Origin of the sequence: Streptomyces sp. NPDC057682, from assembly GCF_042799575.1 — a bacterium.
Taxonomy (GTDB): domain Bacteria; phylum Actinomycetota; class Actinomycetes; order Streptomycetales; family Streptomycetaceae; genus Streptomyces.
Window position 1 is genome coordinate 1 of sequence record NZ_JBHVIN010000024.1, and the last position, 56,908, is coordinate 56,908.

General features: G+C 73.5%; 51 protein-coding genes, 1 rRNA gene and 1 pseudogene (1 of these 53 cut by a window edge). 43 read left to right on the forward strand and 10 right to left on the reverse strand.

The window, feature by feature from the left end; genetic code table 11:
• From rrf to ACFVDM_RS34000, 3 genes and pseudogenes are all read left to right on the forward strand, one after another.
• Positions 1-88: ribosomal RNA gene (gene rrf, locus ACFVDM_RS33990) — 5S ribosomal RNA — on the forward strand; the annotation flags it as partial.
• Positions 89-197: 109 nt separating this feature from the next.
• Positions 198-1,013: pseudogene (locus ACFVDM_RS33995) on the forward strand (tetratricopeptide repeat protein); the annotation flags it as partial.
• Between the two features lie 615 nt (positions 1,014-1,628).
• The gene (locus ACFVDM_RS34000; protein ID WP_383650132.1) at positions 1,629-2,360 is read left to right on the forward strand and encodes a hypothetical protein; all 732 of its coding nucleotides are present in this window, start codon (positions 1,629-1,631) and stop codon (positions 2,358-2,360) included.
• 61 nt (positions 2,361-2,421) lie between these two features.
• Here ACFVDM_RS34000 and ACFVDM_RS34005 read toward each other — a convergent pair whose 3' ends face one another.
• On the reverse strand, positions 2,422-3,702 hold the full coding sequence (locus ACFVDM_RS34005) for a DUF1015 family protein (RefSeq protein ID WP_383649715.1): 1,281 nt from the start codon (positions 3,700-3,702) through the stop codon (positions 2,422-2,424).
• Positions 3,703-3,772: 70 nt separating this feature from the next.
• Here ACFVDM_RS34005 and ACFVDM_RS34010 point away from each other — a divergent pair, with 70 nt between their 5' ends.
• From ACFVDM_RS34010 to ACFVDM_RS34025, 4 genes are all read left to right on the forward strand, one after another.
• Positions 3,773-4,801, forward strand: coding sequence for an HAD hydrolase-like protein (locus tag ACFVDM_RS34010; protein WP_383649719.1), 1,029 nt, complete (start codon positions 3,773-3,775; stop codon positions 4,799-4,801).
• 280 nt (positions 4,802-5,081) lie between these two features.
• Positions 5,082-6,140: a FecCD family ABC transporter permease gene (locus ACFVDM_RS34015; protein WP_383649724.1), complete on the forward strand. Its 1,059-nt coding sequence runs from the start codon at positions 5,082-5,084 to the stop codon at positions 6,138-6,140.
• Positions 6,137-7,192 carry a FecCD family ABC transporter permease gene (locus tag ACFVDM_RS34020; protein WP_383649726.1) on the forward strand — a complete coding sequence of 352 codons (1,056 nt, stop codon included), beginning with the start codon at positions 6,137-6,139 and terminating at the stop codon, positions 7,190-7,192. Before ACFVDM_RS34015 ends, ACFVDM_RS34020 begins: the two co-directional genes overlap by 4 nt.
• Positions 7,193-7,269: 77 nt before the next feature.
• The gene (locus ACFVDM_RS34025; protein WP_383649730.1) at positions 7,270-8,076 is read left to right on the forward strand and encodes an ABC transporter ATP-binding protein; all 807 of its coding nucleotides are present in this window, start codon (positions 7,270-7,272) and stop codon (positions 8,074-8,076) included.
• A gap of 4 nt (positions 8,077-8,080) precedes the next feature.
• On the opposite strand, the gene ACFVDM_RS34030 is transcribed toward ACFVDM_RS34025, so the two are convergent.
• Positions 8,081-8,428: an SCP2 sterol-binding domain-containing protein gene (locus ACFVDM_RS34030; protein WP_383649734.1), complete on the reverse strand. Its 348-nt coding sequence runs from the start codon at positions 8,426-8,428 to the stop codon at positions 8,081-8,083.
• A gap of 43 nt (positions 8,429-8,471) precedes the next feature.
• Between ACFVDM_RS34030 and ACFVDM_RS34035 the strand changes: the two genes are divergently transcribed.
• The 5 genes from ACFVDM_RS34035 (at position 8,472) to ACFVDM_RS34055 (ending at position 13,653) form a co-directional block, all read left to right on the forward strand.
• A complete protein-coding gene (locus ACFVDM_RS34035; protein ID WP_383649737.1) occupies positions 8,472-8,771 on the forward strand; it encodes a hypothetical protein in 300 nt (99 codons plus the stop codon).
• 7 nt (positions 8,772-8,778) lie between these two features.
• Complete coding sequence (locus ACFVDM_RS34040) at positions 8,779-9,594, forward strand: TlyA family RNA methyltransferase (protein ID WP_383649741.1); 816 nt, start codon at positions 8,779-8,781, stop codon at positions 9,592-9,594.
• On the forward strand, positions 9,591-10,496 hold the full coding sequence (locus ACFVDM_RS34045; protein WP_383649745.1) for an NAD kinase: 906 nt from the start codon (positions 9,591-9,593) through the stop codon (positions 10,494-10,496). Before ACFVDM_RS34040 ends, ACFVDM_RS34045 begins: the two co-directional genes overlap by 4 nt.
• Positions 10,497-10,575: 79 nt before the next feature.
• On the forward strand, positions 10,576-12,321 hold the full coding sequence (gene recN / locus ACFVDM_RS34050; protein ID WP_383649747.1) for a DNA repair protein RecN: 1,746 nt from the start codon (positions 10,576-10,578) through the stop codon (positions 12,319-12,321).
• Between the two features lie 234 nt (positions 12,322-12,555).
• Entirely contained in the window at positions 12,556-13,653 is a 1,098-nt protein-coding gene (locus ACFVDM_RS34055; RefSeq protein WP_383649750.1) for a glycosyltransferase family 4 protein, read from the forward strand.
• A gap of 10 nt (positions 13,654-13,663) precedes the next feature.
• Here ACFVDM_RS34055 and ACFVDM_RS34060 read toward each other — a convergent pair whose 3' ends face one another.
• Positions 13,664-15,289, reverse strand: coding sequence for a PucR family transcriptional regulator (locus tag ACFVDM_RS34060; RefSeq protein ID WP_383649755.1), 1,626 nt, complete (start codon positions 15,287-15,289; stop codon positions 13,664-13,666).
• A gap of 173 nt (positions 15,290-15,462) precedes the next feature.
• Between ACFVDM_RS34060 and ACFVDM_RS34065 the strand changes: the two genes are divergently transcribed.
• The gene (locus ACFVDM_RS34065) at positions 15,463-16,320 is read left to right on the forward strand and encodes a sulfurtransferase (protein WP_383649760.1); all 858 of its coding nucleotides are present in this window, start codon (positions 15,463-15,465) and stop codon (positions 16,318-16,320) included.
• A gap of 68 nt (positions 16,321-16,388) precedes the next feature.
• Here the strand turns inward: ACFVDM_RS34065 and ACFVDM_RS34070 are convergent, their stop codons facing one another.
• Positions 16,389-18,191: a glycoside hydrolase family 15 protein gene (locus ACFVDM_RS34070; protein WP_383650134.1), complete on the reverse strand. Its 1,803-nt coding sequence runs from the start codon at positions 18,189-18,191 to the stop codon at positions 16,389-16,391.
• Between the two features lie 414 nt (positions 18,192-18,605).
• Between ACFVDM_RS34070 and ACFVDM_RS34075 the strand changes: the two genes are divergently transcribed.
• The 14 genes from ACFVDM_RS34075 to ACFVDM_RS34140 all read left to right on the forward strand — a co-directional run bounded on the left by ACFVDM_RS34075 (position 18,606) and on the right by ACFVDM_RS34140 (position 33,971).
• Positions 18,606-20,267: a CTP synthase gene (locus tag ACFVDM_RS34075; RefSeq protein ID WP_383649764.1), complete on the forward strand. Its 1,662-nt coding sequence runs from the start codon at positions 18,606-18,608 to the stop codon at positions 20,265-20,267.
• An 88-nt stretch (positions 20,268-20,355) separates the two neighbouring features.
• Positions 20,356-20,982 carry an NUDIX domain-containing protein gene (locus tag ACFVDM_RS34080; RefSeq protein ID WP_383649769.1) on the forward strand — a complete coding sequence of 209 codons (627 nt, stop codon included), beginning with the start codon at positions 20,356-20,358 and terminating at the stop codon, positions 20,980-20,982.
• Positions 20,983-21,158: 176 nt separating this feature from the next.
• Positions 21,159-23,222 (forward strand): tetratricopeptide repeat protein, encoded by a 2,064-nt coding sequence (locus ACFVDM_RS34085; RefSeq protein ID WP_383649774.1) that lies wholly within the window; start codon positions 21,159-21,161, stop codon positions 23,220-23,222.
• Positions 23,223-23,366: 144 nt separating this feature from the next.
• A complete protein-coding gene (gene ald / locus ACFVDM_RS34090) occupies positions 23,367-24,482 on the forward strand; it encodes an alanine dehydrogenase (RefSeq protein ID WP_383650136.1) in 1,116 nt (371 codons plus the stop codon).
• 357 nt (positions 24,483-24,839) lie between these two features.
• On the forward strand, positions 24,840-25,958 hold the full coding sequence (locus ACFVDM_RS34095; protein WP_383649777.1) for a ParA family protein: 1,119 nt from the start codon (positions 24,840-24,842) through the stop codon (positions 25,956-25,958).
• On the forward strand, positions 25,955-26,533 hold the full coding sequence (locus ACFVDM_RS34100; protein WP_383650138.1) for a hypothetical protein: 579 nt from the start codon (positions 25,955-25,957) through the stop codon (positions 26,531-26,533). The genes ACFVDM_RS34095 and ACFVDM_RS34100 overlap by 4 nt, the downstream gene beginning before the upstream one ends.
• 93 nt (positions 26,534-26,626) lie before the next feature.
• Entirely contained in the window at positions 26,627-27,730 is a 1,104-nt protein-coding gene (locus ACFVDM_RS34105) for a segregation and condensation protein A (protein WP_383649782.1), read from the forward strand.
• Complete coding sequence (gene scpB / locus ACFVDM_RS34110) at positions 27,727-28,371, forward strand: SMC-Scp complex subunit ScpB (protein WP_383649787.1); 645 nt, start codon at positions 27,727-27,729, stop codon at positions 28,369-28,371. Before ACFVDM_RS34105 ends, scpB begins: the two co-directional genes overlap by 4 nt.
• Positions 28,371-29,570, forward strand: coding sequence for a pseudouridine synthase (locus ACFVDM_RS34115; protein WP_383649791.1), 1,200 nt, complete (start codon positions 28,371-28,373; stop codon positions 29,568-29,570). Before scpB ends, ACFVDM_RS34115 begins: the two co-directional genes overlap by 1 nt.
• A gap of 132 nt (positions 29,571-29,702) precedes the next feature.
• The gene (pnuC, locus tag ACFVDM_RS34120; RefSeq protein ID WP_383649794.1) at positions 29,703-30,362 is read left to right on the forward strand and encodes a nicotinamide riboside transporter PnuC; all 660 of its coding nucleotides are present in this window, start codon (positions 29,703-29,705) and stop codon (positions 30,360-30,362) included.
• A complete protein-coding gene (locus ACFVDM_RS34125) occupies positions 30,359-31,438 on the forward strand; it encodes an AAA family ATPase (RefSeq protein ID WP_383649798.1) in 1,080 nt (359 codons plus the stop codon). The genes pnuC and ACFVDM_RS34125 overlap by 4 nt, the downstream gene beginning before the upstream one ends.
• On the forward strand, positions 31,435-32,169 hold the full coding sequence (locus ACFVDM_RS34130; RefSeq protein ID WP_383649803.1) for an NUDIX domain-containing protein: 735 nt from the start codon (positions 31,435-31,437) through the stop codon (positions 32,167-32,169). The genes ACFVDM_RS34125 and ACFVDM_RS34130 overlap by 4 nt, the downstream gene beginning before the upstream one ends.
• The gene (locus ACFVDM_RS34135) at positions 32,166-33,188 is read left to right on the forward strand and encodes an ADP-ribosylglycohydrolase family protein (RefSeq protein ID WP_383649805.1); all 1,023 of its coding nucleotides are present in this window, start codon (positions 32,166-32,168) and stop codon (positions 33,186-33,188) included. The genes ACFVDM_RS34130 and ACFVDM_RS34135 overlap by 4 nt, the downstream gene beginning before the upstream one ends.
• 3 nt (positions 33,189-33,191) lie before the next feature.
• Positions 33,192-33,971, forward strand: coding sequence for a DNA polymerase beta superfamily protein (locus tag ACFVDM_RS34140; RefSeq protein WP_383649808.1), 780 nt, complete (start codon positions 33,192-33,194; stop codon positions 33,969-33,971).
• Here the strand turns inward: ACFVDM_RS34140 and ACFVDM_RS34145 are convergent.
• Positions 33,968-34,684 (reverse strand): DNA polymerase beta superfamily protein, encoded by a 717-nt coding sequence (locus ACFVDM_RS34145; RefSeq protein WP_383649810.1) that lies wholly within the window; start codon positions 34,682-34,684, stop codon positions 33,968-33,970. The two genes, ACFVDM_RS34140 and ACFVDM_RS34145, sit on opposite strands and share 4 nt — an antisense overlap.
• Positions 34,685-34,813: 129 nt before the next feature.
• Between ACFVDM_RS34145 and aroH the strand changes: the two genes are divergently transcribed.
• From aroH to der, 5 genes are all read left to right on the forward strand, one after another.
• On the forward strand, positions 34,814-35,176 hold the full coding sequence (aroH, locus tag ACFVDM_RS34150; RefSeq protein WP_383649812.1) for a chorismate mutase: 363 nt from the start codon (positions 34,814-34,816) through the stop codon (positions 35,174-35,176).
• On the forward strand, positions 35,173-36,258 hold the full coding sequence (locus ACFVDM_RS34155) for a prephenate dehydrogenase (protein ID WP_383649814.1): 1,086 nt from the start codon (positions 35,173-35,175) through the stop codon (positions 36,256-36,258). The genes aroH and ACFVDM_RS34155 overlap by 4 nt, the downstream gene beginning before the upstream one ends.
• A 137-nt stretch (positions 36,259-36,395) precedes the next feature.
• Positions 36,396-37,112, forward strand: coding sequence for a (d)CMP kinase (cmk, locus tag ACFVDM_RS34160; RefSeq protein WP_383649816.1), 717 nt, complete (start codon positions 36,396-36,398; stop codon positions 37,110-37,112).
• Positions 37,109-37,771 (forward strand): lysophospholipid acyltransferase family protein, encoded by a 663-nt coding sequence (locus ACFVDM_RS34165; RefSeq protein WP_383649819.1) that lies wholly within the window; start codon positions 37,109-37,111, stop codon positions 37,769-37,771. The genes cmk and ACFVDM_RS34165 overlap by 4 nt, the downstream gene beginning before the upstream one ends.
• Before the next feature lie 64 nt (positions 37,772-37,835).
• Positions 37,836-39,305: a ribosome biogenesis GTPase Der gene (der, locus tag ACFVDM_RS34170; protein WP_383649823.1), complete on the forward strand. Its 1,470-nt coding sequence runs from the start codon at positions 37,836-37,838 to the stop codon at positions 39,303-39,305.
• 83 nt (positions 39,306-39,388) lie between these two features.
• On the opposite strand, the gene ACFVDM_RS34175 is transcribed toward der, so the two are convergent.
• The gene (locus ACFVDM_RS34175; protein ID WP_383649825.1) at positions 39,389-39,721 is read right to left on the reverse strand and encodes a hypothetical protein; all 333 of its coding nucleotides are present in this window, start codon (positions 39,719-39,721) and stop codon (positions 39,389-39,391) included.
• Between the two features lie 128 nt (positions 39,722-39,849).
• A complete protein-coding gene (locus ACFVDM_RS34180; RefSeq protein WP_383649828.1) occupies positions 39,850-40,629 on the reverse strand; it encodes a hypothetical protein in 780 nt (259 codons plus the stop codon).
• Positions 40,630-41,247: 618 nt separating this feature from the next.
• Between ACFVDM_RS34180 and ACFVDM_RS34185 the strand changes: the two genes are divergently transcribed.
• Entirely contained in the window at positions 41,248-41,463 is a 216-nt protein-coding gene (locus ACFVDM_RS34185) for an I78 family peptidase inhibitor (protein ID WP_383649831.1), read from the forward strand.
• Between the two features lie 63 nt (positions 41,464-41,526).
• Here ACFVDM_RS34185 and ACFVDM_RS34190 read toward each other — a convergent pair whose 3' ends face one another.
• Positions 41,527-42,564, reverse strand: coding sequence for a phosphatase PAP2 family protein (locus ACFVDM_RS34190; protein ID WP_383649834.1), 1,038 nt, complete (start codon positions 42,562-42,564; stop codon positions 41,527-41,529).
• 542 nt (positions 42,565-43,106) lie between these two features.
• Here ACFVDM_RS34190 and ACFVDM_RS34195 point away from each other — a divergent pair.
• Positions 43,107-44,846 carry an MFS transporter gene (locus ACFVDM_RS34195; protein ID WP_383649840.1) on the forward strand — a complete coding sequence of 580 codons (1,740 nt, stop codon included), beginning with the start codon at positions 43,107-43,109 and terminating at the stop codon, positions 44,844-44,846.
• 121 nt (positions 44,847-44,967) lie between these two features.
• Complete coding sequence (locus ACFVDM_RS34200) at positions 44,968-46,179, forward strand: acyl-CoA dehydrogenase family protein (RefSeq protein WP_383649844.1); 1,212 nt, start codon at positions 44,968-44,970, stop codon at positions 46,177-46,179.
• 9 nt (positions 46,180-46,188) lie between these two features.
• Here ACFVDM_RS34200 and ACFVDM_RS34205 read toward each other — a convergent pair whose 3' ends face one another.
• Positions 46,189-46,641: a cell division protein SepF gene (locus ACFVDM_RS34205; protein ID WP_383649848.1), complete on the reverse strand. Its 453-nt coding sequence runs from the start codon at positions 46,639-46,641 to the stop codon at positions 46,189-46,191.
• 248 nt (positions 46,642-46,889) lie between these two features.
• On the opposite strand from ACFVDM_RS34205, the gene ACFVDM_RS34210 reads away from it, so the two are divergent.
• From ACFVDM_RS34210 to ACFVDM_RS34240, 7 genes are all read left to right on the forward strand, one after another.
• Positions 46,890-48,185: a DUF5685 family protein gene (locus ACFVDM_RS34210; RefSeq protein WP_383649852.1), complete on the forward strand. Its 1,296-nt coding sequence runs from the start codon at positions 46,890-46,892 to the stop codon at positions 48,183-48,185.
• Between the two features lie 583 nt (positions 48,186-48,768).
• Complete coding sequence (locus ACFVDM_RS34215; protein ID WP_383649856.1) at positions 48,769-50,808, forward strand: FAD/NAD(P)-binding protein; 2,040 nt, start codon at positions 48,769-48,771, stop codon at positions 50,806-50,808.
• Positions 50,809-50,906: 98 nt separating this feature from the next.
• Entirely contained in the window at positions 50,907-51,911 is a 1,005-nt protein-coding gene (locus ACFVDM_RS34220) for an LLM class flavin-dependent oxidoreductase (protein ID WP_383649862.1), read from the forward strand.
• Positions 51,908-52,954 carry an LLM class flavin-dependent oxidoreductase gene (locus tag ACFVDM_RS34225; RefSeq protein ID WP_383649866.1) on the forward strand — a complete coding sequence of 349 codons (1,047 nt, stop codon included), beginning with the start codon at positions 51,908-51,910 and terminating at the stop codon, positions 52,952-52,954. The genes ACFVDM_RS34220 and ACFVDM_RS34225 overlap by 4 nt, the downstream gene beginning before the upstream one ends.
• Before the next feature lie 4 nt (positions 52,955-52,958).
• Entirely contained in the window at positions 52,959-53,759 is an 801-nt protein-coding gene (locus ACFVDM_RS34230; RefSeq protein ID WP_383649870.1) for a DUF1684 domain-containing protein, read from the forward strand.
• Between the two features lie 242 nt (positions 53,760-54,001).
• A complete protein-coding gene (locus ACFVDM_RS34235; protein WP_383649875.1) occupies positions 54,002-54,901 on the forward strand; it encodes a S1 family peptidase in 900 nt (299 codons plus the stop codon).
• A 229-nt stretch (positions 54,902-55,130) separates the two neighbouring features.
• The gene (locus tag ACFVDM_RS34240; protein WP_383649880.1) at positions 55,131-55,610 is read left to right on the forward strand and encodes a hypothetical protein; all 480 of its coding nucleotides are present in this window, start codon (positions 55,131-55,133) and stop codon (positions 55,608-55,610) included.
• A 13-nt stretch (positions 55,611-55,623) separates the two neighbouring features.
• Here the strand turns inward: ACFVDM_RS34240 and ACFVDM_RS34245 are convergent, their stop codons facing one another.
• Complete coding sequence (locus tag ACFVDM_RS34245; RefSeq protein ID WP_383649886.1) at positions 55,624-56,550, reverse strand: DUF4231 domain-containing protein; 927 nt, start codon at positions 56,548-56,550, stop codon at positions 55,624-55,626.
• Between the two features lie 226 nt (positions 56,551-56,776).
• Here ACFVDM_RS34245 and fxsA point away from each other — a divergent pair, with 226 nt between their 5' ends.
• On the forward strand, positions 56,777-56,908 hold the 5' portion of the coding sequence (gene fxsA / locus ACFVDM_RS34250) for an FxSxx-COOH cyclophane-containing RiPP peptide (RefSeq protein WP_383649889.1). 36 nt of this gene lie beyond the right edge of the window; only the first 132 of its 168 coding nucleotides appear in the window; its start codon is at positions 56,777-56,779; its stop codon lies beyond the right edge, outside the window.

The following is a 56,908-nucleotide window of genomic DNA, read 5'->3' on the forward strand; positions in this document are numbered from 1 at the left end:
CGGTTACATTCCGAACCCGGAAGCTAAGCCTTTCAGCGCCGATGGTACTGCAGGGGGGACCCTGTGGGAGAGTAGGACGCCGCCGAACAATCTTTCAGGACCCTTGGTCCCAGCGTTCAGCGCTGGGACCAAGGGTCCTTTTTGTTTTGCCGAAGCGCGTCCGGTGTCCGGCTGCGCAAGAATGTCTGTAGTACTCGATGACAGGAGCCCCACCGATGCCCACCAACTCTCCCGACGATCGTTCGGATCGCGAGCCGCGTCGCCGGGACGGCGGTGACCGGGGCGGCTACAGCGGCGGCCGGTCGGGCGGCGGGCAGCGCAGGGACGACAACCGTGGTGGCGGGTACCGTCGCGACGACAGTCGGTCCGGTGGCGACCGTGGCGGCTTCCGCCGTGACGACGACAGCCGTGGTGGTTTCCGCCGCGACGACCGCGACCGCGGTCCGCGCCGTGACGACAACCGGGGCGGTTCCTCCAGCGGTGGCTTCCGCCGCGATGACCGTCGTGACGACCGGCCGCGTGGGCCGCGTCGCGACGACGACAACCGCGGTGGCGGCTTCCGCCGCGACGACAGCCGGCCCGGCGGCGACCGTGGAGGCTTCCGCCGTGACGACCGTGACCGTGATCGTGGTCCGCGCCGTGACGACAACCGGGGCGGCTCGTACGGTGGTGGGTTCCGGCGTGATGACCGTGGTGGCTCCGCCGGTGGTGGGTTCCGGCGTGATGACCGTGGTGGCTCCGCCGGTGGTGGGTTCCGGCGTGATGACCGTGGTGGCTCCGCCGGTGGTGGCTTCCGGCGTGATGACCGTGGTGGCTCCGCCGGTGGTGGCTTCCGGCGTGATGACCGTGGTGGCTCCGCCGGTGGTGGCTTCCGGCGTGACGACCGCGGGGGTTCCGCCGGTGGTGGGTTCCGTCGTGATGAGCGGGCTCCTCGGCGTGAGGACGACCGGGGCGGCCGTCCGGGCGGCGGGTTCGACCGTCGTGACGACCGGCCGCGTGGGCCGCGTCGCGACGACGACAACCGTGGCGGCGGCTTCCGCCGCGACGACAGCCGGCCCGGCGGCGACCGCGGTGGCTTCCGCCGTGACGACGACAACCGCGGTGGCGGGTACCGCCGTGACGACCGCGACCGTGATCGTGGTCCGCGCCGTGACGACAACCGGGGCGGCTCGTACGGCGGTGGCTTCCGGCGTGAAGACCGTGGTGGCTCCGCCGGTGGTGGGTTCCGTCGTGATGAGCGGGCTCCTCGGCGTGAGGACGACCGGGGCGGCCGTCCGGGCGGCGGGTCCGACCGTCGTGACGACCGGCCGCGTGGGCCGCGTCGCGACGACGACAACCGTGGTGGCGGCTTCCGCCGTGACGACGACAACCGCGGTGGCGGGTACCGCCGCGACGACCGTGGTCCGCGCCGTGACGACAACCGGGGCGGTGGCTACCGGGGCCGGGACGATCAGCGGGGCGGTGGCTACCGGGGTCGCGACGACCGGGACCGGGGCGGTTACCGGGGCCGGGACGACCGGGGCGGTTACGACCGGCGCGACGACCGCGACCGTGAGCCCATCAAGCGGCTGCCCATTCCCGACGACGTCACCGGGCACGAGATCGACCCGGACGTCCGTCAGGAGCTGATGAGCCTGCCGAAGACGCTCGCCGAGGACGTGGCGCGGAACCTCGTCATGGTGGCGCGGTACATCGACGAGGACCCCGACCAGGCGTACGCGTACTCGCGCATCGCCCTGCGGCTGGCCTCGCGGGTCGCCGCCGTCCGGGAGGCCGCCGGCTTCGCCGCGTACGCGACCCAGAAGTACGCGGAGGCGCTGGCCGAGTTCCGTGCCGCCCGGCGGATGACCGGGTCCGTGGAGCTGTGGCCCGTCATGGCCGACTGCGAACGCGGACTGGGGCGGCCCGAGCGCGCGCTGGCCATGGCCGGCGAGCCCGAGGTGCAGAAGCTGGACAAGGCGGGCCAGGTCGAGATGCGGCTGGTCGCCGCCGGTGCCCGCCGGGACATGGGGCAGCTCGACGCCGCCATCGTGACCCTGCAGAGCTCCGAGCTGGCCTCCAGCGCGGTGCACGCCTGGACGCCGCGGCTGCGCTACGCGTACGCGGACGCCCTGCTCGCCGCCGGGCGTGAGGACGAGGCCCGCGAATGGTTCGGCAAGGCGCTGGAGGCCGACAAGGACGGCGCCACGGACGCCTCCGACCGGCTGGCCGAGCTGGACGGGGTGGAGTTCGTGGACGCCCTCGACGACGAGGACGACGAGGGCGACGACACCGGCACGGCCGGGGCGTCGGCCGTGAGCGCCGCGGACGACGACGCCTCCGAGGACGGCGACGAGCACGACGGTCCGGCCACGGCCTGACGACAGGGAAGAGGGCGGCACCCCGCACGGGGTGCCGCCCTCTTCCGCGTTCCGGGACGGATCAGCCGAGGTCCAGACCGCGCAGGACCAGTCCCGTGGCGGGCTTGGGGCCGAACGACGTCGACTTGCGGGGCATGGTGACCCCCTGCCGGGCCAGGTCCCGGACGAGGCCCTCGCGTACCGGATGCATCAGCACCGCGGTGGAACCGTGCCGCTCCGCCTGCTCGACGGCGGCAGCCGTGTCGTGGATGTAGGCGATCCGGGACGGATCGTCGTCGGGGACCCGCCAGACCCCGCCGAGCAGCGTCGCGTGCAGGACCGTCGCGTCCAGGGAGCGGTAGGCGGCCGGGCGGTCCGCCGGGACGGTACGGGCGAGCAGGGCCTCGTCCGGCCGGTCGACGAGGTGGAAGGCGCCGTCGCCCGCCAGCAGGAACGCGTTGCCCTCCGCCGCCGCACCGGCCAGCGCGTCCAGGGCGCGGGGGAGCGGCCCCTCCACGGTGCGGACCCGGAACAGGCCCGTCAGCGCGGCGAGCGCGTCGGCCACGGGGAGCCCGTGCAGCAGCCGGTGGATCGAACGGACCCGCAGCGGATAGTGGGCCGTGTCCACGAGCAGGACCAGGCCGAAGTCCCAGGGGCCGGGGGCGGAGTGCTCGCGGCGCAGCCGCAGATAGGTGGCCCAGCGGTGGTGGCCGTCGGCGATCAGGGCCTGGTGGCCGGCCAGGTCCCGTTCGATCTCCGCCCGGTCACCGGGGTCCGTGACCGCCCAGAGCCGGTGGTGGAACCCGTCCTCCGTCGTCGTGTCCAGCAGCGGCGGCAGCTCCACCGTCCGCCCGATGACCGCGTGCGTGCCCGTCGCTCCGCCGTCGCCCGGATAGGTCAGCAGCAGCGGTTCGAGGTGGGCCCGCGTCGTCCGCATCAGATCGGCGCGGTCCTCCACGACGTGGTCCATCACGTCCTCGTGCGGGAGCACGATCCCGTTGCCCGGCTCCGACAGTTCCAGGGCGCCGATCACCCCGCGCTGGAGGATCCCGTCGCCCCGCTGCTCGTACACGTACAGGACGGGTTCGGGATCCGGGGCCAGGACGCCCTCGGCCCGCCAGCGGCGCAGGGTCGCGGCGGCCTGCTCGTGCCGGGCGGTGGCCGACTCCCCCTGGGGGAGGATCAGCCGCACGATGTTGTGCGGATCCGCCGATTCGAGGTGGTGCAGCCCGTCGGGGCGTACGACCACGTCGTACGGGGGTGAGGTCACCGCCGAAAGACTGCCGACCCGGTCGGGGACGTAACGCAGTCCGCGGAACGGAACCAGACGCAGTCCCGGGATCGCCGGGCCTCGTGTGTTCATCCCAGCATCGTAGGTGCGCCCGCCCGATGCGCGATGATCGGGGGAGACGCAGCGATGAGGAGTGGCGGACATGAGTGGCGCGAGCAGGACCAGGCCCGGCGGGAGCAGCACCCCGCTGAACGAGGCGTACGACACGGCGCTGCTCGATCTCGACGGAGTGGTGTACGCCGGAGGACAGGCGATCGGCCATGCCGTCGCGTCCCTCGGCACCGCGCGGGACGCCGGCATGCATCTCGCGTACGTCACCAACAACGCGCTGCGCACCCCCGCCGCGGTGGCGGAGCATCTGACGGAGCTGGGGGTGCCCGCGGAACCCGGCGACGTCATCACCTCCGCCCAGGCCGTCGCCCGGCTGATCGCCGATCAGTTGCCCGCCGGGGCACGGGTGCTCGTGGTCGGCGGCGAGGGGCTGCGGGTGGCGCTGCGTGAACGCGGGCTCGTGCCGGTGGAGTCGGCCGACGACGACCCGGCGGCGGTGGCGCAGGGGTACGGGGGGCCGGACATGGCGTGGGGGCGGTTTGCCGAGGCCTGTTACGCGATCAACCGCGGGCTGCCGTGGTTCGCGTCCAACACCGATCTGACGATCCCCGGTGCCCGGGGCATCGCGCCCGGCAACGGCGCCGCCGTGGAGGTCGTGCGCATCGCCACCGGCGCCGAGCCCCGGGTCGCCGGGAAGCCGTTGCCGCCGATGCACCGCGAGACGGTGCTGCGGACCGGGGCGGAGCGTCCGCTCGTCGTCGGGGACCGGCTCGACACGGACATCGAGGGGGCGTTCAACGGGGACGTGGACTCGCTGCTCGTGCTCACCGGGGTGACCGACGCGGCGCGTCTGCTCGCCGCGGTGCCGGCCCACCGGCCCACGTACGTCGACCGCGATCTGCGCGGGCTGCTGACCGGCCAGCCCGAGGTGGTCCCGGCGGGCGACGGGCATCTCTGCGGTGGATGGACGGCGTCGGTGCGCGGTGAGGCCCTGGTGCTGGACGGTGACGGCGACCCGCTCGACGGGCTGCGCGCCCTGTGCGGTGCGGCCTGGACGTACGCCGGGGACGGGGCCTGCGGGCTCGACGCGGGCAAGGCGGTCGCGCGCCTCGGGCTGTAGGGCGCGGGGAGGGCCGTTCCGGACCCGGGGGTTCGCGGTCCCGATGCCTTCTGCCCGGACCCGGGCCTCGTGGACCGGGCCTGACCAGACCGGAGCCGGGACTCTCGGGCCGGGCACGTCCTGGCCGGAACCGGGGCTCCCGGACCGGGCACGTCCTGGCCGGACCAGGGGCTCCCGGACCGGGCGTGTCCCGGCCGATCCGAGGGCTCCCGGACCGGCCCCGGGCCGGTCTCCCCGGCCACCCATCGGCGGCGCGGAGAGGCTAGGCTAACCTAACCGCGTGTTGGTTGAGAGTCCTCCGAACCCCCGTCCGGGCGCGTCCGCCGTGCCCGCCCAGGCCCCGCCGCCCCGGCGCCACGCGATGCGTGCCACGGGACTGCTGTTGGCCCTGGGGCTCCTGGTGCTGGTCTGTCTGGTGAGCGTCGCGGTCGGCGCCAAGGCGCTGCCGCTCGCCGATGTGTGGCACGGCCTGTTCCACTCCAGCGGCAGCGACGATGTCCTCGTCCGCGAGGTGCGCGTCCCCCGGACCGTGCTCGGACTGCTGGTCGGAGCGGCTCTCGGACTCGCCGGCGCGGTGATGCAGGCGCTGACCCGCAATCCGCTGGCCGAACCGGGGCTGCTCGGCGTCAACGCCGGAGCGTCCGCCGCCGTCGTCTCCGCGATCAGCTTCTTCGGCGTCACCTCCCTGACCGGGTACGTCTGGTTCGCGTTCGCCGGGGCCGCGCTCGTCTCGGCCGCCGTCTATCTGCTCGGCGGCAGCCGCTCCGCCAACCCCGTGCGCCTCGCGCTCGCCGGGACGGCCGTCACCGCCGCGCTGTACGGCTACGTCAACGCCGTACAACTGCTGGACTCCGCCGCCCTCGACCGGCTGCGGTTCTGGACCGTCGGTTCGCTGGCCTCCGCGAGCCCGGGGACGATCGGCAAGGTCTGGCCGTTCATCGCGCTCGGCGTGCTGCTCACCGCGCTCATCGCCCGCCCGCTCAACGCGCTGGAGATGGGCGACGACACCGCACGCGCGCTCGGCGCGCGGCTGACCCGGACCCGGATCCTCGCCATGCTCGCCGTCACCCTGCTGTGCGGGGCCGCGACCGCCGCGTGCGGGCCGATCGTCTTCATCGGGCTGATGATCCCGCATCTGGTGCGCACGATCACCGGGCCGGACCTGCGCTGGATCCTGCCGTACTCCGCCGTCCTCGCCCCGGTGCTGCTGCTCGGGGCCGACGTCGTCGGCCGGGTCGTCGCCCGTCCGTCCGAACTCCAGGTCGGCATCGTCACCGCGCTGCTCGGCGGACCCGTCTTCCTCCACCTCGTACGACGCAAGAGGATGGTCCAGCTGTGAGCACCACCACCGGGAAGCGGTCCGTGCGGGCCGTCCGGACCGCAGGCGGGTACTCGTTCCGTACGGACGTGCGTGCCGCCCTCGTCACCGTGCTGCTCGCCGTCGTGGCGGCCGGCGCGGCCGTCGTCCTCATCGGCACCGGCGACTTCTCCCTGACCCCCGCCGAGGTGGTCCGCACGCTCCTGGGACACGGCACGTTCCAGCAGGAGTTCATCGTCACGGACCTGCGGCTGCCGCGGGTCCTGGTCGGGCTCCTGGTCGGCGCGGCGCTGGGCGTCGGCGGCGCCGTCTTCCAGACGCTCTCGCGCAACCCGCTCGGCAGCCCCGACGTGCTCGGCTTCGGCCAGGGCGCCACCGTGGGCGCGCTGAGCGTGATCGTCCTCTTCCAGGGCGGGGCGACCGCGGTCGCGGGCGGCGCGATCGCCGGCGGACTGCTCACCGGGGTCGCCGTGTACCTGCTGGCGTGGAAGCGCGGGGTCCACGGCTTCCGGCTCGTCCTCGTGGGCATCGGCGCCGCCGCCATGCTCACCGCCGGCACCCAGTACCTCATCACCAAGGCCAATCTGGTGGACGCCACCCGGGCCGTCGTCTGGATGACCGGATCGCTCGACGGCCGCGACTGGGCCCAGGTCCGGCCGCTCCTCGCGGTCTGCGCGGTGCTGCTGCCGCTGGTCTTCCTGCACGGACCCGCCCTGCGGGTGATGGAGATGGGCGACGACGCCGCGTACGCCCTCGGGGTACGGGTCGAACGGACCCGGCTCGTCCTCATGGGCGCGGCGGTGCTGCTCGTCGCGGTGGCCACGGCCGCCGCCGGACCGATCGCCTTCGTCTCGCTGAGCGCCCCGCAGCTGGCCCGCCGGCTCACCCGCTCCACCGGGCCCAACCTGGTCGCCGCGACCTTCATGGGCGCGGCCCTGCTCCTCGTCGCCGACTGGGTGTCGATGCGGGCCTTCGGCGACCGGCAGCTGCCCGTCGGCGTCGTCACCGGTGTGCTCGGCGGCTGCTATCTGCTCTGGCTGCTGGTCACCGAACGCCGGGCGGGCCGCATATGAGGGCCCGCACCCGGGACACCGGCCGCGCCGGCGCCCCGTCCACCGCAACCGAACCGAACGACCCCCGGAGTACGACCATGCAGCGCCTGACCGCGGACTCGGTGACCCTCGGCTACGACCAGCGGGTCATCGCGGAGAACCTCTCGGTCGAGATCCCGGACCGGTCGTTCACCGTGATCGTCGGCCCCAACGCCTGCGGCAAGTCGACCCTGCTGCGGGCACTCTCGCGGATGCTGCGGCCGAGCCGGGGCCGGGTGCTGCTGGACGGGGAGTCCATCCACGGTCTGCCCGCGAAGAAGGTCGCCCGGACCCTCGGGCTGCTGCCCCAGTCCTCGATCGCGCCCGAGGGCATCACCGTCGCGGATCTGGTCGCCCGCGGCCGCTACCCGCACCAGGGACTGCTCCGCCAGTGGTCGCCCGAGGACGAGCGCATTGTCGAGGAGTCGATGGCGGCCACCGGCGTCGGAGCGCTGGGGGATCGCTATGTCGACGAATTGTCCGGCGGTCAGCGCCAGCGCGTCTGGATCGCCATGGCGCTCGCCCAGCAGACCCCGCTGCTGCTGCTCGACGAGCCCACCACGTACCTCGACATCCAGCACCAGATCGACGTGCTCGACCTCTGTGCCGAACTCCACGAGACCCAGGGCCGCACGCTGGTGGCCGTCCTGCACGACCTGAACCACGCCGCGCGGTACGCCACGCATCTCATCGCCATGCGGGACGGCAGGGTCGTCGCGGAGGGCCCGCCCGGCGACGTCGTCACCGCGGAGCTGGTGGAGCGGGTCTTCGGGCTGCGCTGCCAGGTGATCGACGACCCGGAGACGGGGACACCGCTGGTGGTGCCCGCCGCCCGGCAGCGTGCCGCGAAGACCGCCGGGGCCTGACCGGCTACAGCAGGGACCGCAGTCTCAGCAGATCGCGGAAGCCCGCCTCCAGCCGGACCCGGCCCGATCCCCACGCGCGCGCGAAGTTCAGCCGGCCGTCCACCATCGCCACCAGATCGTCCCCGGTCATCGCCAGCCGGATCTCGGCCTTCTCCCGGGGCGGTCCCTCGACCGTGTCCAGGACCCGGATCCGGCCGTCCCCGAGGCGGCCGGTGAACGTCACGTCCAGATCCGTGATGTGGCAGCTGAGGGAACGGTCCAGGGCGGCCGCGCCGCGCACGTCGCCGTCGGCCCCCGCGAGGGTGTCGGAAAGTCTGTCGAGTGCGCCGCGGCACTCCTCCATGGTCGCCATCGCGACCGACGGTACCCCAGCGCTTCGGGGTAGCGTTCGCCGTATGAGCGACTCGATGCCGGGGCCGGACGAGGCCGCCGCACCACCGCCCGGCGCGCCCCCGCGGGACGTGCCGGCCGAGCCCGCCGCACCCGCGCCGCTGGGCCTCGTCCGCACGCCCACGGGCGACGCCGGGGTGGACGCGGCGCTGGAGCGGCTGGCCGACGCGGACCACCTCGCGGCGGACGGACACATCGAGGTGTACGAGGATGTACACCGTGGTCTGCGCTCCGCGCTGACCGCGCTGGACGCCGGGCCCGCACCGGCTCCCGTCCCGACGCCCCCGTACGACACCAGGAGCTGAACCGAACGTGGCAGGAGTGGCCCGTCGCCGCCTCGACGCCGAGCTGGTACGCCGAAAGCTCGCCCGCTCACGCGAACACGCGAGCCAGCTGATCGCCGCGGGACGGGTGACCGTCGGCGGCACCACCGCGACCAAGGCGGCCACCCAGGTCGAGACGAGCGCCGCCCTCGTCGTCACCAAGGACGACAGCGACCCCGACTACGTCTCGCGCGGCGGCCACAAACTCGCCGGCGCCCTCGCCGCCTTCGTCCCCCTCGGCCTGGCCGTCGAGGGGCGGCGGGCCCTGGACGCCGGGGCGTCCACCGGCGGCTTCACCGATGTGCTGCTGCGCGCCGGGGCCCGGCAGGTCGTCGCCGTGGACGTCGGCTACGGCCAGCTCGCCTGGTCGCTCCAGTCCGACGCCCGGGTGGTCGTCAAGGACCGGACCAACGTCCGCGAGCTGACGCTCGACGCCATCGACGGCGAGCCCGTCGACCTGGTGGTGGGCGATCTGTCGTTCATCCCGCTCGGACTCGTGCTGCCGGCCCTGGCGCGCTGCGCCGCCCCGGACGCCGACCTCGTCCTCATGGTCAAACCGCAGTTCGAGGTGGGCAAGGAACGGCTCGGCAGCGGCGGTGTGGTGCGCAGCCCCGAGCTGCGGGCCGAGGCGGTCCGCGAGGTGGCCCGCCGGGCCCGGGCGCTCGGCCTGGGCGTCCGTGGCGTCACGGCCAGCCCCTTGCCGGGGCCCTCGGGGAACGTCGAGTACTTTCTGTGGCTGCGGGCCGGGGCACCGGAGCTGGATCCCGCGGATGTCGACCGTGCAGTGGCGGAGGGGCCTCGTTGACGACGAATGCGGCACGAACAGTCTTCCTTTTGGCGCACACCGGCCGCCCGGCCGCGATCCGCAGTGCCGAACTCGTCGTCCAGGGACTGCTCCGCAGCGGACTCGGCGTCCGGGTCCTGGCCACCGAGGCGGCGGATCTGCCGCTCCCGCCGTCCGTCGAGACGGTCACCGACGCCACGGCCGCCCCGGTCGAGGGCTGTGAACTGCTGATCGTCCTCGGCGGCGACGGCACCCTGCTGCGCGGCGCGGAACTCTCCCGCGCCTCCGGGGTCCCCATGCTCGGCGTCAACCTCGGCCGCGTCGGCTTCCTCGCCGAGGCCGAGCGCGACGACCTCGACAAGGTCGTCGACCGGGTCGTCACCCGCGCCTACGCCGTCGAGGAACGCATGACGATCGACGTCGTCGTGCACAGCAACGGCGACGTCGTCCACACCGACTGGGCGCTCAACGAGGCGGCCGTGCAGAAGGTGTCGCCCGAGCGGATGCTGGAGGTCGTGCTGGAGATCGACGGCCGCCCGGTCACCGGCTTCGGCTGCGACGGCATCGTCTGCGCCACCCCCACCGGCTCGACCGCCTACGCCTTCTCGGCCGGCGGGCCCGTCGTCTGGCCCGAGGTCGAGGCGCTGCTGATGGTCCCGATCAGCGCCCACGCCCTGTTCGCCAAACCGCTGGTGACCTCGCCGACCTCGGTGCTGGCCGTCGAGGTCCAGCCGCACACCCCGCACGGGGTGCTCTGGTGCGACGGCCGCAGGACCGTGGAGCTGCCCGCCGGCGCCCGTGTGGAGGTGCGGCGCGGCACCGTGCCCGTCCGCCTCGCCCGGCTGCACCAGGCCTCCTTCACCGACCGGCTGGTCGCCAAGTTCGCCCTGCCGGTCTCGGGATGGCGCGGCGCGCCGCACTGACACCCGGCGCCGCGCACCACCCGATCCGGCGTCCCGGCCCCGACCCGTGTGCACGCGGGGCACGAAACCTCGTATGGTCATGTGCGTGTTGGAGGAGATGCGGATACGGTCGCTCGGAGTCATCGACGACGCGGTGGTGGAGCTGTCACCCGGCTTCACCGCGGTGACCGGTGAGACCGGCGCGGGCAAGACCATGGTCGTCACCAGCCTCGGGCTGCTGCTCGGCGGGCGCGCCGACCCGGCCCTGGTGCGGATCGGCGCCAAGGCCGCGGTCGTCGAGGGCCGGATCACGGTGGCCGAGGGCGACGCGGCGGCGCTGCGCGCCGAGGAGGCCGGGGCCGAGATCGAGGACGGTGCGCTGCTCGTCAGCCGTACCGTTTCCGCCGAGGGGCGCTCCCGGGCCCACCTGGGCGGCAGATCCGTGCCCGTCGGCGTCCTCGCCGAACTCGCGGACGATCTCGTGGCCGTGCACGGCCAGACCGACCAGCAGGGGCTCCTCAAGCCCGCCCGGCAGCGCCAGGCCCTGGACCGCTACGCGGGCGACGGCGTCGCCGTGCCCCACACCGCCTACGCGACCGCCTACCGGCGGCTGCGCGAGGTGGCCGGGGAACTGGACGAGCTGACCACCCGTGCCCGCGAACGGGCCCAGGAGGCCGATCTGCTGCGCTTCGGGCTGGACGAGATCGCCGCCGTGGAACCGCTGCCCGGCGAGGACGCCGAACTGGCCGCCGAGGCACAGCGGCTCGGCCACGCCGACGCCCTCGCCTCCGCCGCCGCCCTCGCGCACACCGCGCTGGCCGGCAATCCGGAGGACCCCGAGGCCCTGGACGCGACGACCGTCGTGGCCGCGGCCCGGCAGGCCCTGGACGGGGTGCGCTCCCACGACGCCGCGCTCGCCGCGCTCGCCGACCGGGTGGGCGAGATCTCGATCCTGCTCGCCGACGTCTCGGGCGAACTGTCCGGGTACGCCGACCAACTCGACGCCGACCCGCTGCGGCTCGCCGCCGTCGAGGAGCGGCGCGCCGCTCTCACCGCCCTCACCCGCAAGTACGGCGAGGACATCGACACCGTGCTGGCCTGGGCGCGGGACGGGGCGGTCCGGCTGACCGAGCTGGAGGGCGACGACGACCGGATCGGCGAGCTCACCGCCGAACGCGACGCGCTGCGTGCCGAACTCTCCGTGCTCGGCCAGGCGTTGAGCGACGCCCGGACGGAGGCCGCGGACCGCTTCGCCGGGGCGGTCACCGAGGAACTGGCCTCGCTGGCCATGCCGCACGCCCGGGTCTCCTTCGCGATCCGGCAGACCGAGGCGCCCGACGAGGCCTCCGGCATCGAGATCGGCGGACGGAACGTCGCGTACGGGCCGTCGGGCGCCGACGAGGTGGAACTCCTGCTGGCCCCGCACCCCGGCGCCCAGCCCCGGCCCATCGCCAAGGGCGCCTCGGGCGGTGAGCTGTCCCGGGTGATGCTCGCCGTGGAGGTCGTCTTCGCGGGCTCCGACCCGGTGCCGACCTACCTCTTCGACGAGGTCGACGCGGGCGTCGGCGGCAAGGCGGCCGTGGAGGTGGGCCGCCGGCTGGCGAAGCTCGCCCGCTCGGCCCAGGTCGTCGTCGTCACCCACCTGCCCCAGGTGGCCGCCTTCGCCGACCGTCAGCTGCTCGTCGAGAAGACCGTGGACGGCTCGGTCACCAGCAGCGGCGTCACCGTCCTGGAGGGCGAGGACCGGGTGCGGGAGCTGTCCCGGATGCTCGCGGGCCAGGAGGACTCCGAGACCGCCCGCGCCCACGCGGAGGAACTGCTCGCCACCGCCCGGACGGACGCGTAGGGCCCGTCCGGCGGTGACGCGCCCCTCGCCCGGCCCCGGGCGGGGGGCGCCCGTATTTCACCCGTGCGAGTGGTGCGCCACGCCGGGTTTGTCGGGGTGAGTCCCGGAGCGACGGTCCGGTCGTGCCGGAACGGGCGTACGGACTGGCATCCTTGGCGTGTAACGGAGAGGGTCGGCCAGTCCCGCACACGGGACCTTCTGCGGCCGGCCCGGGAGCCCCGGGAGCCATTCAACGTGTCACAGCTGCGTACGGTCCAAGTGCTGGGCGGCGGCAGTGCGGGCAGCAGCGCCCATGTCGGTTCGCTGGCCGCCGGACTGATCGCCCGGGGCGTCCAGGTCACCGTCTGCGCCCCGGCCGCGCTGGAACGCGCCTACGGGTTCTCCGCCGCCGGCGCCCGTTTCGCCCCCGTGCCCCGCCGCGCCGACCCCGCCTCGCTCGCCGCGCTGCGCGCCGCCTGCGCCGACGCCGACGTGGTGCACGCCCATGGACTGCACGCCGCCGTACGCACCGCGCTCGCGCTCGGCGGCCGCCGCGTCCCGCTCGTCTTCACCTGGCACACCCGGGCGCACGCCGAGGGCGCACGCCGCCGGCTCCTGCACCTGCTGGAGCGGCGGGCGGCCCGCACCGCGTCCGTGGTGCTCGGCGCCTCCTCGGACCTGGTCGACCGGGCCCGGCGGCGGGGCGCCCGAGACGCCCGGCTGGCGCCCCTCGCCGCCCCCCTCGCCCAGAGCGCCGCCCCGGTCGACGGTGACAAGGTGCGCGCCGGACTCGGCGCGGTGGGGAGGCCGTTGGTCATGGCGGTCGGCAGCCTCGTCCCGCAGCACGGCTACGGCACCCTGCTCGACGCGGCGCGCGCCTGGCGCCGGCTGGACCCCGCGCCCCTGGTCGCCATCGCGGGGGAGGGCAGGGAGCGGGCCGCCCTGCGGCGCCGGATCAAGGCCGAGGACCTGCCCGTCGCGCTGCTCGGCACCCGCGAGGACGTTCCCGAACTCCTGGCCGCCGCCGATCTGGTGGTGCTCCCCAGCCGCTGGGAGGCCCGCTCCCTGCTGGCCCAGGAGGCGTTGCGGGCCGGGGTGCCGCTGGTCGCCACCGCCGTCGGGGGCGTACCCGAACTCGTCGGCGACGCCGCGGAACTGGTGCCGTACGGCAACGCGGAGGCGCTGGCCCGTGCCGTGGCCCGGCTCCTGGACGACCCGGCGGAACGCGACCGGCTGGCCGCCGCGGGCATCCGGCAGGCCGCGGGCTGGCCGACCGAGGACGACACCATCGCCCATGTCCTCAGCGTCTACGACGAGTTGGCGCAGCCCCTGGGAGTGCCGAGGACCCGCTGAGCCCCGGTGCTCAGCCCGCGTGGCGGCGGGCGCGCAGAGCCAGGCTCAGCGCGAGGACGGCCTGCGGATCGTCCAGATCGGTGCCCAGCAGCTCACCGATGCGGGCCAGCCGGTTGTACAGCGTCTGGCGGTTCAGATGCAGTTCGCGCGCCGTCTCCGCCTTCCGGCCCGCATGCGCCAGATAGGTCTCCAGCGTCGGCAGCAGCGGCGGCCTGGAGGTGCGGTCGTGGTCCCGGAGCGGGCCGATCGCGCGCTCCACGAAGGCCGCCAGATCCGGATGGTCCCGCAGCCGCCACAGCAGCAGATCGATGTCCAGGCGCCGGGCGTCGTACCAGGGCCGCTGGTCGAGCCCCTGCGCCGCCGTCGCCGTCTCCGCCGCGTGCCGCAGCCCGGCCCCGGCCGCCGCCCAGCCGCCCGCGACCCCGACCACCACGACCGGCGGACGGGAGCCCGCCCGTTCCAGACCGGCCCGCTCCACCCCGGCCCGCAGCGCCGCCGCGACCCGGTCGGCCACCGCCGTACGCTCCGTCTCCGAACGCAGCCCCAGCAGCAGCGGCACCCGCCCCTCCACCGGCCGCACCCCGAGCAGCACCGGCACGCCCACGGACGCCAGCTCCTCCAGGACCGCACGGGCCAGCAGCGCCCAGTTGCCCGACGGGGACAGCTCCGGGGCGAGCCGCATCACCACCGGCAGCAGCGGCAGCTCACCCGGCCTGAACCCCAGCACCCGGGCCTGCGCGGGCGCGTCCTCCGGGGTGATCCGGCCCTCCGCGAGATCGGTCAGGAAATCGCCCCGGCCGCGCGCCGCCAGCTCCTCCTCCTGACGGGCCTGCATCAGCACCACCGCGAGGATGCCCGCCGCCCGCTCCGCCGCCATGCGGTGCACCGTCACCAGCGGACCGCCCACCGCCAGCAGCACCAGCCGGGCCCGCACCGCGCCGGTGCCCGGACCGCCGCCCGGCACGTCCACCAGCACCGCCCCGGACGGCGGCGACTCACGCGCCGCCCGCCCGCCGCGCATGCCCTCCCACACCTGGAGCGGATCGGCCGAGACCGGACCGGAGCGCGGGCCCGCCGCGTACAGCAACTGGCCGTCCGGCGTCTCCAGGAACACCGGATTGGCCGCGAAGTCCGCCAGGATCCCCAGCACCTGCGGCACCCCGCCGCCCCCGAGCAGCGCCTCGGTGCAGCGCCGGTGCACGTCCTCGGCCTGCCGCAACAGCGCGTAGTGGCCGTTGACGATCTCGGTGTGGATCTCCTCCGTCACCGTCACGAACGGCACCTCGCGGTGGAGCTGCACCAGCGGCAGCCCGGCCGCGCGGGCCGCGTCCACGATCGAGGAGGGCAGCCGGCCGAAGCGCGGGCCGAGTTCCACGACGAGTGCGGCGATGCCCCGGTCGGCCAGTCTGCGGACGAACGCCCGCTGCTCGGCGGGCCGGGTCCCGAGCCCGAGACCGGTGGTCAGCAGCAGTTCGCCGCCCTTGAGCAGCGAGGCGATGTTGGGGACCTCGCCCGCGTGCACCCAGCGCACGGTCCGGCCCAGCCGGTCGGCGCCCGCCACCACCTCGGGCAGCCCGCCGCGCAGTCCGGGCAGCTCCAGGGCACGCTGCACGGTGATGCCGCCTTGGGTCTCCATCGACTCTGGCCTCGCGCTTCGCTTCGGTCGTACCGGGCGCGCGCACGCGCGGGCGCCCTGGTCAGGAAGGTACCGGCCCGCCGCCCCGGAGGCACCGCCGGGGCGGCGGGCCGTTGACAGCCCGCGGCCCCGCTGCGATCTTGACCCTTCGGCACCGGCACGGGGGAGGACCCATGGACGACGCGACAGCCCCGTACGAGGAGGCCCCGCCCGGCCCGCTCGTGGGGCCCGACTGGCTCGCCGCCCGGCTGGGGCGGCCCGGACTGCGGGTCTTCGACGCCTCGGTCGGCGCCCACCGGGGAGCCCCCGTGCGGATCCCCGGGGCGCGCCCCTTCGATCTGGACGGAGCCCTGTCCGCCCCCGGCGCACCGCTGCCGCACACCATGCCCGACGCCGCCCGGTTCACCGAGGAGATGCGCGCGCTCGGCCTCCACGACGGCGACACGGCCGTGGTCTACGACGCGGCCGGTCTCTACTCGGCCGCGCGGGGGTGGTGGATGCTCCGGGCCATGGGCTTCGACCGGGTCGCGGTCCTCGACGGCGGGCTGCCCGGCTGGACGGCCGCCGGACTGCCGGTCGAGGAGGGCGCCCCCGGCGGGCCTCCCGAGCGCGGCGACTTCACGGCCGTGGAACGCCCCGGCCTGTTCGTCGACGCCGACGAGGTGGCCGCCGCCCTCACCGATCCGGCGGCCGCCGTGTTCGACGCCCGGTCCCGGGAACGCTTCCGGGGCACCGCGCCCGAACCGCGTCCGGGCCTGCGCGGCGGCCATATGCCCGGTGCGGTCAGCCTGCCCTTCACCGAGGTCCAGCACGAGGGCCGGATGCGCCCGGCGGCCGAGCTGCGGGCCCTGTTCGACGCCCTCGCCCCGGACCGGAGCAGACTGCTGTTCAGCTGCGGATCGGGTGTCACCGCCTGTGTGCCCGCGCTCGCCGCCGAACTGGCCGGACGCGGCGGGACGGCGGTGTACGACGGCTCCTGGAGCGAATGGGGGCTGCCCTCGCCGGACCGCCCGGTCGCCACGGGCGACTGAGGGCTGTCCGTTCGGATCGGGCCGGACCACGGCGCGGCGGGCCCCGGAGCCCGCCGCGCCCTGGTCCGTCAGCCCACGTACGCCCCGCTCGCCGTCAGCCGCAGGGCCGTGTCGATCAGCGGCACATGGCTGAAGGCCTGCGGGAAGTTGCCCACCTGGCGCTGGAGCCGGGCGTCCCACTCCTCGGCCAGCAGACCCAGGTCGTTGCGGAGCGAGAGCAGCCGCTCGAAGAGCTGCCGGGCCTCGTCGACCCGGCCGATCATCGCCAGGTCGTCGGCCAGCCAGAACGAGCACGCCAGGAACGCGCCCTCGTCGCCCTCCAGCCCGTCCACGCCCGCGTCCTCGCCCGAGGTCGGGTAGCGGAGCACGAAACCGTCCTCGGTGGACAGCTCCCGCTGGATCGCCTCGATGGTCCCGATGACCCGCTTGTCGTCGGGCGGCAGGAAGCCCATCTGCGGGATCAGCAGCAGGGAGGCGTCCAGCTCCTTGGAGCCGTAGGACTGGGTGAAGGTGTTGCGCTCCTTGTCGTAGCCCCGTTCGCAGACGTCCCGGTGGATGTCGTCGCGCAGCTCCCGCCAGCGCTCCAGCGGGCCCTCGGAGTCCCCGGACTCGATGAGCTTGATCGTCCGGTCGACCGCGACCCAGGCCATCACCTTGGAGTGCACGAAGTGCCGGCGCGGACCGCGCACCTCCCAGATGCCCTCGTCGGGCTCGTCCCAGTGCTTCTCCAGGTACTCGATCAGCTTGAGCTGGAGGCCGGTGGCGTAGTCGTTGCGGGTCAGCCCCGTCATGTGCGCCAGGTGCAGCGCCTCGGTGACCTCGCCGTACACGTCCAGCTGGAGCTGGCCCGCCGCCCCGTTGCCCACCCGGACCGGGGCCGAGCCCTCGTAGCCCGGCAGCCACTCCAGCTCCGCCTCGCCCAGCTCCCGCTCGCCGGCGATGCCGTACATGATCTGCAGGTTCTCCGGGTCGCCGGCGACCGCGCGCAGCAGCCACTCGCGCCAGGCGCGGGCCTCCTCGCGGTAGCCGGTGCGCAGCAGCGAGGAGAGGGTGATCGCGGCGTCCCGCAGCCAGGTGTAGCGGTAGTCCCAGTTGCGGGAGCCGCCGATGTCCTCCGGCAGGGAGGTGGTCGGCGCGGCGACGATGCCGCCGGTCGGCGCGTACGTCAGCGCCTTCAGCGTGATCAGCGAGCGGACGACGGCCTCGCGGTAGGGGCCGTGGTACGTACACTGCTCGACCCATTCGCGCCAGAAGTCCGCGGTGGCCTCCAGAGACCCCTCCGGGTCCGGCAGCGCGGGCGGCTCGCGGTGCGAGGGCTGCCAGCTGATGGTGAGCGCGATCCGGTCGCCCGGGGTGACGATGAAGTCGGAGTACGTCGTGAGGTTCTCGCCGTACGTCTCCGCCGGGGTGTCGAACCAGACGGAGTCGGGTCCGGCGACGGCGACCGTACGGCCGTCCACCTTGTGCACCCACGGGGTGACGCGCCCGTAGCTGAACCGCATCCGCAGTTCGGAGCGCATCGGCACCCGGCCGCTGACCCCCTCCACGATCCGGATCAGCTGGGGCGCCCCGTCGCGCGGCGGCATGAAGTCCGTCACCCGGACGGTGCCGCGCGGGGTGTCCCACTCCGATTCCAGGATCAGGGAGTCCCCGCGGTAGCGGCGGCGGTCCGCCGCCGGGGGATCGGTGCCGTCCGCGCGGGCCGGTCCCAGGCGCCAGAAACCGTGTTCCTCGGTGCCCAGCAGTCCCGCGAAGACGGCATGGGAATCGAAGCGGGGCAGGCACAGCCAGTCGGCCGTGCCGTCCCGGCAGACCAGGGCGGCGGTCTGCATGTCTCCGATGAGTGCGTAATCCTCGATGCGCCCGGCCACGTGCGTCTCCAGTCGAACGGCCATGTCGCCCCGTGGGGCGCTTACTGCGGGTCAAGGGGTCGTTGCGGGGGGTTGAACTGGGGGAACCTGCGGATCCGTACCTCGCCCGGGGCGAGTGTCCGAGCAGGATACGACGCACCCGGGTGATCCGCGCGACGCTCTTGACAAGACTGGTGAGCTGATTGGGTGGGACGCGGGAGACCGGGGGTCACAGGGGTTGCGCCGGTGCCCCGCGGTGTGCGGAGTGGCCGGAAGCAGGCTCCCGCCGTCGCTGATACCCTGGTAGCCCGTGGACCGGTGGTCGTCCGCAACAGCAGACGAGGCCCCCGAACCGCAGCGACGGCATCTCCGGAAATCACCGGACGGCGGCCGGCACGCACCTCATGATCGCGACCACGGGAGCCCCCTTTGGCTATGCAGCCCACATCCACGACGACCAAGCACATCTTCGTCACCGGGGGTGTCGCCTCGTCCCTCGGCAAGGGTCTGACTGCCTCCAGCCTCGGCGCCCTGCTCAAGGCGCGCGGTCTCCGGGTCACCATGCAGAAGCTGGACCCCTACCTGAACGTCGACCCGGGCACGATGAACCCGTTCCAGCACGGTGAGGTGTTCGTCACCAACGACGGCGCCGAGACCGACCTGGACATCGGCCACTACGAGCGCTTCCTCGACGTCGACCTCGACGGCTCCGCCAACGTCACCACCGGCCAGGTCTACTCCCAGGTCATCGCCAAGGAGCGGCGCGGCGAGTACCTGGGCGACACCGTCCAGGTCATCCCGCACATCACCAACGAGATCAAGCACCGCATCCGCCGCATGGCCACCGACGACGTCGACGTCGTCATCACCGAGGTCGGCGGCACGGTCGGCGACATCGAGTCGCTGCCGTTCCTGGAGACCGTCCGCCAGGTCCGCCACGAGGTCGGCCGGGACAACGTCTTCGTCGTGCACATCTCGCTGCTGCCCTACATCGGCCCCTCCGGCGAGCTGAAGACCAAGCCCACCCAGCACTCGGTGGCCGCGCTGCGCAACATCGGTATCCAGCCGGACGCCATCGTGCTGCGCGCCGACCGCGACGTGCCGACCGCGATCAAGCGCAAGATCTCGCTGATGTGCGACGTCGACGAGGCCGCCGTGGTGGCCTGTGTGGACGCCAAGTCGATCTACGACATCCCCAAGGTGCTCCACACCGAGGGTCTGGACGCCTACGTCGTGCGCAAGCTCGACCTGCCGTTCCGCGATGTCGACTGGACCACCTGGGACGATCTGCTGGACCGCGTCCACAACCCCGACCACGAGGTCACCGTCGCCCTGGTCGGCAAGTACATCGACCTGCCGGACGCCTACCTCTCGGTGACCGAGGCCATCCGGGCCGGCGGCTTCGCCAACAAGGCCCGGGTCAAGGTCAAGTGGGTCGCCTCCGACGACTGCAAGACCCCCGCCGGTGCCCGCACCGCGCTCGGCGACGTCGACGCGATCTGCATCCCCGGCGGCTTCGGCGAGCGCGGTGTCATCGGCAAGGTCGGCGCGATCCAGTTCGCCCGCGAGAACAAGGTGCCGCTGCTCGGCCTCTGCCTGGGCCTGCAGTGCATCGTGATCGAGGCCGCGCGCAACCTGGCCGAGATCCCCGACGCCAACTCCACCGAGTTCGACGCCGCGACCGCCCACCCCGTCATCTCGACGATGGAGGAGCAGCTCGCCTACGTCGAGGGCGCGGGCGACCTGGGCGGCACCATGCGGCTCGGCCTGTACCCGGCGAAGCTCGCCGAGGGCTCGCTCGTCCGCGAGGCCTACGACGACCAGCCGTACGTGGAGGAGCGCCACCGCCACCGCTACGAGGTCAACAACGCCTACCGGGCCGAGCTGGAGAAGAAGGCCGGACTGGTCTTCTCCGGCACCTCCCCGGACAACAAGCTCGTCGAGTACGTCGAGTACCCGCGCGAGGTGCACCCGTACCTCGTCGCCACCCAGGCCCACCCGGAGCTGCGCTCCCGCCCGACCCGCCCGCACCCCCTGTTCGCGGGCCTGGTCAAGGCGGCCGTGGCCCGCAAGGTGAGCGCGGCCGAGGGCAAGTAACGGCGGCCCGCCAGGCGTTACGGTGGACCGGGACGCGCGTCCTTCGAGGACACGCGTCCCGGTCACCGTTTTTTGTGGGAGGACGTAGATGGGTATCCAGGACACGCCCGAGGAATGGCCGGTCACCGCGACCGAGACCCCTTTCCGGGGCAACAAGACCAGCGTCCGCACCGATGACGTGGAGATGCCCGACGGTTCGGTCGTGCGCCGCGACTACCAGGTCCACCCCGGCTCGGTCGCGGTGCTCGCGCTCGACGACGAGGGCCGCGTCCTCGTCCTGCGCCAGTACCGCCACCCGGTGCGCCACAAGCTGTGGGAGATCCCGGCCGGACTGCTCGACGTCCCGGGGGAGAACCCGCTGCACGCCGCGCAGCGCGAGCTGTACGAGGAGGCCTACGTCAAGGCCGAGGACTGGCGGGTCCTCACCGACGTCTACACCACGCCCGGCGGCTGCGACGAGGCCGTACGGATCTTCCTCGCCCGGAACATCTCCGAGGCGGACGGGGAGCGCTTCGAGGTCTCCGAGGAGGAGGCCGACATGGAGCAGGCCCGGATCCCGCTCCAGGAGCTGGTGCGGGGCGTTCTCGCCGGGGAGCTGCACAACAACTGCCTGGTGGTGGGCGTGCTCTCGCTGGCCGCCGCGCTCGCGGGCGACGGACTCGACGCGCTGCGGCCCGCCGAGGCGCCGTGGCCCGCCCGGCCGTTCGAGGCCTGACCGTCCCGTACGGCCGGCGGGGCGGCCCGCACACCCCCGGTCGGACAAGATGCTGATCCGATCGGGGGACGTCCCCGCCGCGCTCCGCCCGTTACGGCCACCCGCCTGAACTACGCTCTGTCTGCCCGGACCGGAGTCCCGGCGGGCGACGCGTGCGGCGAAGTGGAGCGTGGCCCGTGACGGATCAGGCGGTGGACACCAGCGGCCCGGCCGGAACGACGGGGACCGAGGGGCCCGTCACCGTCGCACCACCCCGATTCTTCGGCCGTGCACGCGAGTTGAAGGAGCTGCGGGCCGATATCGAGCGGGCCGGCCTGGACACCATGGCCGGCCGCCGCAGCGGCCGGGCCCGGGTCCTGCTGATCGCCGGACGCCCCGGCTCCGGCCGTACCGCACTCGCCGAGGAACTGTCCCGCCGGCTGCTCGACACCGGCGACTACCCCGACGGGGTGCTCCGCGCGCGGCTCGGCGAACCCGGCGGCGCCCCCGTCCCCGGCGAGCGCGCCGCCCGGGAACTGCTGGGCCGGCTGGACGTGGCCGGGCCGCCCGGCGCGGACGAGGACGAACTGACCGAGATGGTCCGCGAGGCCCTCGCCGTGCGCCGGGCCGTTCTGCTGCTCGACGACGCGGCCGACGCCGCACAGGTCGACCCGCTGCTGCCGGACAACCCCGACTGCCTGGTCGTCGCCACCGCGCAGGGACCGCTGACCGGAATCCCCGGGGTACGGCCCTGCACGCTCGGGGGGCTCGACGCCGCCTCCGCCGTCCAGTTGCTCGCCCGGGAGATCGGGGACGTCAGGGTCACCGTCGACCCGCTGACCGCCGAGACCCTGGCCGAGGAGTGCGGCGGACTGCCCGCCGCACTCGTCATGGTCGCCGGCCTGCTCGCCGACCGCCCCACCGCCTCGGTCGCGGACGTCACCAAACAGCTGCGGGAGCTGCCCGAGGACACCGAACTGCCCACCGGGGCACGGCCCCTGGCTCGCGCCTTCCGACTGGTCCACGACTCCCTCGCACCGACCCCCGCCCGGATACTGCGGCTGCTCGCGCTGGCCCCCGCGGGACTCGCCGACGCCCACACCGCCTCGGCGCTGGCCGGCTGCTCCGTCTCCGCCGCCCGCACGACGCTCGACGACTTCGTCCGGCTCGGTCTGCTGCGCGGCGACGGGGCCGCGGAGCCGCAGTACGAGGTGCCCGGCTGTCTGGCGCCGATGCTGCGGGCGCTGCTGGAGGAGCGGGACCGCCCGGCCGAGATCCAGCTCGCCAGGGCCAGACTGCTGGAGCGGACCGTGCGCCTGCTCCAGTCCTGCCGGGCGGTCACCGACCCCGAGGGCTCCCCGTCCCGGCGCAAGCTCGCCGGGCTGCCGCGCTCGCTGCGCTTCCCGCACCCCGAGGCCGCTGCCGACTGGCTGCGCCGGCGCAGGCCCGCGCTGCTGGCCTCCGCCGCGGTCGCCGTCGAGGACGGCGAACTGGACACACTGGCGCGGCGGTTGGTGGCGGCCCTGGTGCGTGCGCTGGCGGTGCACGAGGGCACCGAGGCGGCCGCCCCGGACCTCTACGGACTGCACGGTCTGGTGCTTGCCGTGGCGGAGCGGCGGGAGCTGCCCCGGGAGCGGGCCGCGGCCCTGCTCAACCTCGCCGACCTCGACGCGGGAACCGGCCGGACCCGTGAGGCGCTGGTCCGCTACCGGGCCGCGCTGGACGCGGGCCGGGCCGCGAAGGACCCGTACGCCACCGGCCGGGCGATGGAGTCGATCGGCGGCGCCCACGCGGAGCTGGGCGACTACCAGCGGGCCTCCGACTGGTACGGACGGGCGCTCGCCCAGCGCCTCACCCAGGGCGATCGGGCCGACGAGGCACGGCTGTACGGGCGGCTGGGCACGGTCCACACCTATGCCGGGCGGTACGGCGAGGCGCTGCGCAACTGGCGGGCCGCGGCGGCCGGTTACCGCAGGCTCGGCGATCTGCCGGCCCAGGCGCGCGCCCTCAGCGAGATCGCCCGGGTGCAGGAGTACGCGGGCCGTCCGCAGGAGTCGCTCCAGACCTGCCGGGAGGCCGTGGAGTGGGCCCGGCGGGCCGAGGACGTGCGGCTGCAGGCGGCCCTGGAGCTGCGGCTCGCGGACACCCTCGACCGGCTCGGTGACCCGGCTGCCGCGGGGCTCCACCGGGGCGCGGCCGAGAGACTGCTGGGCGAAGAGAGCGTGGCCTACGAAATCCGTAGTGCTGCGACAGAAAATTAATGCTTTGTAAGGCTAGACAGCGAGAAGCCCTTCATTAGACTGGCTGTGCCGCGGGTGTTCGCGGTGTCTCCATTTACGCGGTGTTCATCCAGGTATGTACAGTCATGTCCGGATGACCCTCTGAGCCCAAGGACCGTGATCGACGTGAAGGTCGGCATCCCCCGCGAAGTCAAGAACAACGAGTTCCGCGTGGCGATCACGCCTGCCGGTGTGCACGAGCTCGTCCGGCACGGCCACGAGGTCGTCATCGAGCGGAGCGCCGGGGCCGGCTCCTCCATCACGGACGAGGAGTACGTCGCCGCCGGGGCGCGGATCCTGCCCACCGCCGACGAGGTGTGGGCCACCGCGGACCTGCTGCTCAAGGTCAAGGAGCCCGTCGCCGAGGAGTACCACCGCCTCCGCAAGGACCAGACGCTCTTCACCTATCTGCACCTCGCCGCCTCCCGCGAGTGCACCGACGCGCTGCTGGAGTCCGGCACCACCGCCATCGCCTACGAGACCGTCGAGACCGCGAACCGCGCCCTGCCGCTGCTCGCCCCGATGTCCGAGGTCGCGGGCCGGCTCGCCCCGCAGGTCGGCGCGTACCACCTGATGCGTTCGGCGGGCGGCCGCGGTGTGCTTCCCGGCGGCGTCCCCGGTACGGCGGCCGGCCGTGCCGTCGTCATCGGCGGCGGCGTCTCCGGCTGGAACGCCACCCAGATCGCCGTGGGCCTCGGCTTCCACGTCACGCTGCTCGACAAGGACATCAACAAGCTCCGCGAGGCCGACAAGGTCTTCGGCACCAAGGTGCAGACCGTCGTCTCCAACGCCTTCGAACTGGAGAAGGCGGTCGTCGAGGCGGACCTGGTCGTCGGTGCCGTGCTGATCCCCGGCGCGAAGGCCCCGAAGCTGGTCACCAACGAGCTCGTCGCCAAGATGAAGCCCGGAAGTGTACTTGTCGACATTGCAATTGATCAGGGCGGCTGCTTCGAGGACTCGCATCCCACGACGCACGCCGAGCCGACCTTCATGGTTCACGACTCGGTCTTCTACTGCGTCGCCAACATGCCCGGCGCGGTCCCCAACACCTCCACCTACGCCCTCACCAACGCCACGCTTCCCTACATCGTGGAGCTGGCGAACCGTGGCTGGGCCGACGCCCTGCGCCGTGACGCCGCGCTGGCCAAGGGTCTCAACACCCATGACGGACAGGTCATTTACCGCGAGGTGGCCGAGGCGCACGGTCTGCCGCACGTCGACCTGAGCACCCTTCTGGGCTGACGGGTCAACCCCCGGCGTCAACCTCGCGACCGCGGCCGGACCTTGCCGAGCAAGGTCCGGCCGCGGTCGTGCCGGGCGCGGGGCAACTCGCCTCGAACGTAACCGTTCAACCGATTCGTTCCCCGCCGAAAAGTGTGCCCGAGGGGCTGCGCACCCTTGACAGCGGGGTGTTCGATTGCCGACACATCGGGCCGGGTCCGGCGGATTGTGTTGCTGCGGACCGGTGACACGCCATAGAGTCGCCCATCGTCGGCATGGTGCCACGCTGACCTATCGATAAGTTTCCTGGTCACGTCCAAGGAGGTAAGACGACTTGTGAATGAGTCGACATTTACTCCCGGGGGTGTTCAACCAGGGATGCCCGTACAGGGCCAGAGCCCGGAGGGGCTGGAGGCTGTCGGCTCCGTCGCTGTCCGCACCTTCGCCACCCACCAGCACATGACGACAGCCCCCCAGACGATGGACGGCCTACACGTGAACGCCATGGCCGGCAACGAGAGCGGCCGCGACACCGCCCGCCTCGCCGACTTCGACGAAACACCCCAGGGGCACTTCTACGACCCCGACGCCGAGTACGAGCCCGACCCGGAGTACGCGGCCACCCTCGCGCCCGACGCCGCCCGGCAGCGCCGCGAGCGGATCGGCCCGACCGGCCGGCCCCTGCCCTACTTCCCGATCCCGGGCCCGCTCACCGACCACGGCCCCGCGAAGATCATCGCGATGTGCAACCAGAAGGGCGGCGTCGGCAAGACCACGTCGACCATCAACCTGGGTGCCGCGCTCGCGGAGTACGGACGGCGCGTCCTGCTCGTCGACTTCGACCCGCAGGGAGCCCTCTCGGTCGGCCTCGGCGTGAACCCGATGGAGCTCGACCTCACCGTCTACAACCTGCTCATGGAGCGGGGCATGGCGGCCGACGAGGTCCTCCTGAAGACCGCCGTGCCCAACATGGACCTGCTGCCGAGCAACATCGACCTGTCGGCCGCCGAGGTCCAGCTCGTCAGCGAGGTGGCCCGCGAGTCCACCCTGCAGCGCGCCCTGAAGCCGCTGATGGCGGACTACGACTACATCGTGATCGACTGTCAGCCCTCGCTCGGCCTGCTCACGGTGAACGCGCTGACCGCCGCCCACAAGGTGATAGTGCCGCTCGAATGCGAGTTCTTCGCGCTGCGCGGGGTCGCCCTGCTCACCGAGACCATCGAGAAGGTCCAGGAGCGGCTCAACCCCGATCTGGAGCTCGACGGCATCCTCGCCACCATGTACGACTCCCGTACGGTGCACAGCCGCGAGGTCCTGGCGCGCGTCGTCGAGGCCTTCGACGACCACGTCTACCACACGGTCATCGGGCGCACGGTCCGCTTCCCCGAGACCACCGTCGCGGGTGAGCCCATCACCACGTACGCCTCCAACTCCGTCGGTGCCGCCGCCTACCGCCAGCTCGCCAGGGAGGTGCTCGCCCGGTGTCACGCCGAGTGAGTCTGCCCGGGGCCGACGAACTGTTCCGTACCACCGGAGGGATGGGCCTCCAGTCCTCCTCCCCGGCGGAGCGCCGCCGGAAGGCGAACGGCGAGGCGCGGGTGCCGGCTCCGGCCGGTGAGGGCGGGACCGGACCGTCCGGCGAGGGCTCCGAGGCCCCCGAGGGCGCCGACCCCGCCCGGGAGGAGCACTCCGCCGCCGGCGCCGATGCCGGGGACTCGCGCAGCCGGGCCGGCGAACGCGACCGGGCCGCGGTGGCCCCGCAGACCCGCCGCACCCCGCCGCCCGCCCAGGAGCCGGCGCAGCAGCCGGCCGTCCAGCCGCAGCGCGGGCGCGGCGGCCGGGGGGCGAACCGCAGGCCCAGCGGCCGGGAGCGCCACGACGAGAAGATCACGGTCTATGTCTCCGCCGAGGAGCTGATGGACCTCGAACACGCGCGGCTGGTGCTGCGCGGCGAGCACGGCCTGGCCGTGGACCGCGGCCGGATCGTCCGCGAGGCCGTCGCCGTCGTCCTGGCGGACCTGGAGTCCCGGGGCGACGCGAGCATTCTCGTACGGCGGCTGCGCGGCCGCTGACCGGCGCGGCGCCGGTAGCCTGCACCGGGGGCCCGCACCCGGCCGACGAGGTCCGGATCCTCCCGCCCGTGTCCCGCCGCACCCTGGATCCCCATGCCGACGCCCGACCAGCCCGCCCGCTCCACCCGCCGCCCGCTGGGCCGCGGGCCGGGGGGCGGCGGCGTGGAGCGGGAGCCGGTGGCGGAGGCACCCGAGCCGGAGACCGCGCCCGCGCCTGAGACCGCGCCCGCGCCCGCGGCGGCTTCCGAGGCCGCGACCGAGCAGGAACCCCTGTCCGAGCCGGAGTCCGAGGTCGAGCCGGAACCCGCGTCCGAGGCCGAGGCGCCGGTCGAGCCGGAAGCCGCGTCCGAGGCCGCTCCCCGGTCCGCCGCCGAGGACGGCGACGGACGTTTCACCGTGCGGCTGGCGAACTTCGAGGGCCCCTTCGACCTGCTGCTCCAGCTGATCTCCAAGCACAAGCTGGATGTGACCGAGGTCGCCCTGTCCAAGGTCACCGACGAGTTCATGGCCCACATCCGCGCCATGGGGCCGGACTGGGACCTCGACCAGACCACCGAGTTCCTGGTCGTCGCGGCCACCCTGCTCGATCTGAAGGCCGCCCGGCTGCTGCCCGCCGCCGAGGTCGAGGACGAGGCGGATCTGGCGCTCCTGGAGGCCAGGGACCTGCTCTTCGCGAGGCTGCTGCAGTACCGCGCGTACAAACGCATCGCCGAGATCCTCAGCGAGCGCCTGGAGTCCGAGGGGCGGCGCTACCCCCGTACCGTGGGGCTCGAACCGCACCACGCCGAGCTGCTGCCCGACGTCGTCATCAGCATCGGCGCAGAGGGCTTCGCCCGGCTCGCGGTGAAGGCCATGCAGCCCAGGCCCCGGCCGCAGGTCTACATCGACCACATCCACGCCCCGCTGGTCAGTGTGCGCGAGCAGGCGGGCGTGGTGGTGGAGCGGCTGCGCGGGGCCGGGGCGGTCAGCTTCCGGGAGCTGACCGAGGACGCCCCGGACACCCTCACCGTGGTGGCGCGGTTCCTGGCGCTGCTGGAGCTCTACCGGGAGAAGGCCGTCGTGCTGGACCAGGACGAGGCGCTCGGGGAGCTGATGGTGCGGTGGACCGGGGGAGAGGGAACGGGGCCGACGGTGACCGACGAGTTCGACCAGGAGGCGGCGGACGTGCGGGACGAGCGGCGGGGCGTGACGGAGTGAGCGGACCGGAGACCACCGGAGGCGTGGCGGACCTGGACCTCAAGCCGGCGCTGGAGGCCGTGCTCATGGTCGTCGACGAGCCCGCCACCGAGGAGCACCTGGCCAAGGTGCTGGAGCGGCCCCGGCGGGCCGTGGCGGACGCGCTGCGGGAGCTGGCCGACGACTACACCGTGCAGCGCCGCGGTTTCGATCTGCGGCTGGTGGCCGGCGGCTGGCGCTTCTACACCCGCCCCGCGTACGCGGCGGCGGTCGAGCGCTTCGTCCTGGACGGGCAGCACGCCCGGCTCACCCAGGCCGCGCTGGAGACCCTCGCGGTGGTCGCCTACCGGCAGCCAGTCAGCCGATCCCGGGTCTCCGCGGTCCGCGGAGTGAACTGTGACGGGGTCATGCGGACCCTGCTCCAGAGGGGGCTGGTCGAGGAAGCGGGCGCGGAACCCGAAACAGGTGCGATCCTGTACAGGACGACGAACTACTTTCTGGAGCGGATGGGCCTGCGTGGCCTGGATGAGCTCCCGGAGCTCGCGCCCTTCCTCCCCGAGGCGGACGCGATCGAGGCCGAGACGCTAGAGGGTGTGCCGTCGTTCGATCCGGACGCACCGGACACCCCGGATACTCACGCAGACGACAAGACGGATTTTTGATGCGAAGCAGTGGCAGGAACAGCGGAAGCGGCAGCGGCGGAGGCCGGAGCGGCGGAACCGGCGGCACGGGCCGCGGCGGCTCCGGAGGCAGGAGCGGCGGCCGGAGCGGAGCGCGGAACAACAGCGGCACGGGCCGCAACAGCAACCCGAACGCCCGCGCCCCCCGCTCCGAGCGCGACCAGCAGTGGGAGGAGCGCCCCCGCAAGCCCCGGCCCGAGGAGCGGCGCTACGACTCGGCCCCCGACCGCCCCGGCGGTGACGGCGGCGCCCGCAAGGGCCGCGGCGCCGCGGCCCGGGGCGGCGCCAAGGGCGGCCCCAAGGCGGCCTCGGGCGGCTCCAAGGGCGGTTCCCGGCGCGCGCCGTACGGGGCCCCCGCCCGCCCGCGCGAGCTGGACGCCAAGATCGAGCAGCGCAACCGCGACCGGTACGCCGGCAAGGCGGACATCAGGACGCCCAAGACCCACCCGGGCGCCGAGCAGGAGGGCGAGCGGCTGCAGAAGGTCCTGGCCCGCGCCGGCATGGGCTCGCGCCGCGCCTGCGAGGAGCTGATCGAGCAGGCCAGGGTCGAGGTGAACGGCGAGATCGTCGTCGAGCAGGGCATGCGGGTCGACGTCCACAAGGACGAGATCAAGGTCGACGGCCTCACGGTCGCCGCGCAGTCGTACCTCTTCTTCGCGCTGAACAAGCCCGCGGGCGTCGTCTCCTCCATGGAGGACCCGGACGGCCGCCAGTGCCTCGGCGACTACGTCACCAACCGTGAGACGCGGCTCTTCCACGTCGGCCGGCTGGACACCGAGACCGAGGGCATCATCCTGCTCACCAACCACGGCGAGCTGGCCCACCGCCTCACGCACCCGAAGTACGGCGTGAAGAAGACCTACCTCGCCGCCATCCAGGGCCCGCTCCCGCGCGACCTGGGCAAGCGGCTCAAGGACGGCATCCAGCTGGAGGACGGCTACGCCCGCGCCGACCACTTCCGCGTCGTCGAGAACACCGGCAAGAACTACCTGGTCGAGGTGAGCCTCCACGAGGGCCGCAAGCACATCGTGCGGCGGATGCTGGCCGAGGCCGGCTTCCCCGTCGACCGGCTGGTGCGCACCGGCTTCGGCCCGATCCCGCTGGGCGACCAGAAGTCGGGCTGGCTGCGCCGGCTCACCAACACCGAGGTGGGCATGCTCATGCGTGAGGTCGGTCTGTAGCCGGACCGCACCCACCCGCTCCGGCCCGCGGCCGGTTCCCGTACGGCGAGATTCCCGTACGAGAACCGGCCGCGGGCCTTTTGCCGCCCCCGATCCTTCTTTATAGTCAGTATGACTATTAAGGAGGCGGGCGTGAGTCTCGCGGATGTACTCGATCCCCTGCGGCAACCCCTGGTGACGGTCCTGGACACCCCGGTCAGCTGGACCGAGGTCCTGGGCTTCGGCAGCGGAGCGCTCTGCGTCTGGCTCGTGGCCCGCCAGCACCTCGCCAACTGGCCCATCGGCATCGCCAACAACGTCTTCTTCATCCTGCTGTTCACCCAGTCCGGGCTGTACGCGGACGCGGGTCTCCAGATCGTCTTCATCGCCCTTGCCGCGTACGGCTGGTGGACCTGGACCCACGGGGGTGGACCAGGGACCGGCGCCCTTCCGGTGCGGCGGACCACCCGCACCGAATGGGCCTGGCTGCTCGCGGCAGGGGCGGTGGGGACCCTCGCGCTGACCGTTCTCCTCGACCGGGCGACCGACTCGACCGTGCCCTTCTGGGACGCCCTGACCACCGCGCTCTCGCTCACGGCGACCTACGGGCAGTGCCGCAAGCTCCTGGAGTCCTGGTGGCTGTGGATCGCCGCCGACGTGGTCTACATCCCGCTGTACGCGTACAAGGAGCTGTACCTGACCTCGCTGCTGTACGCCGGATTCCTGACGCTGTGCCTGATCGGCCTGCGCTCCTGGGCGCGCGACCCGGGCCCCGCCGCCCCCCGCCACGAGACCGCGGGAGCCGCCGCGTGAAGCGCTACGCCCACGGACTGGTGCTCGGGAAGTTCTACCCGCCGCACGCCGGCCACCACCACCTCGTCCGCACCGCCCGGGACCGCTGCGAGCGGCTGACCGTGCTGGTCTGCGCCGCCTCGGTGGAATCCGTACCGCTCGCGGACCGGGTCGCCTGGATGCGGGAGGTCCACCCGGACGTGACCGTGGTCGGCGCCATGGACGACACCCGGATGGATCTCCACGACCCGGCGATATGGGACGCCCACATGGCCGTCTTCACCGGAGCCGTGCCCGAACGGGTCGACGCCGTCTTCACCTCGGAGTCGTACGGGGACGAACTGGCCCGCCGCTTCGGCGCCGAATCCGTCTGCGTCGACCCCGGCCGCACGGTCTTCCCGGTCTCCGGCACCGCCGTCCGCGCCGATCCGGCCGGCTGCTGGGACTTCCTCGAACCGCCCGTCCGCGCCGCCCTCGCCCGCCGCGTCGTCGTCCTCGGCGCCGAGTCCACCGGCACCACCACCCTCGCCCGCGACCTCGCCGGGCACTACCGCGGGCGCGGCGGGATCTGGGCGCACACCGGCTATGTCGCGGAGTACGGACGCACGTTCAGCGAGCGGAAGCTCGCCGCGCTGCGCGAGCGGTGGCCCGGGGCCCAGTGGGAGGACGTCTCCTTCACCACCCACGACTTCCCGCTCATCGCCGAGACCCAGAACGCCCACGAGGACGCCGCCGCCCGCACCGGCTCCCCGCTGCTCGTCTGCGACACCGACTCCTTCGCCACGACCGTCTGGCACGAACGGTACGTCGGCGGGCGCAACCCCCTCGTCGAGCGGATCGCCGACCGGGTCGGCCACCACCTCTGGCTCCTCACCGACCACCGGGGCGTCGCCTTCGAGGACGACGGACTGCGCGACGGCGAGGAGCTGCGCCCCTGGATGACCCAGCGCTTCCGGGCCGAACTGACCCGCACCGGACGCCCGTTCACCGAGATCACCGGCAGCCGCGAGGACCGCCTCGCCGCGGCCGTCGAGGCGGTCGACGCGCTCCTCGCGCGGGGCTGGGACTTCGCCGCGCCCCTCCCGGAGCGCCGATGAGCGCCACCGCCCCGCCGGGCTACGACCCGCACGCCTTCGAACCGTTCGCCGTCACCGTCGACCTGGCCGTCTTCACGGTCCGCGAGACCCGGCTGCACGTCCTCCTCGTCGAACGCGGCGAGGACCCGTACAAGGGCCACTGGGCGCTGCCCGGCGGCTTCGTACGGCCCAGGGAGTCCGCCGAGGACGCGGCCCGCAGGGAGCTGGCCGAGGAGACCGGACTCACCGAGGACACCGTCTCGGCCCTCCACCTGGAGCAACTGCGCACCTACAGCGACCCGGACCGCGACCCCCGGATGCGGGTCGTCTCCGTCGCCTATGCCGCCCTCGTCCCCGACCTGCCCGAGCCGCGCGGCGGCGGCGACGCCGCCAGCGCCCGCTGGTGGGACGCCGGACGGCTCGGCCCCCTCGCCTTCGACCACGACCGGATCCTTGCCGACGCCCGCGCCCGGATCGGCGCAAAACTCGAATACACCTGTCTGGCCACCGCGTTCTGTCCGCCCGAATTCACCCTGGGAGAGCTCCAGCAGGTGTACGAGACGGTCTGGGACGTCGAGCTGGACCGGCCCAACTTCCGGCGCAAGGTCCTCGCCACGCCCGGCTTCGTCCAGGCCGTGGAGGGACCGCCGCGCCGCACCGGCGGACGGGGCAAACCGGCCGCCCTCCACCGGGCGGGCGCCGCCACCGCGCTGCACCCCCCACTGCTGCGACCGGAAGGAAGAAGCACGTGATCGTGACCAGGACCCTCACCAAACAGGCCGCCACCGGCGCGCTCACCGGGCTCGCGCTCGGCGACGCACTCGGCTTCCCGACCGAGTTCAACAACGTCCCCTCGATCCTCGCCAAGTGCGGCCCGTGGCGCCAGATGCGGCTGCCGAAGCCGGCGTACGTCACCGACGACACCCAGATGACCCTGGCGCTGGCCCGGGGCATCCGGACCGCGACCGACCGCGGACTGCTCACCCCGCTGCGGCTGGTGCGCCCGGTGCGCGACGAGTTCGTCGACTGGTACCACTCGCCCGACAACAACCGCGCCCCCGGCCGCACCTGCATGACCGCCTGCCGGCTCCTGGACAGCGACCGCCTCTGGCAAGAGGCCAGCCAGACCGGCTCCAAGGGCTGCGGCGCCAATATGCGCGTCGCACCCGTCGGCCTCGTCCCCGGCCTCAGCGAGGAGCAGCGGGCCGGCGCCGCCCAGCTCCAGGCCGCCCTCACCCACGGACACCCCACCGCCCTCGCCGCCTCCGACCTCACGGCCCGCGCGGTGTACCTGCTGGCGCAGGGCGCGGAACCGATGGGGCTGGTCGGCCAGTTGCGCAGCTACGCGTACGAGAACGGCCACCGCTACCTCACCCGCTGGCTCGGCGACCTCTGGCGCTACGCGGGGGACTCCTCGCCCGAGCAGTACATCCAGCGCGGCTGGGACGAATGCCTCGCCGCCCTCGCCCGGGTCCAGGACGCCCTGCGCCACCCGTCCCCGGAGACCGACCCCTGCGAGGCCACCGGCGACGGCTGGACCGCCGAGGACGCCCTCGCCACCGCCCTGCACTGCTTCCTCCTCTTCCCCGACGAACCCGTCACCGCCCTGCGCCGCGCCGCCTGCACCCGGGGCGACTCGGACTCGCTCGGCTGCCTGACCGGGGCCTTCGCCGGAGCCCACCTCGGCTCGGCGGCCTGGCCCAAGGAATGGTCCGAGCGCATCGAGTACCGGAGCGACCTGCTGTCCCTGGGAGCCCTCTGGGACGCTTGAGCCATGCATACGGACACCGCACTCCTCCGGGACGCCGGGCTGCCGGTCACCGACCTCGGCCCGGTCGTCGCAGCCGAGACCCACCCGCTGCTGTTCGCCACGGTCTCCGGGGCGCATCTGTACGGGTTCCCCTCCCGGGACTCGGACGTGGACCTTCGGGGGGTCCACGTCCTGCCCGCCGAGGACCTGCTGGGGCTGCGCGCGCCGGAGGAGACCCGTTCGCGGATGTGGGACAGCGACGGGGTGGAGATGGACCTCGTCACCCACGACCTGCGCAAGTTCGTCCGGCTGATGCTGAAGCCGAACGGCTACGTCCTGGAACAGCTGCTCTCGCCGCTGGTCGTGCACACCACCGCGGCCCACGCGGAACTGGTGGCACTCGCCCCGGACGTCCTCACCCGCCACCACGCCCACCACTACCGCGGGTTCGCGAACACCCAGTGGCGGCTCTTCGAGCGCACCGGGCTGCTGAAACCGCTCCTCTACACCTTCCGGGCCCTGCTCACCGGAATCCACCTGATGCGCGCGGGCGAGGTGCTGGCCCATCTGCCCACGCTGCTCGACCGGGTGCCCGCCCCCGGCTACCTCCCCGGCCTGATCGAGGCCAAGACCGCCGCCGAGTACGGCGGGGCGGACGGGGTGGACCGCGAGGCGGCCGCGCGGGACGTGACGGCTCTGCACGCGGTCCTGGAGACGGCACGGGAGGAGACGAGGCTCCCGGACGCCCCAGGCGCCTTCGACGCGCTCCACGAGCTGGTGGTGCGCGTCCGGCTCGGGGCCTAAGCGGTCTCCCGCCGTTCGGAGCCGGCCAACGCCGAGGCGCGGCGGGCGCGGACCAGGAAGTCCTCGACGCGGGCGCGGTCGGGAGCGGCGGGGAGCGGTGAGCGGGGGGCCGCCTCGTCGTTCTCCGCGGCCAGCCGGTTCATCCGCCGCTCCACCTCCTCCCAGGTCACCTCACCGCGCTTGACCGCCAGCAGGGACTCCCGCTCCGCGCCCACGCCGATGACCAGCTCCCCGGTGCGCAGCAGGTCCCGGGCGGACGCCAGGAGGCGCAGCAGATGCATGGCGTGCTTCCAGCGCGGCGCCCCGTACCGCCGCACATCCGCCTCCAGCTTGCGACGCTGCCCGGTCGCGTACCGCGCGAAGGTCTCGTGCACCCGCCGGGACAGGAACGCCCCGCGCAGCGACAGCAGCTCCCGGCCCGTCGCGTCGATCCGCTCCACCAACGGCGAGTGCAGGCACTCCAGCACATTCGGATTGGCCCGCAGCGCCAGGGAACAGAACCGTTCCAGCTCCCAGGAGAACTGCTCCTCGGCCGGACCCTCGACATGCGTCGGCGGCTTGTCGAACCGCCAGTACAGCGCGGTCGGGGCCAGGAACACCCCGCGCCGGTCGGTGTCGCTGTCCTCCGTGGCCAGCCCGAAGGCCCGCGAGCCCATCACACAGGAGTAGACCGTGTGGTCGCGCACCAGCGCCTCGTCCTCGGGGGTGATCATGCGGGGGAGCGTACGGGAAACCCCGCACCCGGGGGCGTCTCACGGACAGAGCGGCCCCGGCGGCCGGCTCCCCGCCCCTCTAGGCTGAACCCGGCACATACGGGGCGAGGCACAGGCGAGGAGTACGACGTGGCGGTACGAGCGGTCCGGGGAGCCGTCCAGCTGGACCGGGACGAGGCGGGGCACATGGGCGAGCGGGTCGGCGCGCTGCTGACCGAGGTCCTGGAGCGCAACAGCCTGGTCCCGGACGACCTCATCAGCATCTGGTTCACGGCGACGCCCGATCTCCACAGCGACTTCCCGGCCGCGGCCGCCCGGAGCCTGGGCATCGTCGACGTCCCGCTGATCTGCGCCCAGGAGCTGGACATCGAAGGCGCCATGCCCCGGGTGGTCCGGATCCTCGCCCATGTGGAGACCTATCTCGCCAAGTCGGAGATCGCCCACGTCTACCTCGGCGCCACCGCCGCCCTGCGCAAGGACATCGCCCAGTGAGAACCGCCGTCGTCATCGGAACCGGCCTCGTCGGCACCTCCGCCGCCCTCGCCCTCGCGGGCCGGGGCATCACGGTCCACCTCGTCGACCACGACCCCGAGTCCGCCCGCACGGCCGCCGCGCTCGGCGCCGGTACGGACGATCCGCCCGAGGGCCGGGTCGACCTCGCCGTGGTCGCGGTGCCCCCGGCCCACACCGCGACCGTCCTGGCCGCGGCCATGAACGACGGGGTCGCCCGCGGCTACCTCGACGTGGCCAGCGTCAAGGGCGGACCCCGCCGCGAACTGGAGGCGCTCGGCGTCGACCTCGCCCCGTACATCGGCACGCACCCCATGGCGGGCAAGGAGCGCTCCGGCCCGCTCGCGGCCACCGCCGACCTGTTCGAGGGCCGCCCCTGGGTGCTCACGCCCACCCGGGACACCGACACCGAGGTGCTCAACCTCGCCCTGGAGCTGGTCGCGCTCTGCCGGGCCGTCCCCGTCGTCATGGACGCCGACGCCCACGACCGCGCCGTCGCCCTGGTCTCCCACACCCCGCAGCTCATCTCGTCCATGGTCGCGGCCCGGCTGGAGGACGCCGACGAGACCGCGGTGCGCCTGTGCGGCCAGGGCATCCGCGACGTGACCCGGATCGCCGCCTCCGACCCCCGGATGTGGGTGGAGATCCTCTCCGCCAACCCCGGACCCGTCGCCGACGTCCTCGCCGGGGTCGCCGCCGACCTCGGCGAGACCGTCACCGCGCTGCGCGCCCTCCAGTCCGCCGACGAGGCGAAGCGCCGCGAGGGCACCGAAGGCATCCAGGACGTCCTGCGGCGCGGCAACGCCGGCCGGGTCCGGGTGCCCGGCAAGCACGGCGCCGCCCCGTCCTCGTACGAGATCGTGGCCGTCCTCATCAGCGACCGGCCGGGCGAGCTGGCCGCGATCTTCGCGGACGCCGGCCGCTCCGGGATCAACATCGAGGACGTGCGGATCGAGCACGCCACCGGCCAGCAGGCCGGACTGGTCCAGCTCATGGTCGAACCGAGCGCCGCCCCGTCCCTCGCCGCGGCCCTGCGCGAGCGCGGCTGGTCGATCCGTCCGTAGGGAGCATCCGGCCCGCCCCCGGGGGCACCGGTCCGGACGGTTGTCCACAGGGGTGGTCGGGCCCGCCCCGGCACTCGGTAACCTGGTGCGGGGCGGGTTTCACGCGTCCCGTCCCGCCCGCCCCGTGTACCAGGAAGGTGTCCACCACCGTGGAAACCGCAAGCGCCGCCGTCCGGACCGCCCCGGCCGCCGTGATCGTCGCCATCGACGGCCCCTCCGGCACCGGCAAGTCCAGCACGTCCAAGGCCGTCGCCGCCCAGCTCGGCCTGAGCTACCTGGACACCGGTGCCCAGTACCGGGCGATCACCTGGTGGATGCTGAACAACGGGATCGACGTGCACGACCCGGTCGAGGTGGCCACCGCGGCCGGCAAGCCGGTCATCGTCTCCGGCACGGACCCGGCCGGTCCGACCATCACGGTCGACGGCGAGGACGCCTCCGCCCCCATCCGCACCCAGGAGGTCACCTCCAAGGTCAGCGCGGTCAGCGCCGTCCCCGAGGTCCGCGCCCGGATCACCGAGCTGCAGCGCTCCATCGCGGCCGGCGCGGAGAAGGGCATCGTCGTCGAGGGCCGCGATATCGGCACCACCGTGCTGCCCGACGCCGACATCAAGATCTTCCTCACCGCGTCCGCGGAGGCCCGCGCCGCCCGCCGCAGCGGCGAGGTCAAGGGCTCCGACCTGGCCGCCACCAAGGAGGCGCTGATCAAGCGGGACGCGGCGGACTCCGGCCGCAAGACCTCCCCGCTCGCCAAGGCGGGCGACGCCGTCGAGGTCGACACCACCGAGCTGACCCTCCAGCAGGTCATCGAGTGCGTCGTCACCCTCGTCGGGGAGACGCGGGCCGCCAAGTGACACCCGTCACGGCCGTGCCCTCGCCGCGCGGAGCGGCGGTCGGACGCGGCATCGGGATCGGCCTGATGTACGGGCTCTTCCGGCCCCGTGTCCTCGGCGCCTGGCGCGTTCCGGCCTCCGGACCCGTCATACTCGCGGTGAACCACTCGCACAACATCGACGGGCCGATGCTGATGGGCACCGCGCCCCGGCCCGTCCACTTCCTGATCAAGAAAGAGGCGTTCGTCGGCCCGCTCGACCCGTTCCTGCGCGGAATCGGTCAGCTCGACGTGGACCGCACGACCGCCGACCGCACCGCCGTCACCCGGGCCCTCGGGGTGCTGGAGGGCGGCGGGGTGCTCGGGATATTCCCCGAGGGCACCCGGGGCGACGGAGACTTCGCCTCGCTGCGCGCCGGACTGGCCTACTTCGCGGTACGCAGCGGGGCGCCGATCGTCCCCGTGGCCGTCCTGGGAAGCACCGAGCGCCGCGGACGGTTGATATCGGCACTGCCGCCGCTGCGCAGCCGCGTCGACATCGTCTTCGGAGCACCCTTCGAAGCCGGTGACGGGAGCGGACGGCGCACGCGCAGGGCGCTGGACGAGGCCACGCTGCGCATCCAGGCCCGGCTGACCGGCCACCTGGAGCACGCCGGACGCCTCACCGGGCGTACCGGGTAAGACATGAGTAGTGGACGGCGCGCTGCGCGGTCCATCGATGATGATGCAAAGAGGAACGGACTTCATGAACGACCAGATTCACTCCGGCGGCTCGGACCACGAGCACGGAGCGCTTGGCGATGCCGAGTACGCGGAGTTCATGGAGCTCGCCGCGCAGGAGGGGTTCGACCCCGAGGACGTCGAGGGTGCCATCGGCGAGGCCGGTCACGGCCCGCTGCCCGTGCTCGCGGTCGTCGGCCGCCCGAACGTCGGCAAGTCGACCCTGGTGAACCGGATCATCGGCCGTCGCGAGGCCGTCGTCCAGGACAAGCCGGGCGTCACCCGCGACCGCGTCAGCTACGAGGCCGAGTGGGCGGGCCGCCGCTTCAAGGTCGTCGACACCGGCGGCTGGGAGCAGGACGTGCTGGGCCTGGACGCCTCCGTGGCCGCCCAGGCGGAGTACGCCATCGAGACGGCCGACGCCGTCGTCTTCGTCGTCGACTCGACCGTCGGCGCCACCGACACCGACGAGGCCGTCGTCAAGCTGCTGCGCCGGGCCGGCAAGCCCGTCGTGCTCTGCGCCAACAAGGTCGACGGGCAGAGCGGCGAGGCGGACGCCACCGCGCTCTGGTCGCTCGGCCTCGGCGAACCGCACCCGGTCTCCTCGCTGCACGGCCGCGGCACCGGCGACCTGCTCGACGCCGTCCTGGAAGCGCTGCCCGAGGCGCCCGCGCAGTCCTTCGGCAGCGCCCCCGGCGGCCCGCGCCGCATCGCGCTGATCGGCCGCCCCAACGTCGGCAAGTCCTCGCTGCTGAACAAGGTGGCCAACGAGGAGCGCGTCGTCGTCAACGAGCTGGCCGGCACCACCCGTGACCCGGTCGACGAGCTGATCCAGCTCGGCGGCATCACCTGGAAGTTCATCGACACGGCCGGCATCCGCCGCCGCGTCCACCTCCAGGAGGGCGCGGACTACTACGCCTCGCTGCGTACGGCCGCCGCCGTGGAGAAGGCGGAGGTCGCCGTCGTCCTGATCGACGCCAGCGAGTCGATCAGCGTCCAGGACCAGCGCATCGTCACCATGGCCGTGGAGGCCGGGCGCGCCGTCGTCCTCGCCTTCAACAAGTGGGACACCCTCGACGAGGAGCGCCGCTACTACCTGGAGCGCGAGATCGAGACGGAGCTGGGTCAGGTCGCCTGGGCCCCCCGGGTCAATGTCTCGGCGCTCACCGGCCGGCACATGGAGAAGCTGGTCCCGGCGATCGAGACGGCCCTGGAGGGCTGGGAGACCCGGGTCCCCACGGGCCGGCTGAACGCCTTCCTCGGCGAGATCGTCGCCTCCCACCCGCACCCGGTGCGCGGCGGCAAGCAGCCCCGCATCCTCTTCGGCACCCAGGCGGGCACCAAGCCGCCGCGCTTCGTCCTCTTCGCCTCCGGCTTCCTGGAGCACGGCTACCGCCGCTTCGTGGAGCGCAGGCTGCGCGAGGAGTTCGGCTTCGAGGGCACCCCGATCCACATCTCGGTGCGGGTCCGCGAGAAGCGCGGCCGCAACAAGTAACCCCGTACGGGGACACGACGGAGCCCCTGGCCCACTCGTCCGGCGAGTGGGCCAGGGGCTCCGTCGTGCGGGGGCGGCCCGCGTCAGGCGTCCCCGGAGCCGGGCGGCAGGGCCGCCGGCGGCCTGCCGCGGCCCGCGTGCCGGCCGACCCGCTGCCAGGAGCCCAGGGAGCCCGCACGGCTGCCCGTGGAGGCGCCGGGGCCGCTCATGCCGCCCCCGGGGCCCGAGGCGGCCGCGGGGACGCCCAGCGGAGCGCGGGTGGCGAAGAAGCCGGCGCCGAAGGCCGGCATCGCCAGACTCTCCTCGCCGCTCCGGTCACCCGGCAGCGCCCGGAACGACCGGCGGTACTCGGAGTACAGCGCGTCGTAGATCGGGGTCTGGGACGGGCCGCCCGAGGGGTCCCGCGCGGGGCGCATCGCGGGGATCGGGCTCGGACGCTGGTGAGAGGGGTCGTATGCGTGCACGTATGTGCCAACGACCCCGCCCTCCGTGGGATGCGGCCGAACGGGAGAAAGACGCGAGTGCTCCGCTCGTGCCGTCATGATCAGGTCCCGGCCAGCGGCATCGCGGCGGCGACCAGCAGCCCGCTCGCGGTGGCCTTCTCCAGGGCGTCGCGCAGCAGGTCCTCGCGCGGCTGCTGGCCGATGGAGCCGGCGGGCGCCGCGTACACGAGCACGGTCTGCGACTTGTTGGCGGCGGTCCGCCAGCCCTCGGTGACCTGGAGGGGCGCGTGCGCCTGCCACCAGGCGACCGGGGCGCCACCGCCCGTGCCGGGCTGGAGCACCGCGTGCAGCTGCCCCATGGCCAGCAGGATCGACCAGCCGTGCAGCACCTCGGGGACCTGCTCCATCCGGTGCACCGGGCGGAAACCCTGCTCCAGCAGGAGCGGCAGGAACTCGTCGCCGCCGCCTCCGCCGGTCCCCGGCCGGGCGATCGGCCCGGTCGGCTCGACCACCAACGCGGGGTGCAGCTCGTCGTCGATCAGGACGAGGCCGCTGGTGATGCCGAGCACCGCCTGCTCGGGCGCCCGGTCGAGGTCCTCCGGCTCGCTCCCGGTGATGCTGCGCACGGCCCCCTGCAACTGTTCCTCGGCGACCTGGACGACCTGGGAGGGAATGCAGGTCGCATGGGCGAACGCGAGGACGGCGGTCTCCTCGCCGACGAAGAGCACCGTGCTGGTGCGCTCCTGTTCGGAATCGCCGGGGGTCCGGCAGGAGGTGCAGTCGTAGCTGCCGGGGGCGTTGTCGCCGATGAGCAGCCGGTCGGCTTCGGCATCGCCGATCTCGGCGCGTACGTCCTCGCTGACGTCGAGCATGCGCGGCACGGGTGGCTCCTCGAACTCGGTACGTGCGCCGGGCGGTTCCCGGCTCATGAAGGAGACAACGGGCGATCCGCCGCCGGGGTCACGCGGGAAGGCGAACAGAATCGAACCGGGGCCCGCGACGAGGGGGCCGGGGCCCGTGCGGACGGGGCCGGGGGAGCCGTCCGGGGACACCGGCCGCGTCCGTCGGCGGGGGCCCGGCGCGGGGACGGAATGCGGAGGATCCGGATGTCCGGTATACGGGCGGAAGCGGGCCGAAGGGGCGGGGCGGTCGGATGGTGTGGATATCACCTCCTCCGGATAAGGCTGCGATAAGGATGAGTGAATTCCCGGTGGTGTGTTCATTTACGGGTGGTCATTGCCGGGGGAAACGGGTGTCAACCGGTGGTGATTATTCCGCTTGTTTCCGTCCCCCATTCGGGCCGGTGTGATGATCCTTTCAGAGACTGTGTGATTACTGTGCGTCCGTCGCAGAATCGCACGTTCGGTCGGGGGGTTATGGGGCGAACGTGTGTAGTGATCTTGTGACACAAGTGTGACCGGCGCGGGGCATGCGGATGCCCTGCGACCGGGTGACGCCCCCGCTTCCGCCGCCGTCCCGGGCCGCCTACGGTGAGGGGTATGGCACCCGTACCGAACCCTCCGGCCCGGCCCGACGACCCGCCGGGCGCGTATGTCGGCCTCACCTCCGAGGCCGCCGAGCGGCGCGCCCGGGAGCGCGGCTGGGCCACCGTCAGAGCGCTGCCCCCGGGCACCGTGATCACCATGGAGTTCCAGTCCGGCCGGATCAACTTCGAGGTCGACGCGGGTGTCGTCCGGCGCTGCTGGACCGGCTGAGCCCGCCGCGCCCGGACGCACCGAAGCCCCCGACCGGAGTCGGGGGCTTCGGTGCGCGCGGGTTCAGCCGCCGGCCACCGGCCGCGGGGCCGCGCCGCCGCGCGGTGCGCGGTCCGTGTGCGGCGCCGGGCGGCGGCTGCCGGAGAGCGGGACGGGGGGCCGCTCGGAGCGGGCCGGGTGGCCCTGGTGCCCGGACGGCCCGGACAGGGCGCGTGGACGGCCTCCCGCGGCCGTGACCACCGCCGGGGGGTGCCCGCTCCCGGTGGTCTCGCGGGCGGCGCTCTGCGGGGCGCCCTCGCCGACGGCCGGCAGGGCCGCGGGCGCGGGGCGGGGGGTGCCGGCGGCGACGGGCGCCGGGGCCGGGGTCCGGCCGCGGGCGGACAGCCACTCGCGGGCGGCGAAGATCCAGTTCTCGGCCCGGGTGATCAGCGGTTCGACCCAGGGCAGGCCCAGCAGGATCAGCAGCCCCGCGGCCCAGCCGAGGAGCACGTCGCTGAGCCAGTGCGTACCGAGATAGACCGTCGTGAGGCCGACGCCCAGGGAGACCAGTGCGGACATGGCCGACAGATAGCGCCTGGCCCGCGGGGTGGCGGCCAGGTAGGCGAGGATGCCCCAGGTCACGACGGCGTTCGCGGTGTGACCCGAGGGAAATATATCGCCGCCGGCGAAGAGCTCCGCCGATCCGATCCGGGTCGCGTAGTGCGGGCCGAGCCGGCCGAGGCCGATCTTGACCGCTCCCACCGACAGGTTGAGCAGCAGCAGCGACGCGCCGAGCGTCAGCAGCGGCCGCAGCGTGTGCTGGCGCCAGGAGCGCCAGCCGAGCCAGCAGGCGACCATGACGGCCGTCGGTCCGCGCTGGCCGAGGACGACGTAGTAGTCGAGGAAGGCGTGGATGCCGGGCCACTGCTGGTACGGCCGGAAGAGCATGACCTTCCAGTCCAGGGCCACCAGCCAGGACGACATGAGCACGGCAATGACGATGGCCACGTAGAAGGCCAACGTCCCGCCGAAGAGAGCGATGCGGTGACGGCTCATCCGCGGTGTCTCTATCTTCGGCGGCTCCGGCTCCCGGTCCAGGCGGGCAAAGATGTCGGTACGCACCCAATCGACGTTACAGCGAGTGAGTGGGTGACCCGGTCGATCCGGGCGCTTTGTGATGACGATGTGATGTGGCCCGCGTCTCGTACGGGCCTGTTTTCCCCGGCCGCCCCGGATTTCCCGATCTCTTTTTCCGTATTCCGCCGGAGGTCTTTCCATAAAAGCATTCGGTGATGGACGGAAAAAAATACCGGGGCGTATTCCGGCCGTATCCGGGGGTCGGCCGAGCTGAACGGACGGTGGCGGTCCGGTTACCGGAAGGCCTCGCCCGAAGGGCGCCGAGGCGTCCGGACGGCCCCGGATCCGGCCGCCCTGACCGGTCCGCGCAGGTCGCGCACAGGGAGGGAGAGGGGGGCGGCCGAACCGCCCGCCGTGGCGTACGCCACACTCGACGGCGCCGGGGGCTATGAGATCGGCCACGTGTGGCCCTGCCGAACTCGCGTACGCTGCGGATCACTCGCCCGTCGATGCCGGGTCCGGGGGACAGCGGTACCGCGTCCCCGGGGTGCCCGCCGAGTGCGAGGGACTTCTTGGGAGGTAGCTGCATGTCAGGAACGACCACGGCCCGCATCCGTCTGCGCGAGGCCGCCGGCGGCGCCAACCGCTGGGTCGTCCTGGTCGTGCTCTGCCTCAGCCTGCTGCTCGTGGCGCTCGACGCGACCGTGCTGCACGTCGCCGTCCCGGCCGTCACCGAGGACCTGCGCCCCGGCGCCGAGGCCCTGCTGTGGATCGTGGACGCCTATCCGCTGGTCTGCGCCTCGCTGCTGATCCTCTTCGGCACGCTCGGTGACCGGGTGGGCAGACGGCGCGTCCTGCTGCTCGGCTACGCCCTCTTCGGGATCGCCTCGGCCGTCGCGGCCCTGGCCGGCAGCGCCGGGGTGCTCATCGCCGCCCGTGCGCTGCTCGGCGTCGGCGGCGCGATGATCATGCCCGCCACCCTGTCGATCCTGCGGCAGGTCTTCCCCGACCGGCGGGAACGGGCCGTGGCCATCGGCGTGTGGAGCGCCGTCGCCGCCGTGGGCGCCGCCACCGGACCGGTCATCGGCGGCTTCCTCGTCGAGCACTTCTGGTGGGGCTCGGTCTTCCTGATCAACATCCCGCTGATGGCCCTGATGCTGCCGGTCGGCCGGCTGCTCCTGCCGGAGTCCCGGGGCGCCCACGACGGACCCTGGGACGTCCTTGGCGCGCTGATGGCCGCCGCCGGGGTCCTCGGCGTGGTCCTCGGGGTCAAACGGGCCGGCGGCGGCGAGGGGCTGCTCGCCCCGGCCACCGTCCTGCCACTGCTGGCCGGGGCCGGGCTGCTGGCCGCCTTCGTCCGCCGGCAGAAGCGGCGCACGCATCCGCTGGTCGACATCGGCATGTTCGCCCGGCCCGCCTTCTCCACCGCGGTCGGCTGCATCGTCCTCGCCATGCTGGCCCTGGTCGGCCTGGAGCTGATAGCCGTCCAGTACCTCCAGCTCGTCCTCGGCCTGAGCCCGCTGGAGACCGGGCTGCGGCTGCTCCCGCTCACCTTCGCCGCCATCGCGGCCGGCGCCACCGGTTCGTACACCCTGCGCCGGGTCGGCCCGCGCCGGATGGTCGGGGCCGGTTTCGTGCTGACGGCCGCCGCGGTGCTCACGCTGACCGCGATGGGCACGCACGACCGGCCCGCGCTGCTGACCGCCGCCTTCGTGGTGCTCGGCTTCGGCCTCCAGTCCACGCTGTTCGGCGCCTACGAGTCGATGCTCAGCGACGCGCCCGCCGACCGGGCGGGCGGCGCCGCCGCGATCGGCGAGACCTCCTACCAGCTGGGCGCCGGCATGGGCATCGCGCTGCTCGGCAGCGTCATGAACGCGGCCTACGCCCCCGGCCTCGCCCGGCTCCCCGACGAGGGCGTCCCGGCCTCCGCCGGCGCGGCCGCCGCACACTCCCTCGGCGAGGCCTACCAGGAGGCCGCCCGGCTCGGCGGCCCGCTCGGCACCCTGCTGCGCACCACCGCCCGGGACGCCTTCGTCTCGGGACTGCACCTCACCCTGCTGGTCAGCGCCGGTCTGCTGCTGCTCGGGGCGCTCGCCGCACTCCGGCTGCCCCGCCTGATGGAGTGCCCGTCGCCGCACCGCGAACCCGTCCGCACCGGGGCCGGCCGGACGATGCCCGCGCCCCGCCCCGCGACGGGGAGCGCCGCACCCGGCGCCGTCCCCGCCCCCGGCGAGCAGCCGGCCCAGGAGCGGCCCGAGGTGCTGCTCCGTCTCCCCGCGCGCCGCCGTCCGGCCGAGGCCACGGGCTCTGGACGCACGGCGCACTGAGCCGTAACGTCGGCACGTCGCCCAATTAACACTGCTAGTTTTCGACGCGCCGACCCGGGCCGTCCACCGGCCCCGGTCGCCATCGACCCCGTACCGTGCGAGCCGCCGGAGGCACCCCCTCATGTCCACCGTCCCGTCCGCCAAGCTCCCGCCCTTCGACCCCCGCGACCCGATCGGCATCGACGATCTGCTGGGCGCCGAGGACCTCGCGATCCGCGACACCGTCCGGTCCTGGGCCACCGACCGGGTCCTGCCGCACATCGCCGAGTGGTACGAGAACGGCGAACTGCCCGGCATCCGCGAACTGGCCCGCGAACTCGGCTCGCTCGGGGCGCTGGGCATGTCCCTGGAGGGCTACGGCTGCGCGGGCGCCACCGCCGTCCAGTACGGACTGGCCTGCCTGGAGCTGGAGGCCGCCGACTCGGGCATCCGCTCGCTCGTCTCCGTCCAGGGCTCCCTCGCGATGTACGCGATCCACCGCTTCGGCTCCGAGGAACAGAAGCAGCGGTGGCTGCCCGGCATGGCGGCCGGCGAGACCATCGGCTGCTTCGGCCTCACCGAACCGGACCACGGCTCCGACCCCGCGGGCATGCGGACCTTCGCCGAGCGGGACGGCGAGGACTGGGTGCTCGACGGCCGCAAGATGTGGATCACCAACGGTTCCGTCGCCGGGGTCGCCGTCGTCTGGGCACAGACGGACCGGGACGGCGGGGCCGCCGGCATCCGCGGCTTCCTGGTCCCCACCGACGCCCCCGGCTTCTCCGCACCGGAGATCAGGCACAAGTGGTCGCTGCGCGCCTCGGTCACCAGTGAGCTGATCCTGGACGGGGTGCGGCTGCCCGCCGACGCGGTGCTGCCCGGCGCCACCGGGCTGCGCGGCCCGCTCAGCTGTCTCAGCCACGCCCGCTACGGCATCGTCTGGGGGGCCATGGGCGCGGCCAGGTCGGCGTTCGAGACGGCCGTCGACTACGCGAGGACGCGTGAGCAGTTCGGGAAGCCGATCGGCGGCTTCCAGCTCACCCAGGCCAAGCTCGCCGACATGGCCGTCGAACTGCACAAGGGCATCCTGCTCGCCCACCACCTCGGCCGCCGGATGGACGCGGGCAGGCTCCGCCCCGAGCAGGTCAGTTTCGGGAAGCTGAACAACGTGCGGGAGGCCATCGAGATCTGCCGCACCGCGCGCACGGTCCTCGGCGCGAACGGGATCTCCCTGGAGTACCCGGTGATGCGGCATGCGACGAATCTGGAATCGGTGCTCACCTACGAGGGAACCGTGGAGATGCACCAGCTGGTGCTGGGCAAGGCGCTCACCGGTCTGGACGCTTTCCGGTGAGCACCCTGCTCAGCTCTGGTTGAAGAAGCCGTCGGCCGGCCGGCCGACGGCTTCGCCGCTGACGACGTGGGTGTCGGCGGGGCTCAGCAGGAAGACCCGGGTGGCCACGCGGTCGATCGAGCCGCGCAGCCCGAAGATCAGGCCCGCGGCGAAGTCCACCACGCGCTTGGCGTCGGCCGCGTCCATGGACGTGAGGTTCATGATCACCGGGACGCCGTCCCGGAACAGCTCACCGATGCTCCGGGCGTCCCGGAAGCTGTCGGGGGTCACGGTGGCGATGCGGCGGCCCGTCTCCTCGGCCGTCTCGGTGGCCACCCGCACCCGCGGGTCGGTCACCCAGGCCTGGGCCGGGCCGGTCGTCCCGGTCCGCGCGCCCTCGACGTACTCCTCGTCGTCGTAGTACCGCTCGTCGTTGTCCTCCACGAGGCCCAGCCAGGCACTCGCCTTGCGCACCGATCCCATGGACGCCTCCTCTCACCGCGGTTCCTTGGTGTTCCGCATGTCCTTCGTATCCCTATGGTCGTCCATGATGCGGATCGTGCGCCAAGGGGATAGGCGGCGCGCAGGGCATTCGTGACGGTACTGGTGCAGAACATGTGGTGATTCGTCAAGGTACGTCCCGCATACGGCCCCTGGACATAGGAAAATATGCTCCTCCGGTCCGTACGGGTGACATGGGGGACGTACGGGTGAACGGATCACTCGATACGATGCACGTCGCGCAGGCGGCCGAGCGCCGCGCACAACTGAACGACTCCCGGGGGATGGTCGTGTTCGGAATCGTCAGGCCCTGTGCCCACCGCCTGTCGGAGGGGCTGAAGACCGAGTGGATGGCCCATCTCTGCGGGCTCTGTCTGGCACTTCGCTCCGACCACGGACAGTTCGCCCGCATCGTCACGAACTATGACGGTCTGATCGTCTCGGTCCTGACGGAGGCTCAGACCGAACGCACCCCCGCGCAGCGCCGCACCGCGGGCCCCTGCCCGCTCCGCGCGATGCGGACCGCGCCCGTCGCACGCGGCGAGGGCGCCCGGCTCGCCGCCGCCGTCTCCCTCGTGCTGGCCTCCGCCAAGGTGCGCGACCACGTCGCCGACCGGGACGGCCTGTTGGCGCGCCGCCCGGTGGCCGCCGCCGCCCGCCGGGTGGCCGCGGGCTGGGACCGGGCCGGAGCCCGCGCCGGAGCCAGGCTCGGCTTCGACACCGCCGTCCTCGTGGACGCCGTCGACCGGCAGACCGGCATCGAGCTGCTCGCCGGCCCCGGCACCCCGGTGCTCACGGTCACCGAACCCACCGAGACCGCCACCGCGGCGGCCTTCGCCCACACCGCGATCCTCGCCGGCCGGCCCCGGAACGCCGGACCCCTGGCCGAGGCGGGCCGGCTCTTCGGTCGCCTCGCCCATCTCCTGGACGCCGTCGAGGACCAGGAGGCGGACGCCGCGTCCGGGGCGTGGAACCCGCTCACCGCCACCGGCACCTCGCGCGCCGAGGCCCGCAGGCTCTGCGACGACGCGCTGCACGGCATACGGCTGGCGCTGCGCGACACCGAGTTCACCGACGGCCGGCTCGCCCATGTGCTGCTCGCCCACGAACTGCGCCGCTCCGTCGACCGGGCCTTCGCCACGGACAGCTGCTCGCACCGGGAGGGCGGACTGCTCACGGCGTCCGGCGGCCCGTCAGAAACCGGTCCCACGGGCGCGTTCGGCCCGCCGCCCGGCAATCCGTACGCCCCGGCGGGACCCGGTGCGCCCTTCGGCCCGCCGCAGCCGCCGCCCGAGCCCCCGCGCGACCGGCGCGGGCTGATCATGGGCTGCCTGGTCTGGGCGGGGCTCGCCTGCACCTGCCAGATGTGCTGCGGCACCTTCGAGGACCCCTGGAGCCACCAGCGGCGCGAAGGACTGTGCAGCCAGTGCGACTGCGACTGCGGAAGCTGCTGCGAGGCATGCGACTGCTGCAGCAACTGTGGCGACTGCTGCGACGGCTGTGACTGCTGCGACTGCAGCTGCTGAGGCCGCTGAGGCCGCTGAGGCCGCGTCATCTTCGGGAAGCGCCGTACGCAGGCTTCGGGAACCGGCGTACGTACGGCCGTGGTCCCGTCCGGCGGACGGGACCGGTGAGGGGAGGGTGGTGCGGAAGCTGTGTGTCCGGGGGCGCGCAGGGAAAGGGGCTCAGGCGCCGGTCACGGCGCGAGCGGGAAGCGGAGAAGCAGAGGGCGCGCTCAACAGGAACAGGACCACACGCGACCGAAGTCGATGTGGGAGCGCCTGACCAGCCACTGCTGCGCATACATGGCACCAGTGGACCAGGCATCCGGGTGAACCGTCAACTGCCCCCGGGTGCACGGCTCACAGTGTGGACGGGCTTGACAGCGCCCCGCGCACCGGGATTGTCTCGGAGTACCGGACCGGGCTGAGGGGCCCGTCCGGATGCCGTACCGGAAGCTGTTCTCCGTGCCGGGGGCGCGCGCCGTGCTCGATCGCCGCATCCACGGAGCCTCCGCATGCCCGCGCAGCCCTGCCTTCGTCCGCCGATGCCTTCCGCACCGGTTCCCCCCGCCCCCGGTCCGCACCGCCGCACCCGCGCGGGTGCCCGGTGACGCCCGCCGCGTCCCTCGTCGTCGTCGGCGCGGGACCCCGCGGCACCGGCCTCGTCGAACGCCTCGCCGCCAACGCCCCCGCCCTGTGGGACGACCGCCCGCTCGACCTCCACCTCGTCGACCCCTACCCGCCGGGCGGCGGCCGGATCTGGCGTGACGGCCAGTCACCCCTGCTGTGGATGAACTCCATGGCCGAGGACGTCACCATGTTCACCGACGAGACCGTCCGCATGGAGGGCCCCGTCCGGCCCGGCCCCGCCCTCGACGCCTGGGCCGCCGGAGCCGGATCCGTCACCGACGACCCCCGGCTCCGCGCCGAGATCGAGGGCCTGCGCGGACAGGACTTCCCCAGCCGGCGGCTGCAGGGCACCTATCTGCGCTGGGTGTACGCGCGGGCGATCGCCGCGCTGCCGCCCTCCGTCACCGTCCACGAGCACCGCCGCCGCGCCCTTCGCGTCACCGGGCCCCGAGACGGCCGCCAGCGCGTCCACCTGGAGGACGGCCCGCCGCTCGACGCCGACCTCGTCGTCCTCACCCTCGGTCATCTGGACGGCGAACCGGACGCCGAACAGCGCCGGCTCGCCCGCTTCGCCCGCCGCCACGGCCTCGTCCACCTGCCGCCCGACTTCACCGCCGACACCGATCTCGACGTCCTGCCCGCGGGCGAGCCCGTCATCGTGCGCGGTTTCGGACTCGCCTTCATCGACCTGATGGTGCTGCTCACCGAGGGCCGGGGCGGCCGGTACGAGAACGGGGCGTACGTGCCCTCCGGCCGGGAGCCCGTCCTGTACGTCGGATCGCGGCGCGGCGTCCCGTACCACTCCAAGATCGGTTACGGCTGGCAGGGCGAGCGGCCCGCACTGCCGCGCTTCTTCGGGCCCGAGCGGACCGCCGAACTCCTCGGGCGGGGACGCCCGCTCGACTTCCGCCGCGACCTCTGGCCCCATATCGACAAGGAGCTGGGCCACGCCCACTACCACCGGCTCTTCACCGCCCACCCCGGGCGCACCGCCTCCGACCGGGCCTCCTTCGAGGAGAAGTACGCGGCCGCCGCACCGGGCAGCGCCGAGCTGAGGGAGCTGATAGCCGCCGCCGTCCCCGACCCCGCCGACCGGCTCGACCTGGACGCGCTCGACCGCCCGCTGGAGGGCGTGCGGTACGACTCCGCCGAGGCCCTCCAGGAGGCGACGCGCGCCTACATCGCCGCCGATCTCGCCCGCCGGCACGATCCGGAACACAGTGAAGACCTCGCGGTCTTCCTCGGACTCCTCTCCGTATACGGCCAGTTGGCCGGGATCGGGGACATCGGCGACCACTGGCACGGCTTCTTCAGCTATCTCGCCTCCGGCCCGCCCGGCCCCCGGCTGCGCCAGCTCCTCGCCCTGTCCGAGGCAGGGATCGTCCGCTTCCTCGGTGCCGGCACGACGGTCGAGACCGACGAGGAGAAGGGCCTCTTCCGCGCCCTCGGCACCACCGTCCCGGGGGAGCGGACCGAGGCCCGCGCCCTCGTCGAGGCCCGGCTCCCGGACCCCTCGACCCGGCACACCCGTTCCGCCCTGCTCCGTGCGCTGTACGAGGACGGGGCCGCGGCCACCGCCTCCGGGCTGCTCGCGGTCGACCCGGGCGACGGCCGGATCCTCGGCCGCGACGGAACCCGTCACCCCCGCCGCTTCGCGCTCGGGCCCCACACCTCGGCCCGCACCAGCGGTGCCTTCACCCGACCACGCACCGGAGGCGTGACGTTCGCCCAGAACGACGCCACCGCGCGCGCCGCGCTGGAGTCCCTGCTGCGGATCACGGCGGCCGGGGACACCCGGCTCGGGCCCCATCGGGACGGTTCCCACCCCGGGGCCGTGCCCGAATCCGTCGACGCCCCCGAATCCGTCGCCGAATCCGTCGCCGCCTCCGAAGCAGCTCCCGGTCCCGGTCCCGTTCTCGGTCCCGAATCCGTTTCCGAAGCAGCCCTCGCCTCCGGGCCCGTCTCCGCTCCCGTTCCCGCCCTCGAACCCGCCCCCGATCCGCCGGACCGGTCCTGACCCTCCCGTGGGGGTCCTGCCGACGGGCGTCGTACGGCCGGGTGCCGTAGCGGCCCGTCGGGGCGCGGACCCCGTACCGACCTTCGAAAGAGCCCGTCATGTCTCCCTTCCGACCGCTCCATCTGGCCGCCGAGATCGGTGGCCCGCCCCGGTACGACCCGGCCCACTACACGGGCCTCGCCCGTCTCGCCGAGCGCGGGGCCCTGGACTTCGTCACGCTCGGGGACTCCTTCGCCCGGCCCGGCCCCGACGCTCCGGCGGTGCTCTCGCGCGTCGCGCCCGCCACCCGCAGGGTCGGGCTCGTGCCGAGGATCGCCACCACCCACACCGACCCGTTCGCCGTGGCCTCCGCCGTGGCCACGCTGGACTGGGTCAGCCGGGGCCGGGCGGGCTGGTGCGTGGACGTCTCGACGACCGAGGCCGAGGCCCGGCTGTTCGGCCGCCGCGCCGCGCCCGCCGCAGGACTGTGGAGCGCGGCCGCCGCATTCGCCGGGGCGGGGGAGCGGTTGTGGGACGGCTGGACGGAGGGGGTGCGGGAGACGGACGGCGCTCCCCGGCAGCGGGCGGCCGCCCCGCCGCCGCCCCCGCAGGGCCGCCCCGTGACCGTCGTGGACGGCACGGCGGAACCGGCCAGGGAGGTCGCGGCCCGCCACGCCGACGTGGTCCTGGTCCGGGCCACCACCCCGGAGCGGACCGCCGAGATCGGCGACGACGTGCGCCGCCGCGCCGCGGACCACGGACGCGACCCCGGTGAGCTGCGGATCCTCGCCGCGCTCACCGTCGACCTCGGGGACGCCGAGGCGCCCCCGGAACCCGGACTGGCGAGCGGGCCGCCGCTCGCGGGGCACGGCACGTACTACCGGGGCGGCCCGGTCGACCTCGCCGACCTCATCACCCGGTGGCACCGGGCCGGGGCCGTCGACGGATTCCACCTCACTCCGATCACCCCCGCACGCGACCTCGAACGGATCGTCAACGGGACCGTGGCCCTGCTCCAGCACCGCAGCCTCTTCCGCACCTTCCACCCCGGCGGCACCCTGCGCGAGCACCTGGGGCTGGGCCGCCCGGCCGGCCGGCGCAGCCGGGCGGGGGAACGAGTATGACGACCGCCTCGGAACAGATGTGTCTCGCCGTGCACTTCCCGGATGCGAACGGTGGAACGGACCGGCGGGGCCCCGGTGCGCCGGACCGGAACGAGTTCTCCGCGCTCGAACGCCTCGCGCGTACGGCCGAACGCGGGTTGTTCGACTTCCTCCTCCTTCCCGGGACGTCCCGGCCGCCGGCGTACGCGGGAGCACGGGGCCCGGGGAGCGGGACCGGCTACCCCGACCCCCTCACCGCGCTGGGCGCGCTCGCGGCCGTCACCGACCGGATCGGCCTGGCCGCCACCGCGGGCACCGCGCCGGGGGAGCCGTACCTCCTGGCCCGCAGGCTCGCCACGCTCGACCACCTCAGCGCGGGCCGCGCCGGATGGCACGCCGCCGGGGAGCCCGGGGGCGGTGACCAGGAGGACGCGCGCGCCGAGGAGTTCCTCACCGCCGTCCGGACCCTGTGGGACTCCTGGGCCCCCGACGGCACCCCGCGCCCCTTCGCCCACCGGGGCCGGCACTTCGTCTCGGAGGGAGAGTTCACCGTCCCGCGCTGCCCGCAGGGGCGCCCGGTGGTCATCCGGACCGGGGACGCGCCGAGGGACCGCGCCGCCGCCGCGGCCTCGGCCGATGTCCTCGTCGTCCCGCTCGGCACCCCCGCCCGGGGCCGGGCGCTGCGCGCGGACCTGGACGGGCGGCTGGCCGCGCACGGGCGGCGCCCGGACGAACTGAAGATCCTGCCGGGCATCGGGGTGGTGCTGGGGGACAGCGACGCCGAGGCGCGGCGGCGGGCGGCGGGGATCCGGCCGCAGCGCTCGACGGACCGCCAGCCGTTCGTCGGCAGCCCCCGGACGGTGGCGGCCGGGCTGGCGGAGTACGTCGCGGAGGGGGCCGCCGACGGATTCCTCCTCGTCCCCCGGCTCACCCCGGGCGGGCTCGGCGCGTTCGTCGACCGGGTGGTCCCGCTCCTCCAGGAACAGGGGGTGTTCCGCACCGCGTACACCGGCTCCACGCTGCGGTCGCACCTCGGACTCGACGAGCCGGTGTGGAAGGGTTGATCCCATGAGCACGGAAGCGCAGACGCAGGCGGAACGGGACTGGAACCACTGGCACGAGGAGCGGACCGCGGCGGTCGCGTCGCCGTACGGGCCGCTCTCCCTCACCGGCACCCACTGGCTCTCCGACCACCCGGAGGGGCGAATTCCGGCCGTCCCGGGCCTCTGGCGGGAGGACGGCGACCGGATCGCGCTCACGGCGGGCCCCGAGGACGGGCTGACCGTCGACGGGGAACCCCTCACCGGGCAGGTCCTGCTCGGCGCCGACCGGGGGCCGATCGAGGAGTCCCGGCTGGCCGCGGGGCGGCGCAGGCTCGTGGTGCTGAGCCGTGAAGGGCTATGGGCGGTACGGGACTTCGACCCGGACGCGCCGGCCCGGCGGGCCTTCCGGACCATCGAGGCCACGCCCTACGACCCGCGCTGGAGCGTGCCGGGCACCTTCCGGCCGTACGGGACCGCGCACAGCGTGCGGGTGGAGAACGCGGACGGCGTCGAGCGCGGGCTGGGGCTCGGCGGGGAGATCGCCTTCACCCTGGACGGCACCCCGCACACCCTGCGGGTCGCGGTGGAGAACGACGGCTCGCTCTGGGCGGTCTTCGCGGACACCACCAGTGGGAACAGCAGCTACCGCTTCCGGTTCCTGCGGCCGGCCGCCCCGGCCGCGGACGGTTCGGTGACCGTCGACCTCAACCGCGCGCTGCTGCCGCCGTGCGCCTTCGCCGACCATTTCATCTGCCCCTTCCCGCCGCCCGGCAACACGCTCCCGGTGGCCGTCGAGGCGGGGGAGCGGCGGCGGATCGACGGCTGAGCGGCCTGGAGCGGAGGGCCCCGGCGGAGCGTTCTCCGCCGGGGCCCTCCGCTGTCCCGGACGGTGCGACCTCAGGCCAAAGGGCGGTCTTGCGCCGGAAGTTGACGCCTTGAATACTCCGCTGCAGCGCTTGTCAGGGACACGGCGGTTCCGGAATGCGGACGCGTGCCGTGCGCCTGACTGCGCCTCACGGGTCCGACCACCCCACAGGCGGACCCCCGACCCCCCTCGGGAGGGAACAAGTGAGGATCAAGCGCACCACCCCCCTCAGCGGTACCGCCAGACGCAGCCGGGCCGTCGCCCTGGCCGCCGGTCTCGTGGCGGTCGCCGCGCTCGCCGTCCCCAGCGCACAGGCCAGCACCACCGGTACGTACAGCGTGAACCAGCTCTCCGCCGCGAGCGACGCCGTGCTCGGCGCCGATGTGGCCGGCACGGCCTGGAACGTCGACCCGGTGACGAAGAAGGTCGTCGTCACCGCCGACAGCCGGGTCACCGACGCGCAGATCCGGCACATCAAGGAATCCGCCGGCGCCAACGCCGGGGCCCTGCGTGTCGAACGCACCTCCGGCACGTTCAGCAAGCTGCTCTCCGGCGGCGACGCCATCTACGCGCCCGGCTGGCGCTGCTCCCTCGGATTCAACGTCCGCAGCGGCAGCACGTACTACTTCCTGACGGCGGGCCACTGCACCGACGGCAACCCGCCCTGGTACACCAACTCCTCCAACACCACGTACATCGGTCCGACCGTCGGGTCGAGCTTCCCGAACAACGACTACGGCATCGTCCGGTACGACAACGCCTCCGTGGCCCACGCGGGCACCGTGGGCAGCGTCGACATCACCAGCGCGGCCAATGCCACGGTGGGGATGTCCGTCACCCGCCGGGGCTCCACCACCGGCATCCACAGCGGCAGCGTCACGGGGCTCAACGCCACGGTCAACTACGGCAACGGCGAGATCGTCTACGGCATGATCAGGACGAACGTCTGCGCCGAGCCCGGCGACTCCGGCGGTCCGCTGTACTCCGGCTCCAAGGCGATCGGCCTGACCTCGGGCGGCAGCGGCGACTGCAGTTCGGGCGGTACGACGTTCTTCCAGCCGGTCACCGAGGCGCTCAGCGCGTACGGCGTCAGCGTCTACTGACGCCGGGTCCGGCCGGCTCCGCGCTCCGGAGCCGGTCGAGCCTCGAATGCGCCGGTCGAACACCCCGAGCCCCCGCCCGAATTGCGGGCGGGGGCTCCCGCGGACCCCGCGGCTTTTGAGATGATGTGCCGCAGGACGGTCGCGCAGGAGCAACGGGGGCGGATGCTGTGCCGCCCGGAGGGATGCCCTCCGGGAACCCCCGGCAGACACCCCAGGGGGTTCCAGGTCCGTGAAACGCATCGGAGTGACCGGCCATCGCAGCATTCCGCAGGAGGTGCACGAGCATGTGCTCGCGACGATGCGGGCGGCGCTCGGCGGCATCGACGGCTGTGTGGAGGCGCTCTCCAGTCTGGCCGTCGGGGCCGACCAGATCTTCGCCGACCTCGCCCTCGCCCAGGGCGCCCGGCTGACCGCGGTCATCCCCAGCGGCGACTACGAGGACTGCTTCGCCGACGGCGCCGAACTGGCCCGCTACCGGGCCCTCAAGGCCCGTGCCGTACGCGAGGTCAGGCTCGACTTCCCGCACTCCACCGACGAGGCCTACTACGCGGCCGGCGCCTATATCGCCGACCACTGCGACCGCCTGCTCGCGGTCTGGGACGGTCGCCCCGCCCGGGGCCTCGGCGGCACCGGCGACATCGTCACCTATGCCCGCGGCCTCGGCCGCCCGGTCACGGTGATCTGGCGCGACGGGGTGGAGCGCGACTGACCCCGCCGGCCCGTCACATCTGGTGGCGGGCCAGCCAGTCGGTGTGCTGCGGGGAGACGATCCGCTCCGTCTCGAAGACCGCGCGCGGCCACTGCCGTTCGGTGAGCGTCGTCTCCATGGCCACCTGCATCGACTCCAGGTCCTTCTCCACCAGCGAGTGGGCCGAGATCAGCGGGTGGTGGCGGCGCATCTCCACCCAGGCGAGACAGGAGGCCGCCGCGGCGGAGAGCACCCCGGTCAGTGCGAAGGACTGCCCGGCCGAGAAGGCCCTGAACAGCGAGAGCAGCAGCGCGAGCGCCGTCAGCGCGGCGATCGTCGACGACCAGACGAGCGTGGCCCGCCGGGACACCTCCTGCCGCCTGCGGTACCAGGTGCGCTGCTCGATGAGCCGGTCGCGCACATAGGTCTCCTTGCGCACCGTGAATGCCTTGTCCCGCAATGCGCGCATGGAATCCGTGATCAGCCCGCCGGAATCCGCCGTGAGATCCCGGGGATCGGCCCACCCCACCTTCCGCAGCTCCTGAAGCCCCTCCTCCAGCCGGTTGGCGAACACGGCCTCCGGGTGCTGGGTGCCCGTATCGAAAGGTGAGCCATGCACGGAGTAGCGCCAGCACATCGATTTGATGAACTCCGCTGCGGACCGATTCAGTTGCCAATGCGACTTTGCTTTCCGCCGAGACGCCAGATACGTCGTCACCAGCACCCCCGCGTACGCCAACACCGCGACGAAGTCCGTGAGTTGGAGCCCCCCGGCCACCTCCGCCCGCCACGGCAGCGCGGCCGGCACCGTGCCCGCGACCAGCAGGATCAGCTGCCAGCGGGTCGTATTCACCGCCTCCCGCTGACGGGAGACCGCAATGGCGTCGGTGTGGTGAAACAGCTCCGGCAGATCAGCGTTCCTGAAGACCATGCTCTGCAGTGGTCCGGGAATCGCCGTCATGTTCGCTCCCGTCTGCGGTTATGTCGTCACCCAGATGGCGGAATCTTAAGTTCCGCTTGATCGGGGCCGGTCCCGTGTGACGCTCTCGTTCCAAGTCGGCGACCTCAGTTGCCAACCGAGGTCATGAGAGTAAAGTCGTGCCGCCGGACACTGCAATGGTGCAGGTACCAACGCTGGTTTCCTGTCCGGAACCATTCCATCGGAACGAATCCCCTCAAGGACGGCCGTGAAGACCATCGAATCCTCCCTCTCCTTCGCCGGTGCGAAGAAGAGCCGTGTGCCGCTCGCCGCGATCGACGCGCGTGGTGGCGAAGCCGCCAGGAAGCTCGGTCGGGTGCATGTCGCCTCCGCCGGCCGC

What these genes read in the sequence shown, in the direction of transcription:
- der (WP_383649823.1), top strand. Translation starts at nt 37,836, where the DNA reads ATGAACGACCAGATTCACTCCGGCGGCTCGGACCACGAGCACGGAGCG.
- ACFVDM_RS34175 (WP_383649825.1), bottom strand. Translation starts at nt 39,721, where the DNA reads ATGCGCCCCGCGCGGGACCCCTCGGGCGGCCCGTCCCAGACCCCGATC.
- ACFVDM_RS34195 (WP_383649840.1), top strand. Translation starts at nt 43,107, where the DNA reads ATGTCAGGAACGACCACGGCCCGCATCCGTCTGCGCGAGGCCGCCGGC.
- ACFVDM_RS34075 (WP_383649764.1), top strand. Translation starts at nt 18,606, where the DNA reads ATGCAGCCCACATCCACGACGACCAAGCACATCTTCGTCACCGGGGGT.
- ACFVDM_RS34065 (WP_383649760.1), top strand. Translation starts at nt 15,463, where the DNA reads ATGGACGACGCGACAGCCCCGTACGAGGAGGCCCCGCCCGGCCCGCTC.
- ACFVDM_RS34115 (WP_383649791.1), top strand. Translation starts at nt 28,371, where the DNA reads ATGCGAAGCAGTGGCAGGAACAGCGGAAGCGGCAGCGGCGGAGGCCGG.
- ACFVDM_RS34010 (WP_383649719.1), top strand. Translation starts at nt 3,773, where the DNA reads ATGAGTGGCGCGAGCAGGACCAGGCCCGGCGGGAGCAGCACCCCGCTG.
- ACFVDM_RS34225 (WP_383649866.1), top strand. Translation starts at nt 51,908, where the DNA reads ATGACGACCGCCTCGGAACAGATGTGTCTCGCCGTGCACTTCCCGGAT.
- ACFVDM_RS34230 (WP_383649870.1), top strand. Translation starts at nt 52,959, where the DNA reads ATGAGCACGGAAGCGCAGACGCAGGCGGAACGGGACTGGAACCACTGG.
- ACFVDM_RS34105 (WP_383649782.1), top strand. Translation starts at nt 26,627, where the DNA reads ATGCCGACGCCCGACCAGCCCGCCCGCTCCACCCGCCGCCCGCTGGGC.
- ACFVDM_RS34185 (WP_383649831.1), top strand. Translation starts at nt 41,248, where the DNA reads ATGGCACCCGTACCGAACCCTCCGGCCCGGCCCGACGACCCGCCGGGC.
- ACFVDM_RS34210 (WP_383649852.1), top strand. Translation starts at nt 46,890, where the DNA reads ATGCACGTCGCGCAGGCGGCCGAGCGCCGCGCACAACTGAACGACTCC.
- ACFVDM_RS34140 (WP_383649808.1), top strand. Translation starts at nt 33,192, where the DNA reads ATGCATACGGACACCGCACTCCTCCGGGACGCCGGGCTGCCGGTCACC.
- ACFVDM_RS34000 (WP_383650132.1), top strand. Translation starts at nt 1,629, where the DNA reads ATGAGCCTGCCGAAGACGCTCGCCGAGGACGTGGCGCGGAACCTCGTC.
- ACFVDM_RS34145 (WP_383649810.1), bottom strand. Translation starts at nt 34,684, where the DNA reads ATGATCACCCCCGAGGACGAGGCGCTGGTGCGCGACCACACGGTCTAC.
- ACFVDM_RS34030 (WP_383649734.1), bottom strand. Translation starts at nt 8,428, where the DNA reads ATGGCGACCATGGAGGAGTGCCGCGGCGCACTCGACAGACTTTCCGAC.
- recN (WP_383649747.1), top strand. Translation starts at nt 10,576, where the DNA reads ATGTGCGTGTTGGAGGAGATGCGGATACGGTCGCTCGGAGTCATCGAC.
- ACFVDM_RS34005 (WP_383649715.1), bottom strand. Translation starts at nt 3,702, where the DNA reads ATGAACACACGAGGCCCGGCGATCCCGGGACTGCGTCTGGTTCCGTTC.
- ACFVDM_RS34220 (WP_383649862.1), top strand. Translation starts at nt 50,907, where the DNA reads ATGTCTCCCTTCCGACCGCTCCATCTGGCCGCCGAGATCGGTGGCCCG.
- ACFVDM_RS34060 (WP_383649755.1), bottom strand. Translation starts at nt 15,289, where the DNA reads ATGGAGACCCAAGGCGGCATCACCGTGCAGCGTGCCCTGGAGCTGCCC.
- ACFVDM_RS34025 (WP_383649730.1), top strand. Translation starts at nt 7,270, where the DNA reads ATGCAGCGCCTGACCGCGGACTCGGTGACCCTCGGCTACGACCAGCGG.
- ACFVDM_RS34245 (WP_383649886.1), bottom strand. Translation starts at nt 56,550, where the DNA reads ATGACGGCGATTCCCGGACCACTGCAGAGCATGGTCTTCAGGAACGCT.
- ACFVDM_RS34200 (WP_383649844.1), top strand. Translation starts at nt 44,968, where the DNA reads ATGTCCACCGTCCCGTCCGCCAAGCTCCCGCCCTTCGACCCCCGCGAC.
- ACFVDM_RS34080 (WP_383649769.1), top strand. Translation starts at nt 20,356, where the DNA reads ATGGGTATCCAGGACACGCCCGAGGAATGGCCGGTCACCGCGACCGAG.
- ACFVDM_RS34205 (WP_383649848.1), bottom strand. Translation starts at nt 46,641, where the DNA reads ATGGGATCGGTGCGCAAGGCGAGTGCCTGGCTGGGCCTCGTGGAGGAC.
- ACFVDM_RS34130 (WP_383649803.1), top strand. Translation starts at nt 31,435, where the DNA reads ATGAGCGCCACCGCCCCGCCGGGCTACGACCCGCACGCCTTCGAACCG.
- ACFVDM_RS34095 (WP_383649777.1), top strand. Translation starts at nt 24,840, where the DNA reads ATGCCCGTACAGGGCCAGAGCCCGGAGGGGCTGGAGGCTGTCGGCTCC.
- ACFVDM_RS34035 (WP_383649737.1), top strand. Translation starts at nt 8,472, where the DNA reads ATGAGCGACTCGATGCCGGGGCCGGACGAGGCCGCCGCACCACCGCCC.